General features: G+C 70.8%; 51 protein-coding genes and 1 pseudogene (1 of these 52 cut by a window edge). 17 read left to right on the top strand and 35 right to left on the bottom strand.

The genetic code is table 11. The features are described 5' to 3' along the window. The 3 genes from ACILR4_RS03080 to ACILR4_RS03070 all read right to left on the bottom strand — a co-directional run. A protein-coding gene (locus ACILR4_RS03080; RefSeq protein WP_395699353.1) for a hypothetical protein crosses the window boundary here: on the bottom strand, positions 1-792 show its 5' portion. The gene continues 42 nt to the left of window position 1, outside the view; only the first 792 of its 834 coding nucleotides appear in the window; its start codon is at positions 790-792; the stop codon falls past the left edge of the window. A 70-nt stretch (positions 793-862) separates the two neighbouring features. Further along, positions 863-1735 (bottom strand): aldo/keto reductase family oxidoreductase, encoded by an 873-nt coding sequence (locus ACILR4_RS03075; RefSeq protein ID WP_395699352.1) that lies wholly within the window; start codon positions 1733-1735, stop codon positions 863-865. A gap of 7 nt (positions 1736-1742) precedes the next feature. Continuing rightward, on the bottom strand, positions 1743-2330 hold the full coding sequence (locus tag ACILR4_RS03070; RefSeq protein ID WP_395699351.1) for a peroxidase-related enzyme: 588 nt from the start codon (positions 2328-2330) through the stop codon (positions 1743-1745). Between the two features lie 169 nt (positions 2331-2499). On the opposite strand from ACILR4_RS03070, the gene ACILR4_RS03065 reads away from it, so the two are divergent. Beyond that, positions 2500-3762 carry a putative Na+/H+ antiporter gene (locus tag ACILR4_RS03065; RefSeq protein WP_395699350.1) on the top strand — a complete coding sequence of 421 codons (1263 nt, stop codon included), beginning with the start codon at positions 2500-2502 and terminating at the stop codon, positions 3760-3762. 27 nt (positions 3763-3789) lie between these two features. On the opposite strand, the gene ACILR4_RS03060 is transcribed toward ACILR4_RS03065, so the two are convergent. After that, positions 3790-5355 carry a phosphatidylserine/phosphatidylglycerophosphate/cardiolipin synthase family protein gene (locus tag ACILR4_RS03060; protein WP_395699349.1) on the bottom strand — a complete coding sequence of 522 codons (1566 nt, stop codon included), beginning with the start codon at positions 5353-5355 and terminating at the stop codon, positions 3790-3792. 19 nt (positions 5356-5374) lie between these two features. Then, a complete protein-coding gene (gene msbA, locus ACILR4_RS03055; RefSeq protein WP_395699348.1) occupies positions 5375-7099 on the bottom strand; it encodes a lipid A export permease/ATP-binding protein MsbA in 1725 nt (574 codons plus the stop codon). Between the two features lie 84 nt (positions 7100-7183). On the opposite strand from msbA, the gene imuA reads away from it, so the two are divergent. Both imuA and ACILR4_RS03045 read left to right on the top strand, forming a co-directional pair. Then, positions 7184-8245, top strand: coding sequence for a translesion DNA synthesis-associated protein ImuA (gene imuA, locus ACILR4_RS03050; protein ID WP_395699347.1), 1062 nt, complete (start codon positions 7184-7186; stop codon positions 8243-8245). 21 nt (positions 8246-8266) lie between these two features. Further along, positions 8267-9802 carry a Y-family DNA polymerase gene (locus tag ACILR4_RS03045; protein WP_395699346.1) on the top strand — a complete coding sequence of 512 codons (1536 nt, stop codon included), beginning with the start codon at positions 8267-8269 and terminating at the stop codon, positions 9800-9802. Between the two features lie 19 nt (positions 9803-9821). Here ACILR4_RS03045 and ACILR4_RS03040 read toward each other — a convergent pair whose 3' ends face one another. From ACILR4_RS03040 to ACILR4_RS03015, 6 genes are read right to left on the bottom strand one after another with little or no spacing between them, the layout of a single operon-like run. Further along, positions 9822-10181 (bottom strand): hypothetical protein, encoded by a 360-nt coding sequence (locus ACILR4_RS03040; RefSeq protein ID WP_395699345.1) that lies wholly within the window; start codon positions 10179-10181, stop codon positions 9822-9824. Between the two features lie 18 nt (positions 10182-10199). Further along, positions 10200-10865: a LysE family translocator gene (locus tag ACILR4_RS03035; RefSeq protein ID WP_395699344.1), complete on the bottom strand. Its 666-nt coding sequence runs from the start codon at positions 10863-10865 to the stop codon at positions 10200-10202. A gap of 4 nt (positions 10866-10869) precedes the next feature. Beyond that, on the bottom strand, positions 10870-11439 hold the full coding sequence (locus ACILR4_RS03030) for a chromate transporter (protein WP_395699343.1): 570 nt from the start codon (positions 11437-11439) through the stop codon (positions 10870-10872). After that, the gene (locus ACILR4_RS03025; protein WP_395699342.1) at positions 11436-12041 is read right to left on the bottom strand and encodes a chromate transporter; all 606 of its coding nucleotides are present in this window, start codon (positions 12039-12041) and stop codon (positions 11436-11438) included. The genes ACILR4_RS03030 and ACILR4_RS03025 overlap by 4 nt, the downstream gene beginning before the upstream one ends. Continuing rightward, positions 12034-13212, bottom strand: a complete 1179-nt coding sequence (locus ACILR4_RS03020; protein WP_395699341.1) for an MFS transporter — start codon at positions 13210-13212, stop codon at positions 12034-12036. Before ACILR4_RS03020 ends, ACILR4_RS03025 begins: the two co-directional genes overlap by 8 nt. After that, a complete protein-coding gene (locus ACILR4_RS03015) occupies positions 13209-14216 on the bottom strand; it encodes a D-2-hydroxyacid dehydrogenase family protein (protein ID WP_395699340.1) in 1008 nt (335 codons plus the stop codon). Before ACILR4_RS03015 ends, ACILR4_RS03020 begins: the two co-directional genes overlap by 4 nt. 97 nt (positions 14217-14313) lie before the next feature. On the opposite strand from ACILR4_RS03015, the gene ACILR4_RS03010 reads away from it, so the two are divergent. Further along, the gene (locus ACILR4_RS03010; RefSeq protein ID WP_395699339.1) at positions 14314-14823 is read left to right on the top strand and encodes a DUF1993 family protein; all 510 of its coding nucleotides are present in this window, start codon (positions 14314-14316) and stop codon (positions 14821-14823) included. Between the two features lie 24 nt (positions 14824-14847). Here ACILR4_RS03010 and ACILR4_RS03005 read toward each other — a convergent pair whose 3' ends face one another. After that, positions 14848-15219 (bottom strand): hypothetical protein, encoded by a 372-nt coding sequence (locus tag ACILR4_RS03005; protein ID WP_395699338.1) that lies wholly within the window; start codon positions 15217-15219, stop codon positions 14848-14850. A 23-nt stretch (positions 15220-15242) separates the two neighbouring features. Further along, positions 15243-15686 carry a hypothetical protein gene (locus ACILR4_RS03000; RefSeq protein WP_395699337.1) on the bottom strand — a complete coding sequence of 148 codons (444 nt, stop codon included), beginning with the start codon at positions 15684-15686 and terminating at the stop codon, positions 15243-15245. A 152-nt stretch (positions 15687-15838) separates the two neighbouring features. On the opposite strand from ACILR4_RS03000, the gene ACILR4_RS02995 reads away from it, so the two are divergent. After that, entirely contained in the window at positions 15839-18286 is a 2448-nt protein-coding gene (locus ACILR4_RS02995; protein ID WP_395699336.1) for a penicillin acylase family protein, read from the top strand. Between the two features lie 47 nt (positions 18287-18333). On the opposite strand, the gene ACILR4_RS02990 is transcribed toward ACILR4_RS02995, so the two are convergent. Together ACILR4_RS02990 and lexA are read right to left on the bottom strand one after the other, a co-directional pair. After that, positions 18334-18639 (bottom strand): helix-hairpin-helix domain-containing protein, encoded by a 306-nt coding sequence (locus ACILR4_RS02990; RefSeq protein ID WP_395699335.1) that lies wholly within the window; start codon positions 18637-18639, stop codon positions 18334-18336. Between the two features lie 5 nt (positions 18640-18644). Next, positions 18645-19322 (bottom strand): transcriptional repressor LexA, encoded by a 678-nt coding sequence (lexA, locus tag ACILR4_RS02985; RefSeq protein ID WP_395699334.1) that lies wholly within the window; start codon positions 19320-19322, stop codon positions 18645-18647. A gap of 85 nt (positions 19323-19407) precedes the next feature. Between lexA and ACILR4_RS02980 the strand changes: the two genes are divergently transcribed. Beyond that, complete coding sequence (locus ACILR4_RS02980) at positions 19408-20340, top strand: asparaginase (RefSeq protein ID WP_395699333.1); 933 nt, start codon at positions 19408-19410, stop codon at positions 20338-20340. A gap of 24 nt (positions 20341-20364) precedes the next feature. On the opposite strand, the gene ACILR4_RS02975 is transcribed toward ACILR4_RS02980, so the two are convergent. From ACILR4_RS02975 to dapC, 10 genes are all read right to left on the bottom strand, one after another. Further along, entirely contained in the window at positions 20365-20883 is a 519-nt protein-coding gene (locus ACILR4_RS02975; protein ID WP_395699332.1) for a MarR family winged helix-turn-helix transcriptional regulator, read from the bottom strand. A gap of 60 nt (positions 20884-20943) precedes the next feature. Further along, entirely contained in the window at positions 20944-22650 is a 1707-nt protein-coding gene (locus tag ACILR4_RS02970; protein ID WP_395699331.1) for a tannase/feruloyl esterase family alpha/beta hydrolase, read from the bottom strand. A gap of 240 nt (positions 22651-22890) precedes the next feature. Then, on the bottom strand, positions 22891-23316 hold the full coding sequence (locus tag ACILR4_RS02965; protein WP_395699330.1) for an organic hydroperoxide resistance protein: 426 nt from the start codon (positions 23314-23316) through the stop codon (positions 22891-22893). A 54-nt stretch (positions 23317-23370) separates the two neighbouring features. Continuing rightward, the gene (locus tag ACILR4_RS02960) at positions 23371-23862 is read right to left on the bottom strand and encodes a MarR family winged helix-turn-helix transcriptional regulator (RefSeq protein WP_395699329.1); all 492 of its coding nucleotides are present in this window, start codon (positions 23860-23862) and stop codon (positions 23371-23373) included. Positions 23863-23961: 99 nt separating this feature from the next. Then, entirely contained in the window at positions 23962-25971 is a 2010-nt protein-coding gene (locus ACILR4_RS02955; RefSeq protein ID WP_395699328.1) for an ABC-F family ATP-binding cassette domain-containing protein, read from the bottom strand. Between the two features lie 7 nt (positions 25972-25978). Next, a complete protein-coding gene (gene prmB / locus ACILR4_RS02950) occupies positions 25979-26854 on the bottom strand; it encodes a 50S ribosomal protein L3 N(5)-glutamine methyltransferase (protein ID WP_395699327.1) in 876 nt (291 codons plus the stop codon). Continuing rightward, positions 26851-27996 carry a succinyl-diaminopimelate desuccinylase gene (gene dapE, locus ACILR4_RS02945; protein WP_395699326.1) on the bottom strand — a complete coding sequence of 382 codons (1146 nt, stop codon included), beginning with the start codon at positions 27994-27996 and terminating at the stop codon, positions 26851-26853. Before dapE ends, prmB begins: the two co-directional genes overlap by 4 nt. Then, positions 27993-29210 (bottom strand): PilT/PilU family type 4a pilus ATPase, encoded by a 1218-nt coding sequence (locus tag ACILR4_RS02940; protein WP_395699325.1) that lies wholly within the window; start codon positions 29208-29210, stop codon positions 27993-27995. Before ACILR4_RS02940 ends, dapE begins: the two co-directional genes overlap by 4 nt. A gap of 46 nt (positions 29211-29256) precedes the next feature. Next, positions 29257-30093, bottom strand: coding sequence for a 2,3,4,5-tetrahydropyridine-2,6-dicarboxylate N-succinyltransferase (gene dapD, locus ACILR4_RS02935; RefSeq protein WP_395699324.1), 837 nt, complete (start codon positions 30091-30093; stop codon positions 29257-29259). Continuing rightward, positions 30090-31304, bottom strand: coding sequence for a succinyldiaminopimelate transaminase (gene dapC, locus ACILR4_RS02930; protein ID WP_395699323.1), 1215 nt, complete (start codon positions 31302-31304; stop codon positions 30090-30092). Before dapC ends, dapD begins: the two co-directional genes overlap by 4 nt. Positions 31305-31385: 81 nt before the next feature. Between dapC and nudC the strand changes: the two genes are divergently transcribed. Next, complete coding sequence (nudC, locus tag ACILR4_RS02925) at positions 31386-32210, top strand: NAD(+) diphosphatase (RefSeq protein WP_395699322.1); 825 nt, start codon at positions 31386-31388, stop codon at positions 32208-32210. Positions 32211-32232: 22 nt separating this feature from the next. Here the strand turns inward: nudC and ACILR4_RS02920 are convergent, their stop codons facing one another. The 3 genes from ACILR4_RS02920 to queF form a co-directional block, all read right to left on the bottom strand. Beyond that, entirely contained in the window at positions 32233-32658 is a 426-nt protein-coding gene (locus ACILR4_RS02920) for an SET domain-containing protein (protein ID WP_395699321.1), read from the bottom strand. Continuing rightward, complete coding sequence (locus ACILR4_RS02915; protein ID WP_395699320.1) at positions 32659-33207, bottom strand: peroxiredoxin; 549 nt, start codon at positions 33205-33207, stop codon at positions 32659-32661. Between the two features lie 97 nt (positions 33208-33304). Next, positions 33305-33778 carry a preQ(1) synthase gene (gene queF, locus ACILR4_RS02910; protein ID WP_395699319.1) on the bottom strand — a complete coding sequence of 158 codons (474 nt, stop codon included), beginning with the start codon at positions 33776-33778 and terminating at the stop codon, positions 33305-33307. Positions 33779-33898: 120 nt separating this feature from the next. Here queF and smc point away from each other — a divergent pair, with 120 nt between their 5' ends. Further along, positions 33899-37417, top strand: a complete 3519-nt coding sequence (gene smc / locus ACILR4_RS02905) for a chromosome segregation protein SMC (protein ID WP_395699318.1) — start codon at positions 33899-33901, stop codon at positions 37415-37417. 13 nt (positions 37418-37430) lie between these two features. Then, on the top strand, positions 37431-38468 hold the full coding sequence (locus ACILR4_RS02900) for a cell division protein ZipA C-terminal FtsZ-binding domain-containing protein (protein WP_395699317.1): 1038 nt from the start codon (positions 37431-37433) through the stop codon (positions 38466-38468). Positions 38469-38475: 7 nt separating this feature from the next. Here ACILR4_RS02900 and ACILR4_RS02895 read toward each other — a convergent pair. Next, positions 38476-41055: pseudogene (locus tag ACILR4_RS02895) on the bottom strand (M1 family metallopeptidase); the annotation flags it as partial. 90 nt (positions 41056-41145) lie between these two features. Next, positions 41146-42252 carry a hypothetical protein gene (locus ACILR4_RS02890; RefSeq protein ID WP_395699316.1) on the bottom strand — a complete coding sequence of 369 codons (1107 nt, stop codon included), beginning with the start codon at positions 42250-42252 and terminating at the stop codon, positions 41146-41148. A 141-nt stretch (positions 42253-42393) separates the two neighbouring features. Here ACILR4_RS02890 and ligA point away from each other — a divergent pair, with 141 nt between their 5' ends. The 4 genes from ligA to ACILR4_RS02870 all read left to right on the top strand — a co-directional run bounded on the left by ligA (position 42394) and on the right by ACILR4_RS02870 (position 48285). After that, entirely contained in the window at positions 42394-44430 is a 2037-nt protein-coding gene (ligA, locus tag ACILR4_RS02885; RefSeq protein WP_395699315.1) for an NAD-dependent DNA ligase LigA, read from the top strand. Further along, a complete protein-coding gene (locus tag ACILR4_RS02880; RefSeq protein WP_395699314.1) occupies positions 44427-45695 on the top strand; it encodes an anion transporter in 1269 nt (422 codons plus the stop codon). Before ligA ends, ACILR4_RS02880 begins: the two co-directional genes overlap by 4 nt. A gap of 31 nt (positions 45696-45726) precedes the next feature. Further along, positions 45727-46263: a peptide deformylase gene (gene def, locus ACILR4_RS02875; protein ID WP_395699313.1), complete on the top strand. Its 537-nt coding sequence runs from the start codon at positions 45727-45729 to the stop codon at positions 46261-46263. 84 nt (positions 46264-46347) lie between these two features. After that, positions 46348-48285: a DUF6600 domain-containing protein gene (locus ACILR4_RS02870; RefSeq protein WP_395699312.1), complete on the top strand. Its 1938-nt coding sequence runs from the start codon at positions 46348-46350 to the stop codon at positions 48283-48285. Between the two features lie 12 nt (positions 48286-48297). Here ACILR4_RS02870 and ACILR4_RS02865 read toward each other — a convergent pair whose 3' ends face one another. Continuing rightward, positions 48298-48912, bottom strand: coding sequence for an arylesterase (locus tag ACILR4_RS02865; RefSeq protein ID WP_395699311.1), 615 nt, complete (start codon positions 48910-48912; stop codon positions 48298-48300). A gap of 58 nt (positions 48913-48970) precedes the next feature. Between ACILR4_RS02865 and ACILR4_RS02860 the strand changes: the two genes are divergently transcribed. Continuing rightward, entirely contained in the window at positions 48971-49675 is a 705-nt protein-coding gene (locus ACILR4_RS02860) for an ABC transporter ATP-binding protein (protein WP_395699310.1), read from the top strand. Positions 49676-49775: 100 nt separating this feature from the next. Here the strand turns inward: ACILR4_RS02860 and ACILR4_RS02855 are convergent, their stop codons facing one another. From ACILR4_RS02855 to msrB, 4 genes are all read right to left on the bottom strand, one after another. After that, positions 49776-50588, bottom strand: coding sequence for a peptidylprolyl isomerase (locus tag ACILR4_RS02855; protein WP_395699309.1), 813 nt, complete (start codon positions 50586-50588; stop codon positions 49776-49778). Between the two features lie 99 nt (positions 50589-50687). After that, positions 50688-50966 (bottom strand): BolA family protein, encoded by a 279-nt coding sequence (locus ACILR4_RS02850; protein WP_395699308.1) that lies wholly within the window; start codon positions 50964-50966, stop codon positions 50688-50690. Between the two features lie 20 nt (positions 50967-50986). Next, a complete protein-coding gene (locus ACILR4_RS02845; RefSeq protein WP_395699307.1) occupies positions 50987-51634 on the bottom strand; it encodes a septation protein A in 648 nt (215 codons plus the stop codon). Positions 51635-51682: 48 nt separating this feature from the next. Continuing rightward, positions 51683-52156 carry a peptide-methionine (R)-S-oxide reductase MsrB gene (gene msrB, locus ACILR4_RS02840; protein WP_395699306.1) on the bottom strand — a complete coding sequence of 158 codons (474 nt, stop codon included), beginning with the start codon at positions 52154-52156 and terminating at the stop codon, positions 51683-51685. A 135-nt stretch (positions 52157-52291) separates the two neighbouring features. Between msrB and ACILR4_RS02835 the strand changes: the two genes are divergently transcribed. From ACILR4_RS02835 to ACILR4_RS02825, 3 genes are all read left to right on the top strand, one after another. After that, on the top strand, positions 52292-53944 hold the full coding sequence (locus ACILR4_RS02835) for a 3-(methylthio)propionyl-CoA ligase (RefSeq protein ID WP_395699305.1): 1653 nt from the start codon (positions 52292-52294) through the stop codon (positions 53942-53944). A gap of 196 nt (positions 53945-54140) precedes the next feature. After that, the gene (locus ACILR4_RS02830; protein WP_395699304.1) at positions 54141-55328 is read left to right on the top strand and encodes a branched-chain amino acid ABC transporter substrate-binding protein; all 1188 of its coding nucleotides are present in this window, start codon (positions 54141-54143) and stop codon (positions 55326-55328) included. An 80-nt stretch (positions 55329-55408) separates the two neighbouring features. Next, positions 55409-55609, top strand: a 201-nt coding sequence (locus tag ACILR4_RS02825) for an ABC transporter permease subunit (protein ID WP_407062677.1), incomplete at its 3' end; no start/stop codon positions are given.

The raw sequence follows: 55609 nt of genomic DNA, 5'->3' as shown, positions 1-55609 counted from the left end.
GCCGGCCGTGGCGTCGAACGTCAGCGCGTGCTGCAGGTGCCGCGGCTGGCGCGCGGCGCCGATCTGCTGTGTCTCGTCGATGCGCAGCGGGTAGGCCGCGGCCGCGGGCTGCGAGGCGTCCAGGCGCCAGCGGCGCTCGATCTGCCGACAGGTGGCGGCGCGCGGCTTGCCGTCCTCGCCTTCGGGCAGGCCGCTGTTCTCGTAGCCGACGTTCAGCGCCAGCACCTCGGCCAGGCCGCGCTTCGTCGGCGCATAGAGGTGCAGGCTGTCGATGGTCTGGCCCTGGCCGGTGTAGCCGTCCAGCACCGCGAAGCCGTACCAGCCGGCGCCAAGCTGCAGCGTGCGCAGTTCGCCGGGCTCGCCGAAGTTGCCGGTCTCCAGGCCGGTGAGCTGCAGCTCGATTTGCCACTGGCCGGCCTGCTGGCGCAGCTGGTACAGGTCGAGCCGGGCCGATTCCACATGCGCGGCCGCGCCTTCGATGGCGCCGCACACCGCCAGCAGGCGCTGCGTGCCGCCGGGCAGCAGGCGGTCGGCGCAGACGGTGTAGCGGCGCGGCGGGCCGGCGTCTGCAGCGCGGCCTGGCCAGGCCTGGCGGCGTGCGTCGTAGGCACCGTAGTGCTGCTGCAGGAAGGGGCGCAGCTCGGCTGCCGGCGTGATGGCGGCGCCGGCGGCCGATGCGGCCGGCGCGGCCTCGGCGCGCAGTGACAGCGCGGCGGCCGCGCAGCTGAGCAGGCTGGCCGCGGCCAGCAGGTTGAACAGCAAACGCAGGCGGCAGGAGCGGCTTGAGGACATGCCGGCATGCTGCCGCGCCCGCGTTTCAGGCGCGCTGGCGCCGTGCTGCAATTGTTGCGAGCCCATGCGTTCAGGGCACGTCGTGCCCGGCACCGGCGCGCCACAGCCGGTACCACTGCTGCGCGTCGAGCTTCAGCTGCAGCGCGGCGACGGCTTCGCGCGCGGCCTCGATGCGCCGCGAGCCGATGATCGGCAGCGGCCGGCTCGGATGGCGCAGCACCCAGGCGAAGGCCAGCGTGGTCGCGCTGACGCTCAATTCGCCTGATAGACGCTGCAGCTCCGCCTGCACGCGGCGCGCGGCATCGTCCTCGCCGGTGAACAGGCGGCCGCCGGCCAGCGGCGACCAGATCATCGGCCGCAGGCCCAGCTGCTGGCACTGGTCCAGCGTGCCGTCGTGCAGCGGCTGCCGGTGCAGCGGCGACAGCTCGATCTGGTTGGTCACCAGCGGGATGCGGCTGTGCAGCAGCGCGAACTGCGCGGGCGAGAAGTTCGAGACGCCGAAGTGCAGCACCTTGCCTTCGCGGCGCAGCGCCTCGAAGCAGGCCGCCAGTTCGTCGGCTTCCAGCAGCGCGTCGGGCCGGTGGATCAGCAGCAGATCGAGGCGGTCGGTGCGCAGCGCGGCGAGCGATTGCTCGACCGAAGCGCGCACATGCGCGGCCGAGGTGTCGTAGTGGTGGATCAGGTCGCCCGGGCGCGCCGGCACCGCGAGCCGGATGCCGCACTTGCTGACCAGCTGCAGCTGATCGCGCAGGCCGGGCGCCAGCGCCAGCGCTTCGCCGAACAGCGCCTCGACGGTGTAGGCGCCGTAGATGTCGGCGTGGTCGAAGCTGCTGATGCCCAGCGCCAGGTTGTCCTCGATCCAGCGCAGGCGCTGCTGCGGCGACCATTGCCACTGGTCCAGCCGCCAGGCGCCGGCGATGATGCGCGACAGGACCAGGCTCATGCGGCCCTCACGCCTTCTTCTCGCGCGGCAGGCGGCCCATCAGGTAGAACTCGTCGTTCGGCCGCATGCCGGTGAGGTTGGCCATGCGGTTGGACAGGCCGAAGAAGGCGCTGATGGCGCCGATGTCCCAGATGTCCTCGTCGTCGAAGCCATGGCCGCGCAGCGTGGCGAAGTCGGCCTCGTCGACCTCGTGCGAGCGCTGGCTGATCTTCATCGCGAAGTCGAGCATGGCCTGCTGGCGCGGCGTGATGTCGGCCTTGCGGTAGTTCACCGCGACCTGGTCGGCCACCAGCGGCTTCTTCTCGTAGATGCGCAGGATCGCCCCGTGCGCCACCACGCAGTACAGGCACTGGTTGGCCGCCGAGGTGGCGACGATGATCATCTCGCGCTCGCCCTTGCTCAGGCTGCCGCTGTCTTTGAGCAATAGCGCGTCATGGTAGGCGACGAAGGCGCGCCATTCGGCGGGGCGGTGCGCGAGCGCGAGGAACACGTTGGGCACGAAGCCGGCCTTCTGCTGCACCTCGAGGATGCGCTGGCGCATGTCCTCGGGCAGGTCGGCGAGTTCGGGCACCGGGTAGCGGCTGATGCGGGGCATGGCGGGGGCGTGGAGTGCGGAGTCGGGAGCGGCAGCATAGCGCGCGCACCCGGCCCGCGTTGGGTAGACTCGGCCGCGGGTGTTGGGCGCGGCCTGGTGGGCGCGGCGCGCAGCAGGTTTCAAGCGCTGGTCGGGCCGCCGCGCGGTACCGTCACGACCCCTGCCGCCCATGAACACCCCTGCCATCCAGGTCACCGCCGCCGCGATCTTTGCCGTCGCGCTGCTGCACACCTTTGCCGCCAAGCAGTTCGAGCGCCTGTCGCGCCGCTTTCCGCGCCACGCGGGCCTGTTCCACCTGCTCGGCGAGGTGGAGGTGGTGTTCGGCTTCTGGGCCATCGTGCTGGTGCTGGCGATGGCGCTGCTGGCCGGCGGCGGCCAGGCGCTGGGCTATGCCGAATCGCGCAACTACACCGAGCCGCTGTTCGTGTTCGTCGTGATGGTGATCGCCGCCTCGCGCCCGGTGCTGCAGGCGGTGCTGATGACGGTCGGCGCGCTGGCCCGGCTGCTGCCGCTGCCGCGGCCGCTGGCCACGGTCTGGCTCGGGCTGGCCCTGGTGCCGCTGCTGGGCTCGCTGGTCACCGAGCCGGCCGCGATGACGCTGGCCGCGCTGCTGCTGGCGCCGCTGGTGTTCCGCCCCGGCCTGCCGGAGTGGAAGAAGTACGTGGCGCTGGGCGTGCTGTTCGTCAACGTCTCGATTGGCGGCACGCTCACCTCGTATGCCGCGCCGCCGGTGCTGATGGTGGCGGCCACCTGGCAGTGGGACAGCCTGTTCATGCTGACGCACTTCGGCTGGAAGTCGGCGCTGGCGGTGCTGGTGAACGCGACCGCGGCGGCCGCGCTGCTGCGCCGCGACCTGGCGGCCGGGGCAGCGGCGGAGGCGGCCGCACCGCGGGGGCCGCGGGTGCCGGCGCTGGTGATCGGCGTGCACCTGCTGCTGCTGGCCGGGGTGGTGGCGCTGGCCCACCATCCGGTGGCGTTTCTCGCGCTGTTCCTGATGTTCCTGGGCTTCGCGCAGGCCTACGACCGGCACCAGGACGCGCTGATCCTGAAGGAAGGGCTGCTGGTGGGCTTCTTCCTGGCCGGGCTGGTCGTGCTGGGCGGCATGCAGCAGTGGTGGCTGCAGCCGGTGGTGTCCGGGCTCGGGCCGGTGGCGCTGTTCTTCGGCGCGCTGGGCCTGACCGCGATCACCGACAACGCGGCGCTCACCTACCTCGGCTCGCTGATTCCGGACATGCCGGCCGCGTCGAAGTACATGCTGGTGGCCGGTGCCGTGGCCGGCGGTGGCCTGACGGTGATCGCCAATGCGCCGAATCCCGCCGGCGTGGCGCTGCTGCGGCGCGGCTTCGCCGACGAGTCGGTGGGGGCCGCCGGGCTCGCGCTCGGGGCCCTGCTGCCCACCGCGGTGGCGGCGCTGGCGCTGGCGCTGCTGTGATCGCGGGCCCGGCGCGCCGCGGGCACGCTACAGCAGCCGTTCCTCGACGAACAGCGACTGCAGCCAGAGCTTGAAGCGCAGCCAGGCGCTGGCGTTGGGCTCTTCGGTGCTGACGGTGGGCTGGCCGGACTCATCGGTGCCATGCCACTCGATGGTCGTGTCGTCGGCCGCCAGGCGCAGCTGGTAGAGGTTGGCGCCGCTGCGGCCTTCCATCATGCGGATCAGGCCTTCGGTCAGCGGCGGGCTGTCGATCACCACGCCCATCTCGGTGTTGCCGATGGCCGAGCGGGCATCGAAGTTGACCGAGCCGACCAGCAGCCGGTGCCGGTCGACGATGGCCACCTTGGCATGCAGGCGCGGGGTCGACCGGCCGAAGCTGCCGAAGGTGCGCGTGCGCTGGGTCTGCGTCGGGTTGAACTCGTAGATCTTCACGCCCAGGCGCAGCATCTCGGTGCGATAACGGCTGTAGTGCGCGTGCACCAGCGGTTCGTCGGTGGAGGCGATCGAGTTGGTGAACAGCACCGTCCGCACGCCGTGCCGGGCGCCCAGCCGCATCATCGACATGCCGACCTCGCTGGGCACGAAGTACGGCGAGACGATGGTCAGCTGCACCCGCGCGGTGGTGAAGGCCTGCAGCAGCCCCTGCATTGCATCGGTCGGCCGGTTGCCCGGCGCGCCGTCGATGGCCTTGGCCGGCGGGTCGGCGAAGACCTGGGCCCGGCCGTGGATCAGGGCCAGGCGGCCCGCCTCCAGCTGCTGCTCCACCGGCGGCTGGCCCAGCGGGTCGATCTCGTAGTCGGCCACCACCGGCGGCAGCGCGCGCACCGCGGCGTCGAACTGCGCGCGTGCCGCGGCCGCATCGGCCGGCGCCGCGAGCACGCTGTGCAGCGGCCACACCACGTCGCTGTTCCAGTAGCGGTCGAACACGGCGGACATGTCCTGCACCACCTGGCCGGTGGACAGCACGTCGAAGTCGACGAAGTTCGCGTCGCGCGCGCTCATGAAGTACTCGTCGCCGATGTTGCGGCCGCCGTAGAGGGTCATCGCGTTGTCGGCGACGAACAGCTTGTTGTGCATGCGGTGGTTGTGCCGCTCGAAGTCGCCGGGCGAGAGCAGCAGCCGCAGCACCGGCGGGCCGCGGCGCAGCGGCAGCGGGTTGAACAGCCGCACCTCGACGTTGTCGTGCGCGGCCAGGCCCAGCAGCAGCTCGTCCACCTCGGCGGCGTAGAAGTCGTCGAGCAGCAGGCGCACCCGCACGCCGCGCGCGGCGGCATCGCGCAGCGCGCGCAGCAGCAGGCGGCCGGCGTGGTCGTTGTGCAGGTGGTAGTACTGCAGGTCCAGCGAGCGCTGCGCGCGCTGCGCCAGCGCCAGGCGCGCGTTCAGCGCGTACTCGCCGGCCGGCAGCACGCGGAAGCCCGAGGGCGCCGTCTCGCCCGGCGGGCGGCTGGCTTCGGCGATGCGGGCCAGCGCGGTCTGGCCGGTGTCGGTGAAGGCCTGCGACGGCGCGGGCGTGCCGCGCGGCGGCAGCCCGGCACAGCCGGCCAGGGCCAGCACGGCGATCAGCAGCAGCAGGTGCAGGCGATGCAGTGGCATGGCGCGGCCCGGCGTGGCATCAGCTGCGGAACTGCATCGCGTGCAGCCGCGCGTACACGCCGCCGCGCGCCAGCAGTTCGGCATGCGGGCCCAGCTCGACCAGGCGACCGGCTTCGAGCACCGCGATGCGGTCGGCATGCTCGATGGTCGACAGCCGGTGCGCGATGACGATGGTGGTGCGGCCCTGCATCAGCTCGTCCAGCGCCTCCTGCACCGCGCGCTCGCTCTCGCTGTCCAGCGCCGAGGTGGCTTCGTCGAGGATCAGGATCGGCGCGTCCTTGTACAGCGCGCGGGCGATGGCCAGGCGCTGGCGCTGGCCGCCGGAGAGCTGGCTGCCGTTGTGGCCGACCAGGCTCAGCAGGCCCTGCGGCAGGCTGTCGACGAACTCGAGCAGGTGCGCGCCCTTGAGCGCCGCGCGGGCGCGCTGCGGGTCGGCTTCGGCGCCGAGGCAGATGTTGGCCAGCACCGTGTCGTTGAACAGCACCACGTCCTGGCTCACCAGCGCGAACTGGCGCCGCAGCGCGTCGACGTTCCAGCCGTCCAGCGGCACGCCGTCCAGGCTGATGCGGCCCGCCGTGGGCTCGGCAAAGCGCGGCAGCAGGTTGATCATCGAGGACTTGCCGGCGCCCGAGGGGCCGACCAGCGCCAGCGTCTCGCCGCGGCGGATGGTCAGGCTCAGGCCGTCCAGCGCGGCGCTGGTGCTGTCGCGGTAGCGCAGCGTCACGCCGTCGAGGGCTATCTCGCCAAGTGCGCGGCCAGGGTCGTGGCTGCCGCTGCGTTCCTGCGGGCTCTGGTCGATCAGCTCCAGCCCGCGCTCGATCGCGGCCAGACCGCGGGTGATGGGCGCCATCACGTCGGACAGGTGCTTGACCGGGGCCACCAGCATCAGCATCGCGGTGATGAAGGCGACGAAGCCGCCCACGGTGGCGCCGTCGCTGTGGCTCTGCCACAGCGCGACGACGATCACCGCCGACAGCGCCAGTGCGGTGAACACCTGGGTCAGCGGCGTCATCGCGCCGCCGGCCGCGACGATCTTCATCAGCACGCGGCGCATCTTCTGCGCGTGGGTGTCGAAGCGCCGGGCCTGCGCGGGGCCGGCGCCATGCATGCGCACGATGCGCCAGGCCAGCACGTTCTCTTCGACCACGTAGGCCAGCGCGTCGGTGGCGTCCTGGCCTTCGCGCGTCAGCCGGTGCAGGCGCGAGCCCACCGTGCGCATCACCCAGGCCACGGACGGGAACAGCACCGCGACGAAGAGGGTGAGCTGCCAGTTCAGCCACAGCAGCCAGACCAGCAGCGCCAGCAGCGTCAGCGAATCGCGCACCAGCGTCAGCAGCGAGTTGATCAGCTGCTGCGCGCCGGACTGCACCTCGTAGACCAGCGTGTTCGTCAGCCCGCTGGCGGTGTTCCGGCTGAACATGGCCGGCTCGGCGGTGAGGATGCGTTCGAACAGCTCGTGCCGCAGGTCCTGCACGCCGCGGTGCGCGGCCCACGACAGCGCGTACTGCGCGACGAAGCCGGAGATGCCGCGCACGACGAAGATGCCGACGATGGCCAGCGGCACCAGCCACAGCGGCAGCGCGCGCGCCGAGAAGCCCTGGTCGAGCAGCGGCTTCATCATCGCGGGGATCAGCGGCTCGGTGGCCGCGCCGATCAGCGAGCCCACCATCGCGACGACCAGCGCCCAGCGGCTGTGGCGGAAATACGGTGCGATGCGGGAGAAGCGCTGCAGCAGGGACGGCATGGGGCGCCGATTATCGGCGCAGGCGTGTGGCGTGCCGGCGACGCGGGTCCGGGGCTTGCCACGGATACTGTATGAAACTACAGTATGTTCGTGAACCTCTCGCTGCCCTTCGATGACCAGGCCGTCTCGGCCAATGCGGCGCTGTGCGTGCCGCCGCCGGAGGAGGCGCAGCCGGTGGCCTCGCCGGCTGGGGGGGCGGCGGCGCCGGCGCCCGGCGGCCCGGAGCCGCACCCCGCGCCGGAAGACCCGCCCCCCGCGCCCGAAGACCTGCACCCTGCGCTGTGGCGGGCCGACCAGCTGGGCGGCGGCTTGCAGGTGGTCACCGCCAGCGGCTTTGCCGTGCTGGATGCCGAGCTGCCCGGCGGCGGCTGGCCGCACCGCATGCTCACCGAACTGCTGCTGCCGCATGCCGGCCTGGGCGAGATGCGCCTGCTGGCGCCGGCGCTGGCCGCCATCGCCCGGTCGTCGCATGTGCTGCGCGCGGCGGCCGGCGCAGAAGCGGCCGGCGCCGGCCGCTGCGTGATGCTGTTCGACCCGCCGGCCGGCCTGCATGCCGGCGCGCTGGCCGCGCTGGGGCTGGACGCGCGGCAATGGCTGGTCGTGCGCGGCCGCAATCCGCATGGCCGCCCCGTTTCCGCGTTATCGCGCCCCGGGCCCCTGCAGCGCCTGCTGCCCAGCGCCGACGTGCTGTGGGCGCTGGAGCAGGCGCTCAAGAGCGGCCATGCCGGCGCCATCCTGGCCTGGCTGCCGCCGCCGCTGAAGGCTGATGCGCTGCGCCGGCTGCAGCTGGCCGCGCAGGCGCATGACGGACCGGCGTTCGTGTTCCGCGAAATGGCCGCCAGCCAGCGCCCCAGCCCCGCGCCGCTGCGCCTGCAGCTGCAATCGGCCGGTGTCGACCGGCTCAGGCTGCAGCTGCTCAAGCGCCGCGGTCCGCCGCTGCAGCGGCCGCTCTCGTTGCGGCTGGTGCCGGTGCTGGGCCCGGAGGAGGAAGACCGCCTGCAGCAGCAGCAGGGTGCCGAATCGGCCCTGGCCTGGCGCCTGCAGCATGCGCCGCAGGCTTCGAGCACCGCGCAGGCCCGGCTTGCCGCGCTGAACGCGATGGCCGAGCAGATGGCGCGGCTGCCGGCCGATCCGTCGCGGTCTTGAACACCATGGTCGGCCGGCGCGATGCTGTGGATCGGGATTCATCTGCCCTTGCTGTCGCTGGAGACCTTCGCCAGCACGCTCGACCCGGCGCTCGCCGGCCTGCCGCGGGTGCTGATCGAAGAGCACCGCGTCGTGCAGGCCGATGCCGCGGCCCGCGCGCTGGGCGTCAAGCCCGGTTTCAAGCGCGCCACGGCACTGGCGCTGGCGCCCAATGCGCTGCTGGGCCAGGCCGATGCGCACCGCGATGCGCAGGCGCTGCAGGCGCTGGCCCATGCCGCGCTGGCCTTCACGCCCTCGGTCGTGGTGTGCGACGAGCCCGGCCGTGCCGGCCTGCAGATGGAGGTGCGCGCCAGCCTGCGCTACTTCGGCGGCCTGCCGCGCCTGATCGACCTGCTGCAGCAGGCCCTGCAGCCGCTGGGCCATCAGCTGCAGATCGCCACGGCGCCCACCGCGCTGGGTGCGGCGCTGCTGGCGCGCTGGCGCGCCGACCTCACGCTTGGCCCGCACAGCGACAACCTGATGGTGCTGCGCCGCTGGCTCGACGCCGCGCCGGTGTGGCTGCTCGGCCCCGGCCGCGAGCACTGGGAAGCGCTGCAGGGCATGGGCCTGCGCACGCTGGGCGATCTGCGCAGCCTGCCGCGCAGCGGGCTGGCACGGCGCTTCAGCCCCGAACTGCTGAACGAGCTGGACCGGGCCCGTGGCGACGCGCCCGAGCCGCAGCGCTGGGTGATGGCGCCACCGCGCTTCGACAGCCGGCTCGAGCTGTTCGCCCGCGCCGACACCAGCGCGCAACTGCTGGCCGGCGCGCGCGTGCTGCTGGCGCGGCTGGTGGCCTGGGCGCAGGCGCTGCACGGCCGCATCGGGGCCTTCACGCTGCGCGCCCACCATGAACCACGTCATCGCAGCGACAGCCAGGTGCCGCCGCACAGCACGCTGGAGATCGCGCTGGCCGAGCCGGCCGTCGACATCGGCCACCTGCAGCAGCTGCTGGCCGAACGGCTGGCGCGCCTGCCGCTGCCGGCGCCGGCGCTCGAACTCAGCCTGCACAGCGACGCGCTGGTGCCCGGCGCGGTGCCGAATGCCGAGCTGTTTCCCACCCGCGCCACCGAGCGCGAGGGCCTGACGCGCCTGGTCGAGCGCCTGCAGGCACGGCTGGGCCGCGAGCAGGTGTGCAGCCTGCGGGCGGTGGCCGATCACCGGCCCGAGCGCAGCACGGCGGTCGAACCGGCGAATGCCGCGGCCGTGCTGGCCGCCAGCGCGGCAGCCCCACCGAAGCCGGTGGGCCGCGACCGCAGCTTGCTGCGCCCGGTGTGGCTGCTGCCGGAGCCCTTGCCCCTGCAGGAACGGCAAGGCCAGCCGCTGTACGAGGGGCGGCCGCTGAAGCTGCTGGCCGGGCCGGAGCGCATCGAGTCCGGCTGGTGGGACGAGGGGTTGGTGACGCGCGACTACTACATCGCCGGCCTGCCGGATGGCGCGCTGCTGTGGATCTTCTGCGAGCGCCTGCCGCTGCCGCCGGGGCAGGGCCAGGGCTGGTGCCTGCAGGGGCGCTTCGGCTGAGCCAGGCTCGGCCCTGCGCTCAATCGGCCGGCTTCGACGCCGCAGACGCAGCCGAGGCCGACCCCACCACCTTGTGCGCCACCGAATCCACCGCCTTGGCCGTGGCATGGACGCCGCGCTGCACGCCGCTGGCAGCCGCCTTGGCCCCGCGCTGAACACCGCTGGCGGCCGCCTTGACGCCGCGCTCGACGCCGCTGGCGGCCACCTTGGCGCCATGCGCCACCGCGCTGGCGGCGGTCTTCGCGCCATGCTCGACGGCCTTCTCGACCTTCTCGACCACGCCTTGGTTGGCGGTTGCCGCCGACGCCGCGCCCTGCGCCTGCGCCAGCGGTACCGCCAGCGCCAGCAGCAGTCCACCCATCCAGAACATTCGATTCATCGCATCACTCCCGTCGACTCAACGTGCGTTCACATCGATCAGGGCAAGCCGTATGCCCAGCGCGACGAACAGTGCGCCGGCACCCCGCGTCAGCCACAGCCCGAGCCGGCCGCTGCCGCCGCGCCAGCGCTGGCGCAGCGCGGCCAGCAGCCAGGCCAGCGCGACATTGACCAGCGTGCCGTTGACGTTGAACACCAGCCCCAGCACCAGGAAGGCGACGGCCTTGCTCGGCGCCTGCGGCTCGATGAACTGCGGCACGAAGGCCAGGAAGAACAGCGCCACCTTGGGGTTCAGCGCATTGGTCAGGAAGCCCTGCGCGAAGACGCGGCCGAAGCTGGCGCCGGCCGCCGGCGCCACCGCCGTGCCGTCGGCCGGTCCGGCCTGCGCGCGCGCCCTCAGCATCGAGAAGCCCAGCCACACCAGGTAGGCCGCGCCGACCCAGCGGATCACGGTGAACGCGGTGGCCGAGCCCGCCAGCAGCGCCGACAACCCCAGCGCCGCGGCGGCCGCATGCAGCATGCAGCCGGCGCCCACGCCCAGCGCCGCTGCCGCGCCGCCGCGAAAGCCCAGCGCCGCGGTGCGTGCCGCGATCAGCGCGATGTCTGCGCCCGGCGTGATGTTCAGCAGCAGCCCCGCGCCGATGAACAGCGGCAGGTCGTGGATTCCGTCGAACAGGCCGAGCATCGTTCTACCCCGTCAGTCCCAGCATGCCGGCCACCGCGCCGGCAGCGATCAGCCACAGCGGGCTGAGCTGGGTGCGCACCATCACCAGCACCGTCAACGCCACCAGCAGCCAGGTGCCCCAGTGCGCGCGCGTGGGCGCCAGCAGCACCCAGCCCGTGGAGGCCAGCAGGCCCAGCGTCAGCGGTGTCAGGCCGGCGGTGAAGGCCTTCAACAACAGTGAATCGCGGTGCTGGCGGCGCAGCCTGCCCACGCCCCAGGCCAGCACCGAGGACGGCAGCATGATGCCGGCCATCGTCGCCACCAGCCCGGCCAGGCCGGCCACGTTCAGGCCCACCAGCGCGACGAACAGGATGTTCGGCCCCGGCGCCGCCTGCGCGATGGCCACCGACGAGGTGAAGTCGGCATCGCCCAGCCAGCCGTGCTCCTGCACCAGGTAGCGCTGCATGTCCGGGGCGGTGGTGATGGCACCGCCCACCGCCAGCATCGACAGCAGCATGAAGTGTCCGGTCAGCTGCAGCAGCTCGCGCCAGCCCAGGCCATGCAGGCCCAGCTGGGTCCACAGCTCGGTGCTCATGGGCTGGCTCCTGTCGGGCGCAGCCGCCACCAGGCCAGCGCCATGCCCACGCTGCCCAGGCCCAGCACCACGTACACCATCGGCCAGCGCAGCACGCCCACCATCAGCAGCGTCGCGGCGCCGAAGGCATAGCCCAGCGGCCGGCCCAGCGGGTTGCCGTCCAGCGTGCGCGTGAGCTTCACCGCGGTGGCGATCACCAGCCCGGCGGCCACCACGCCCATGCCGCGCAGCGCGGCCACCACCAGCGGCTGGTCGGCGAACTGCCGGTACAGAAGGCTCAGGCCCAGCACGATGGCGGTGGGCGCCAGCAGCAGCCCGCCGATCGCCGCGAAGGCACCACGCAGCCCGAAGTGCCTATCACCGAAAATGAGCGCCAGGTTGATGATGTTCGGTCCCGGCAGCACCTGGCCCAATGCCAGCAGCTCGACGAAGCCCTGCGGGCTGAGCCATTGCTCGCGCTCGACCAGCTCGCGGTGGGCGATCGGCAGCACGCCGCCGAAGCCCTGCAGCGCCAGGCGGTTGAAGACGCGGAAGATCTCCAACGGCGATGCGGGCTTGCGCAGCACCGGCGGGCTGGCGGGCGCGACGACCGGCTCAACCAAGCGCGGCCTCCGGTGGCCGCGGGCCACGGCTGCGACGGGCGGCCCATTGGCTCAAGGCCAGCGCCGCCAGCATCCACGCGGACCCCACCCAGTGCAGCGGGCCGAAGCCCTGCTGCGCCATGATCGCCCCGCCGCTGGAGGCGCCCAGCGCCTGGCCGACGTAGATGGCCGAGCTGTTCAGCGCCACCAGCGCGGGCGCCAGCGCCGGGGCCGCCAGGCTCAGGCGCGCCTGCTGCGCCGAGTTCGACGCGAAGCAGCCCAGCGCCCACGGCGCGATCACCAGCACCATCAGCGGCAGCGTGGCGCCCAGTGGCCAGGCCAGCAGCGACAGCGCCATGCAGCCCAGCAGCAGCGCCACCGCGCGGTCGGTGCCGAAGCGGTCGATGTGGCGCGACAGCAGCACGTTGCCGAACACGCCGACCGCGCCGTACCACAGGAACATCAGGCTGATCTGGCCGGCGCTCGCGCCCAGCACCTGGCGGTAGTACGGCGCGATGTACGAGAACAGCGTGAACTGACCCGCGCCGCTGAGCGCGGTGACCGCGACGATGGCCATCAGCACCGGGTGCGTGAACACCTGGCGCCAGTGCGCCAGCGACAGCGCCGCGGGCCGCACGCCGTCGGGCATCGCGCGCCAGACCCAGGCCGCGCCGGCCAGCGCCAGCAGCGCCACCAGGCCGAAGGCATGGCGCCAGCCGAAGGCTTCGCCGATGTAGGCATGCAGCGGCATGCCCAGCACCGACGACACCGACCAGCCGAGGAACACGAAGGTGATGGCGCGGCCGCGCTGCTCGGGCGGCACCATCACGCCGATGGCCGCGGCCGCCTGCGGCGTGAACACCGCCGCGCCCAGCACCGACAGCGCGCGCACCGGCAGCAGCGCGGCGTAGTTCGGCATCAGCGCCGACAGGCCATGGCCCAGGCCGAACCACAGCAGCGCAAGCGTCAGCAGCCGGCGCCGGTCGATGCCGGCCACCACGGCAGCCATCAGCGGTGCGCCGACGGCCATCACCACCGCGGCCACCGCGATCAACTGGCCCCCCACCGCGACGCTCACCTGCAGCGAGCGCACCAGGTCGTTCAGCGCACCGGCCACCACCATCACGCCGCAGCCGATGGTGAAGTTGCCGTACAGCAGCGCCCAGCGCGCGCCGCGGTGCGCTTCGGTCACCGGATCACCTTCAGCGCTTCCGGGTTCACCAGGTTGGTCGGCTCGTTGCGGATGAAATTGATGACGTTGTCGAACGCGGCGCCGAAGTACAGCTCGTAGCTGTCCTGCTCGACATAGCCGATGTGCGGCGTGCACACCGCGTTCTCCAGCCGCAGCAGCGGGTGGCCCTGCAGGATGGGCTCGGTCTCGAACACGTCGACCGCGGCCATGCCAGGCCGGCCCTTGTTCAACGCCGAGACCAGCGCGTTCTCCTCGACCAGCTCGGCGCGCGAGGTGTTGACGAACAGCGCGGTGGGCTTCATGCGCGACAGGTCGTCCAGCGTCACCAGGCCGCGCGTGGCATCGGTCAGCCGCAGGTGCAGGGACAGCACGTCGGCGGCTTCGAAGAAGGCCTCGCGTGATTCGGCGGCCTCATGGCCGTCGGCCGCGGCCTTCAGGCGCGAGGCCTCGCTGCCCCACACCAGCACCTGCATGCCGAAGGCGCGGCCATAGCCGGCGAGCAGCTGGCCGATCTTGCCGTAGCCCCACACGCCCAGGGTCTTGCCGCGCAGCACCATGCCGATGCCGAAGTTCGGCGGCATCGAGGCCGACTTCAGCCCCGACTGCTGCCAGGCGCCGTGCTTGAGCGTGCCGATGTACTGCGGCAGCCGGCGCATCGCGGCCATGATCAGCGCCCAGGTCAGCTCGGCCGGCGCCACCGGCGAGCCGACGCCTTCGGCCACCGCGATGCCCATGCGGGTGCAGGTGGCCACGTCGATGTGCGGGCCGACGCGGCCGGTCTGCGAGATCAGCTTCAGCTTGGGCAGCTTCTCGAGCAGCGCGCGCGGGAAGTGGGTGCGTTCGCGGATCAGCACCAGGATGTCGGCATCGCGCAGCCGCACCGACAGCTGGCCGATGCCCTTGACCGTGTTGGTGAAGACCTTGGCGTTCAGGTGTTCCAGGCGCGCCGCGCAGCGCAGCTTGCGCACGGCATCCTGATAGTCGTCGAGGATGATGATGTTCATGGCAGCGTCGGCGATTCTGCCGCGTCCTGCAAAGCAATCGTGTCGGCGCTAGCATCGCGCGCTCGAACAGCCGGATGCCCCGGCGAGGAGACCCTGAATGACGATTTCCATGCACTCGGCCAGCGTGCCCATCTTCGTGCGCCAGCTCGGCGCCATGCTGAAGTGGCTGGACAAGGCCGAGGCCCATGCCGCCGCCAAGAAGTTCGATCCCGCGGTCTATCTGCAGGCCCGCCTGGCACCGGACATGTTGCCCTTTATTGCACAGATCCGCATCGCCAGCGACGCAGCCAAGGGCTGCGTCGCGCGCCTGGCCGGCGTGGAGCCGCCGAAGTTCGAGGACAACGAGACCAGCCTGGCCGAGCTGCGCGAGCGCATCCAGAAGACCATCGACTATGTGCAGTCGGTGCCGGCTGACGCGGTGGATGGCAGCGAAGAGCGCGAGATCGTGCTGCCGATGCGCACCCGCGACCCGCTGCACTTCAAGGGCGAGTTCTTCCTGAAGCACTGGGCGCTGCCGAACTTCTTCTTCCACTGCACGACGACGTATGCGCTGCTGCGCCACAACGGCGTGGACCTGGGCAAGCAGGACTTCCTGAACGTGGGCTGACCGGCTCGGCCCCTCTGGGGGCCGTCAAGTCAATGGCATGAAAGGCGTCAGCTCGCCGGCGTCCGGGAAGATGCTGTCGAGCGCGCGGTGCAAGTCCAGCCGCACGCGGTGGGCCTGCTCGTCGACGCCACGCAGCGCCGCGAACACGGCCCCGCGCAGCAGCCACAGGTCCACCGGCTCCTGGGTCTGGCGCACCTGGTGGCGCAGCCAGTCGCCGCGGCTGCCTTGCACGTGGGCCACCGCGTCGATGAAGCGCTGCTTCATCTCGACGAAGCTGCGGCGGGCGGCCATGCGGGTCAGCCGCTCCTGTGACAGGCCGATGTCCGCCACCGGCGCGTTGGGCGCACGCGCGCCCGAAGCGACACGCAGGAAGTGACGGGGCGGCGGGGCTTGCATCGGGCGTCGGCGCGGCGCGGGTGTCAAAGGGCTGCGGGCTGCGGCCCGTTGCGTGGCGCGCGCACCGGGAAATGGCGGTTCAGCCGCTCCATGCGGCGCTCGGCTTCGGCCTGCGTGAAGGCGGTGGCCAGCAGGTGGTAGAGGACCGAGCGCAGATGCCACAGCTCGCGCAACGAACGCGCGCGCTCGATGCGGTCGCCCAGTTGCGAGGCCTCCGGCGAGCGCAGGTCGTCCAGGCTGAGGCGGAATTCCTGCTTGACCAGCGCCAGCCGGTTCACCGGGCGCTGCGCCTGGGGCATCCAGGGCGAACGGTCCAGCCAGCGCCTGGCCCGACCCCAGAAGGTCAGCGACGACGGCCACAGCGCCGGCGGGCACACCTCGACGCGCGTCATCAGGCTGCTGGGCGAGCCGCTGTCGCGGGCCAGACGAGAAGACCGGTGGAGGATGAGGTGGTGCAGCGTGTTCATGGATCTGATATCGACCGCAAAACCGCACGGCTGTAGCCAATTGTTCGATCCGGGCGCCGGGCCGAATCGTCGAACAGCCCAGGGTTTTGCCGCCAGTTCGGTGCCGTGCCGGCCTGCTACGCTGGCCGATCCGAAGACGGAGGTGGAGAACGATGCGTTGGGTCAAGCGCTTGCTGCAGCTGGTGCTGCTGCTGCTTCTCGTGGCCGCGCTGGCGGCCTGGATCTACAGCCGGCGCGTGCTGCCGCAGACCGAGGGCGCGCTGGCGCTGCCGGGCCTGCAGGGCGAACTGCGCATCGAACGCGATGCCGACGGCATTCCCAGCATCAAGGCCGGCAACCTGCACGACCTGATGTTCGGGCTGGGCGTGGCCCATGTGCAGGACCGGCTGTGGCAGATGGAAACCCACCGCCGCATCGGGGCCGGCCAGCTGGCCGAAGCCTTCGGCCCCGCGGCACTGGACACCGACAAGTTCCTGCGCGCGCTGGGCGTGCGCCGCGCGGCCGAGGCCCAATGGGCCCAGACCCGGGGCGAGACGCGTGAGGCGCTGCTGGCCTACACCGAGGGGGTGAACGCCGCCATCCGCCATGCCGTGGCGGCACGGCCGCCCGAGTTCGTGATCCTCGGCCTGCAGCCACCGGAGTGGTCGCCGGTGGACAGCCTGGCCTGGTCGATCATGATGGCCTGGGACCTGGGCGGCAACTGGTCTGCCGAACTGCTGCGCCTGCGCCTGGCGCTGAAAATCGACAAGGCCCGCATCGACCAGCTGCTCCCGCCCTACCCCGGTGAGCAGCCGCTGCCGACGCAGGACTACACGGCGCTGTACCGCGGCCTGAAGCTCGATGCCAACGTCGCCACCAGCCGCCAGGGCATCGACCGCCTGCTGGCCGCGGCGCCCGAATCGGGCATCGAGGGTGTCGGCTCGAACAACTGGGTGCTGTCGGGCCGCCGCACCACCACGGGCAAGCCGCTGCTGGCCAACGATCCGCACCTGAAGCTGTCGGCGCCGGCGCTGTGGTACTTCGCGCGGCTGGAGGCGCCGGGCTACAAGGTGGCCGGCGCCACGCTGCCGGGCGTGCCCGGCGTGGTGCTGGGCCAGAACGAGCACGTGGCCTGGGGCTTCACCAACACCGGCCCCGACGTGCAGGACCTGTACCTCGAACGCATCAAGCCCGACGACCCGGCCCAGTACCAGACGCCCGAGGGCTGGGCAAGGTTCGCGTCGCGCCAGGAGGTCATCCACGTGCGTGGCAAGCCCGACGTCACGCTCACGGTGCGCCAGACGCGCCACGGTCCGGTGATCTCGGACGCCGGCATCGCCGACGACGTGCTGGGTGCGAAGGCGGGGCCGGCGGCCCAGCCGGGCTACGTGCTGGCGATGCGCTGGACCGCGCTGGACGCCGAGACCGACCAGCTCGGCGCCGGACTGCGGATGAGCAGGGCGACATCGGTGGCTGGTTTCATCGACGCCGCGCGCGGCTGGGTCGCGCCGATGCAGAACATGGTGGTGGCCGACGACCAGGGCCACATCGGCCTGGTGCTGCCCGGCCGCGTGCCGCTGCGCAAGCCCGACAACGACCTGTGGGGCCTGGCACCGGCGCCCGGCTGGGACGCGCGCTACGACTGGGCCGGCTGGCTGCCGTTCGAAGACCTGCCGAAGTGGACCGACCCGGACAAGGGCTACTTCGCCACCGCGAACCAGCGCACCGTGCCGCAGGACTACCCGCACTACCTGACCAGCAGCTGGGCCCAGCCGTACCGGCAGCAGCGCATCGAGCAGCTGCTGGACGGCAAGCCGCAGCACAGCGGCGCGGACCTGAAGGCGATGCATGCGGACATCACCTCGCTCGCGGTGCCGAACACGCTGCCGTGGCTGAAGAAGGCGAAGTCCTCGCACCCGCTGGCAGCAGCGGCCCAGCAGCAGCTGGCGGCGTTCGACGGCCGCATGGCCGCCGACGGCGCCGCGCCGCTGATCTTCTGGGCCTGGCAGCGCCAGCTGATCCGCAGCATCCTCGGCGACGACCTGGCGGTGCTGAGCGAGCGCGCCTACGGCGGCCGCAGCTTCATGGACGCGATCGAAGGCATCCTGGCGCGCGACGATGCCCGGTGGTGCGACGACCAGCGCACGCCGGCCGTGGTGGAGACCTGCGCACAGCAGGCCGACGTGGCCTTCACCGCGGCGCTGGATGAACTGCAGCAGTTGCAGGGCGCCGACGTCTCGGCCTGGCGCTGGGGCCGTGCGCACCAGATGCGCGCCGAGCACCGGCCGTTCTCGAACCTCAAGCCGCTGGCGCGCTGGTTCGAGCTGCGCGCGCCGATCGGTGGCGACACCAACTCGATCAACGTGTCGCGCGTCAGCCTCAAGGCCGACGGCGCGACGGGCGAGTACTACCTGGACGAGCACGGGCCCAGCCTGCGCGCGGTCTACGACCTGGGGGACCTGAAGCAATCGAGCTTCATGCACAGCACCGGGCAGAGCGGCATTCCATGGTCACCGCAGTACCGCAGCTTCCTGCCGCGCTGGCTGGCGGTGGACTACGTGCCGGTGTGGGCCCAGGGCGCGCCCGCGGCGGTGCTGACGATCAGCCCGGCGCCGCGCTAACGCTCATCGGGTGCGGCCTTCATGACCGCACCCGGATCTGGCCGCGCTCAGATCTGTCCGTACAGCAGCTTGCGCTGCGCGGTGTAGGCCCACCAGGGGGCCGGCGCCGCGCCGCGCATGAAGTCGGTGGCGGCCATGAAGGTGTCGAGCACGCAGGGGTCCTGCCGCTTGCCGGTGTGGGCGCACAAGGACTGGTACAGCACGAAGGCATCGCGGTGTGCCAGCTCGCGCGGGTGCGCGATGCCCAGTGCACGCAGGTCGGCGGCCATTGCCGGGCCGATGTTGGGCAACTGCTCCAGCCGCTCGCACTCGGCGGCCGACGCGGCCTTGGGCGACTTCACGATCGTCTTCATGCGGGCTACATCAGCATCGTGTTGCGGATCAAGCCGACGGCAATGCCTTCCAGCTCGAAGTCGACATCGCCGAAGGGCACGACGATGGTTTCGAAGTCCGGGTTCTCGGGGATCAGTTCGATGCTGTTGCGGGTACGGCGCAGGCGCTTGACGGTGACATCGTCGCCCAGGCGCGCGACGACGATCTGACCGTTCTTCGCCTCCCGCGTCTTCTGCACCGCCAGCAGGTCGCCATCGAGGATGCCGGCGTCGCGCATGCTCATGCCGCGCACCTTCAGCAGGTAGTCGGGCCGGCGCGGGAACATGCTGGCTTCCATCAGGTAGGTCTGGTCGATGTGCTCCTGCGCCAGGATCGGGCTGCCGGCGGCGACGCGGCCGACCAAGGGCAGGGTGAGTTGCGCCAGGCTGGGCAGCGGCAGCGAGAACTGCTTGCCGCGCGCTTCGTTCAGCGCGCGCAGGGTGTCGGAGCGCAGCCGGATGCCGCGGGACGTGCCGCCCACCAGTTCGATCACGCCCTTGCGGGCCAGCGCCTGCAGGTGCTCTTCAGCCGCGTTGGCCGAGCGGAAGCCGAGTTCGGCCGCGATCTCGGCGCGCGTGGGCGGGGCGCCACTGCGCTCGATCGCGCTTTGCACCAGATCGAGAATCTGCTGTTGGCGGGCGGTGAGCTTGGGGCTTTCTTCCACGGATCGGTGCCTCCGCTGACATGCAGGCAGGCACAATGCCTGCGTTTGCATCCAGTATCTGTATTTTTATCCAGATGAGTTCGAAATGCCAAGCACTGTTGTGATCCTGGGCACCGGCGGCACCATCGCTGGCACCGCCACCAACCCTTCTGACAACGTCGGCTACACCGCCGCCCAGCGTGGCGTGGCCGACCTGGTGGCCGCGGTGCCCGCGCTGCAGGGGCAGGCGCTCGAGACCGAGCAGGTGGCGCAGCTCGACAGCAAGGACATGGACCACGCCACGTGGCAGCGCCTGGCCCAGCGGGCGGCGCACCACCTGGCACGGCCCGAGGTCTGCGGCGTGGTGGTGACCCATGGCACCGACACGATGGAGGAAACGGCGTGGTTCCTGCAACGGGTGCTCGGCCCGGACAAGCCGCTGGTGCTGACCGGCGCCATGCGGCCGGCCACGGCACTGCAGACCGACGGGCCGCAGAACATCCTCGACGCGATCACCGTCGCACGCGAGCCGGCGGCCTGCGGCGTGGTGGTGGTGTTCGCCGGCCAGGTGCATGCGGCGCAGGACGTGCGCAAGCTGCACACCTACCGGCTCGATGCCTTCGGCTCGGGCGATGCCGGCCCCATCGCGCGTGTCGAGGAAGGCCGGTTGCGGCGCCACCGTACCTGGCCGGTGGGCAGCGGCCTGGGCCTGGCACGCATCGCCTTCGAGCCGGCGTCGTGGCCGCGGGTCGAGGTCGTCACCAGCCATGCCGGTGCCAGCGGTCGACTGGTCGATGCGCTGGTGGCCGACGGGGTCGATGGCCTGGTGGTGGCGGCCACAGGCAACGGCAGCCTGCACCAGGCGCTGGAGCTGGCGCTGCGGCGTGCCGCTACCGCCGGCATTCCGGTGATGCGCTGCACGCGCTGCGCCAGCGGCGCATTGATCGGCGCCTTCGATGCCGCGATGCCCGCTGCCGCGTCGCTGTCGCCCTGGGCAGCGCGGGTGGAGCTGATGCTCAGCCTGCTGGCCGGCGGCTGAAGCGGTTCGGCTGCAGCGCGGCCCCTAGACAGGCCGCGGCGGGCGGCGTGCCCGGGCGAGCTTGTGCAGCAGTTCGCCGAGCATCAGCTGCTCGGTGGGCGTGAGCACCGGCGCGTACGCCGTGGCCTCGGCTTCGAGCAGGCGAGCCGTGGACTGCTGGATCATCGCGGTGCCCTGGGGGGTCAGGCGCACCTTCTGGGCCCGTCCGTCCGTCTCGTGCGCCGAGCGCTGGACCAGCTGACGCCGATCGAGGCGATCCAGCGCATTGGTGATGTACGAACGGCTGACGCGCAGCGCGTTGGCGATCTGGACCGGCGTGGCCTCGCCATTGGCCAGCAGCAGCGCCAGCAGGGAGAACTCGACCATGCGCAATTCGTCCGGCCCCTGCACGACCTCGGCGAAGACGGCGTCGGCCACGACCGACGCCTGGGCCAGCTGGTAGCCGATCACGCGCCCCAGTGACAGCTCACGCAGCCGGGCGGCTGGGGTTTCGGTGGTGAGCGCTTCGAAGGCGGGCGTGCCGGGGGTGGGGAGGCGGGGCATGGTGAGCCCGGACTGTACGGTCAATGCCGCTGGCCCGGGCCGCGATGCCGCCGACGGCGGCTACTGGCAGCTGAAGCTGCTGGCGGATTCGAGGTCGGTTGCGCCGGCCTTCAGGCGCGCCACCTGGGGATAGGTGCACAGCGGCCGCGTGCGCGTCGGCGACCAGGTCGCCGGGACGTCGGTGTTCACGCCGCCCGGATTGCCCGTTCCGCGCGCAGCCGCGACCACGCTGTCCGGTGCCTGCCCCTTCTCGACCCAGTTCACCAGCGGCGTCAGCATGTCGAACTGGTCGGTCGACGGGCCGCCGCTGCAATGGTTCATGCCGGGCACCAGGTACAGGCGGGCGAAGTCGGCCGCCTTGCCGGCATAGGTGGCGTTCCAGGTCTTCCACACCGACACGCTGTGGTCACTCGAGAAGATCGGATCGCTGGTGCCGTGGTAAATCATGACCTTGCCGCCGCGGTTGCGCACCGTGTCCGCCTGCTCGATGTGCGGCGGGGTCATGAACGACAGCGCGTTTTCGACGTAGACCGTGCTCGTGGCCTGGATCGCGGCGTAGAGCTTGTCGATGTTGCTGCCCAGCGCGAACGAGCGACCGTCGAAGCCGGTCGGGTCGGCCGGCGGCACCTGCCAGATGAAGGCGATAGCACCGGGGTCGCGGGCGGTCGAGATCGAGTTGACGAACTTCCAGCTCGCCCAGCCGTTGGTGGCCAGGCCCGCGTCGTACGGGAAGCTGCTGTAGATGAGCGTGCCGCTGCTGGTCTTGACGCCGGCGAACAGCGGCGCAATGGCCGTCTTCTGCGCCGCGGACAGGCAGGTGCCGTCGCGTGCGCCGGTGCAGGTGGGCACGTCGCGATCGAGGTTGAACGCGGCCTGGCAGGACTCGGTGGCCTGCACCAGGCCGTCGGTGGCGCCGTCCAGCGCATCGCACTTGGCGAGCACGGCCTTCGACACCAGCGCGCGCTCGGGCTGGGTGAAGCCGGTGGAGATGTCGGTCGTCGTGGCCAGCGCTGAGTAGGCCTGAGCCCCGGCCATGTTCGCGATCGCGGCCCGCGGCAGCACGGTGCCCGGATCGCCGACCAGGATGCCGTCGTACTGGTCGCCATAGCGCTCGATGGCCACCATCGCGTGCCGGCCGCCGTTCGAACAACCGCCGAGGTAGGAGCGGTCCGGCCCCTTGCCGTAGGCGGCCTGGATCAGGCCCTTGGCCATGGGCGTCAGCTTGCCGACGGCCTGGTAGCCGTAGTCCTGGCGCGCCTGCGGGTCGATGCCGAAGGTCGGGTTCTGCGCGCCGTTGTGGCCCGCGTCCGAACTGATCACCGCGAAGCCCTGGGCCAGCGCGTTGGTCAGCGGGCCGCCGCCGCCGACGCCTCCTGTCGCGGTGCCGACCGCGCCGTCGGTGCCGCCGTTGGCCTGGTAGAAGTAGCGGCCGTTCCAGTTCACCGGCAGGCGCATCTCGAAGGCTATGGCGTAGGTCTGACCGTCCACGCTGCTGGTGCGCGGGTACATCGAGCCGGTGACGCGGCAATGCGCCGGCACCGGCTGGCCCGCCACGGTGAGCGTGCCTGCGGCGACGTCGGTCGCCGCGCTGATCGTCGTGTTGGCGAAGGAGAAGCTGCCGGCCAGCCCGGCGCACGATCGGAGCGTCGCGCCGGTCGCGGCGCTCAGCTGGGGCAGCGCAGCTTCTTCATCGGAGCCCCCGCAGGCGGCCAGACCCAGCGCCAGCGCAAATGGCGCCGTGCGAAGCGCGTTGGACAGTCGAATCATGCTTGTCTCCTTCACGGTTGATTGCTCGACGCAGCATGATTGTTATCTTAGTGAATTACATAAATCAACCTTGTTAGGGCTTTACCCTGTGGACGTTGGACTTCATGTCATACAGCCAGTGAACATGAATGCGGCCGCGCAGGGCGAGCTGGCGGCCGCGGGGCGTGCCAGCCGGCTGCCACTGCGAGGGCGGGCCGGGCGGCTGCCACTGCGAGGGCGGGCCAGGCGGCCCGCCGGGGTTCACACCACCGTCAGCGTGACGTCGATGTTGCCGCGGGTGGCGTTCGAGTACGGGCACACCTTGTGGGCGGCGGCCACGAGGGCCTCGGCCGCGGCGCGCTCGAAGCCGGGCAGCGTGATGCGCATCGCCACCTGGATGCCGAAGCCGCCGGTGATCGGGCCGATGCCAACGTCCGAAGTGATCGACACATCGTCCGGCACCTTGATCTTCTGCGCCGCGCCGACGGCCTTCATCGCGCCGATGAAGCAGGCCGAGTAGCCGGCTGCGAACAGCTGCTCGGGATTGGTGCCGTCGCCGCCCGCGCCGCCCAGCTCGCGCGGGGTGGACAGGTTCACGACCAGCTTGTTGTCCGACGATGCGGCGGTGCCGGTGCGGCCGCCGGTGGCGGTGGCGGTGGCGGTGTAGAGGACTTTGTCGAGGGCCATCGTGAGCTCCTTGGGGGGTGAGGAAAGGGCGGGGCGGGGGGATGCCGGGCGCGGTCAGGCTGCGCGCGGCGTGGAGGGATCGGTTTGCGACAGCCGGTCGCGCAGTGCGCCGAGCTGGCGCACCAGCGCGGCGATCTCGTCGAGATCGCAGGCCGCCGCGCAGGCGATGGCCTGGGGCACCGCGACGGCACGCGCCTTGAGCTTGCGGCCCTCGGCGCTCAGGCGCAGCAGCACGCGGCGTTCATCGGCACTGTCGCGCAGGCGCTGCACCAGGCCCTGCGCTTCCAGGCGCTTGAGCAGCGGCGTCAGCGTGCCGGAGTCGAGCTTCAGGCGCTCGCCGATCTGGCCGACCGTGATGCCGTCGCCTTCCCACAGCACCAGCATGGCCAGGTATTGCGGGTAGGTGAGGCCCAGGGGTTCGAGCAGCGGCTTGTAGACCTTGGTCATCGCCAGCGAGGCGGAGTACAGCGCGAAGCACAGCTGGTGGTCCAGCGCCAGCCAGTGCGCGGCGGCGGGGGCCGGGGTGGAGCGGGTGCGCTGCGTCATGCGTAGAACTATAGCGAGCAATTAAATTGCACACAATTTAAATGGTCTTTCGCCGACCGGCCGTGACGCCCGCAACAGGCGACCCGTGGGTGAAGGACTTCAGCCGCCAGGGCTGGCGGCGGCGGTGAGCGCCTCGATCTCGGACTGCAGCTCGAGCCAGCGCTCCTCCAGCATCGCGGTCTCGGCGGCGATGTGGTTCAGGCGCCGGCCGGCGTCGGCAATCGCGGCGCCGGCCATCGTGCCGGTGGCCAGCGTGGCTTCGAGCTCGCCGCGCTCGGCTGCCAGCTTCTCCAGCCGCTGGTCGATCTGCTGGATCTCGGTGCGCATCGGCCGCGTGCGGCTCGCCAGCTCGGCGCGGGCCTGCGCGGCCTGCTTGCGATCGTCGCGCCGGTTGCCGCCGGCGTCGGCCGCTGGCGGGGCGGCCGGGGACGGGGCGTTGCCGCGGGCCGCTGCCGGCGCGCTGCCATCGCCCGCTGCCAGCGTCGGACCCGGCACCGGGGGCGGCGGCAGGCCGCGGGCGACGGCACGCGACACCTCGAGCAGCCAGCGCTGGTAGTCGTCCAGGTCGCCGTCGAAGGGCTTCACGCCGCCGGCGGTGACCAGCCAGAACTCGTCGCACACCTCGCGCAGCAGCGCGCGGTCGTGGCTGACCAGCATCACCGTGCCCTCGAACTCGTTCAGCGCGATCGACAGCGCCTCGCGCGTGTTCAGGTCCAGGTGGTTGGTCGGCTCGTCCAGCAGCAGCAGGTTGGGGCGCTGCCAGACGATGGTGGCCATCACCAGCCGCGCACGTTCGCCGCCGGACAAGGTGCCGACCTTCTGGTGCACCATGTCGCCGACGAAGCGGAACTGGCCGAGGAAGTCGCGCAGCTCCTGCTCGCGGGCCTGCGGGCTGACCTCGCGCGCCAGCCGCACCATGCGCTGCAGCGGCGTGTCGTCCTCGCTGAGCAGGTCGAGTTCCTGCTGGGCGAAGTAGCCGATGGCCAGGCCCTTGCCTTCGGTGAGCGTGCCGCTGATCGGCGGCAGCGCATGGGCGATCGTCTTCACCAGCGTCGACTTGCCCTGGCCGTTGGCGCCCAGGATGCCGATGCGCTGGCCTGCGAGCACGGTGCGCTCGACGTTGCGCACGATCACCGTGCTGCCGTAGCCGCACTGGAGGTCGCGCATAGCCAGCATCGGGTTCGGCAGGCTCTGCGGCTCGCGGAACGAGAACTCGAAGTCGCTGGCCGTGAGCACCGGCGCCAGCTTCTCCATGCGGGCCAGCGCCTTGACGCGGCTCTGCGCCTGCTTGGCCTTGGTGGCCTTGGCCTTGAAGCGGTCGATGAAGCGCTGCAGGTGGGCGATCTTTTCCTGCTGGCGCGAGAAGGCGGCCTGCTGCTGCGCCATGCGCTCGGCCCGCATTTCCTCGAAGGCGGTGTAGTTGCCGCCATAACGCGTCAAGGACGCGTCATCCAGGTGCAGCGTGACGCCGGTGACCGCATCGAGGAACTCGCGGTCGTGGCTGATGATCAGCAGCAGCCCGGGGTAGCGCTTGAGCCAGCCTTCCAGCCACACCAGCGCATCCAGGTCCAGGTGGTTGGTCGGCTCGTCCAGCAGCAGCAGGTCGGCCGGGCACATCAGCGCGCGCGCCAGCTGCAGGCGCATGCGCCAGCCGCCGGAGAAGCTGTTGACCGGCGCATCGAGCTGCTCGGTCTTGAAGCCCAGGCCCAGCAGCAGCGACTGCGCGCGCGAGCGGGCATCGAAGGCGCCGGCCTGCTCCAGGTGCATGTGCGCCTCGGCAATGGCATGGCCGTCGCCACCGGCCTCGGCTGCAGCCAGCGCGGCGCGGGCTTCGGCCAGCGGCAGGTCGCCGTCGAGCACGAAGTCGGTGGCCGGCTGGTCGGTCTCGGGCATCGATTGCGCGACTTCGCCGATGCGCCAGCGCGGTGGCATCTCGACATCGCCGCCGTCGGCATGCAGCCGGCCTGCGATCAGCGAGAACAGCGAGGACTTGCCGGCGCCATTGCGGCCGACCAGGCCGACCTTCTCGCCAGGGTTCAGCGTGACGCTGGCGTTCTGCAGCACGACCTTGACGCCGCGGCGCAGCGTCAGGTTCTTCAAGGAAATCATGATCGGTTCACGGGTTCGGCGCGGCCAGCGCCGCGCGGGTCAGCAGCAGCACCTGGTCGTCGCCGGCGCTGGTGGGCAGCCACACCGGCTGCAACTGCGGGAAGGCGGCTTCGAAATGGCCGCGCTCGTGGCCGATCTCGAGCACCAGCACCGCCTCGTCGGTCATCGCGGCGGGTGCCTCGCGCAGCAAGCTGCGGACGAAGTCCATGCCATCGGTGCCGCCGGCCAGCGCCAGCGCCGGCTCGGCGCGGTATTCGGCCGGGAGCGTGGCCATCGAGCCGCTGTTGACGTAGGGTGGGTTGCACAGGATCAGGTCGTAGCGCCGGCCGGCCACCGCGGCCAGGCCATCGCCTTGATAAACCGCAATGCGAGCGGCCAGGCCATGGCGCTCGATGTTCAGCCGGGCCACTGCCAGTGCGTCGGCACTGAGGTCGGCCGCGTCCACCTGCACCTCGGGCCAGGCCAGCGCGGCCAGCACCGCCAGGCTGCCGTTGCCGGTGCACAGGTCCAGCACTGCGTGGGTGCGGTCGCTCAGCCAGGCGTCGAGGGTGCCGTCGGCCAGCACCTCGGCGATCAGCGAGCGCGGCACGATCACGCGCTCGTCCACCGTGAACGGCACACCCTGCAGCCAGGCCTCGCCGGTGAGGTAGGCCGCCGGCCGGCGGCTGCGGATGCGCTCGTCGACCAGCGCCTCGACGCGGGCCGTCTCGTCCACCGACAGGGTGCGCCCGGCTTCGTCGTCCAGCGCATCGAGCGGCAGGCCCAGCCGCCACAGCACCAGCCAGGCGGCTTCGTCGAAGGCGTTGGTCGTGCCATGCCCAAACGAAACGCCCGCCTCGGCGAGGCGGGCGCTGCTGCGCTCGACCAGTTCGATCAGCTTCACAGCAGCAGCGCCTCCAGCGTCCTGCGGTAGATGTTCTTCAGCGGCTCGATGTCGGCGACCCGGACGCGTTCGTCGACCTTGTGGATCGTCGCGTTGATCGGGCCGAACTCGACCACCTGCTCGCAGACGCGGGCGATGAAGCGGCCGTCGCTGGTGCCGCCGGTGGTGGAGAGCACCGGTGTCACGCCGCATTCGCTGCGGATGGCCGCGCTCAGCGCCTCGCTCAGGCTGCCCGCGCGCGTGAGGAAGGGCGAGCCGCCCAGGGTCCAGGCCAGCCTGTACTGCAGGCCATGGCGCTGCAGGATCGCGTCGACCCGGGCCTGCAGCGATTCGGGCGTCGATTCGGTCGAGAAGCGGAAGTTGAAGTCGACCACCACCTCGCCCGGAATGACGTTCAGCGCGCCGGTGCCGCCGTGGATGTTCGACACCTGCCAGGTGGTGGGCGGGAAATGCTCGTTGCCCGCATCCCATGCGGTGGCGGCCAGCTCGGCCAGCGCCGGCGCCAGCTGGTGGATCGGGTTGCGGGCCAGCTGCGGGTAGGCCACATGGCCCTGTACGCCCTGCACCGCGAGGCGGGCCGAGAGCGACCCGCGACGGCCGTTCTTGATCATGTCGCCGAGGGCCTCCACCGAGGTCGGCTCGCCGACGATGCAGCAGTCGAGCTTCTCGCCACGCGCGGCCAGGGTCTCGACGACCTTCACGGTGCCGTCGAGCGAAGGGCCTTCCTCGTCGCTGGTGAACAGCACCGCCACCGCGCCGCTGTGGGCGGGATGCGCGGTGACGAACTCCTCGGCCGCGACCGTCATCGCCGCGATCGAGGTCTTCATGTCCGCGGCGCCGCGGCCATAAAGATGGCCCTCGCGGTGGCTGGGCACGAAGGGGTCGCTGGTCCATGCCGCGAGCGGTCCGGTGGGCACGACATCGGTGTGGCCGGCCAGCACGACGGTGGGGCCGGGCAGCGCACCGCGGTGCACCGCCCACAAGTTGCTGACGCGGAAATCGCTCGGCCCGAACGGCAGGTGCTCGCAGGCGAACCCGAGGCCGCCCAGGCGCTCGGCGATCAGCGCCTGGCAGCCGCCATCGGCCGGGGTGACCGAGGGGCGGGCGATCAGCGCTTCCAGCAGGCGCAGCGTTGCGCTCACGGACGACCCCCGGCGCCGGTGCCGGCGCTGGCCGGCCCGAACACCACCTTGCGCACCGGCGCCGTGCCTTCGGGGTACACGTCGACGGTGAACTCGGTGAAGGTGGCGGTGTCGGGCTCGTCCTTCTTCGGCGGCGTGCGGGCCACGGGGGCCGATTCGTTCTGCAGCCGCCACATCAGGTTGGTCGGCGAGTCGGCATAGGCCAGGCCTTCGTCGCGCGTGACCAGGCCTTCGGTGATCATGCGGGCGATGTCGGCCTCGAAGGTCTGCGAGCCTTCGGCCAGCGATTTCTCCATCGCTTCCTTCACCGCCGGGAAGTCGCCCTTCTCGATCATCTCGGCCACCAGCTTGGTGTTAAGCATCACCTCCACCGCGGGCAGGCGGCCGCCGGCCACCGCGCGCAGCAGGCGCTGCGAGACGATGGCGCGCAGGCCCGCGGCCAGGTCGGACAGCAGCACCGGCCGCGCCTCCGGCGTGTAGAACGACAGGATGCGTCCCAGCGCGTGGTAGCTGTTGTTCGCGTGCAGCGTGGCCAGCACCAGGTGGCCGGACAGCGAGTAGCTCAGCGCCGCGGTCATGGTTTCGCGGTCGCGGATCTCGCCGATCATGATCACGTCGGGCGCCTGCCGCAGCGCGTTCTTCAGCGCCACCTGCAGCGAATTGGTGTCGCGCCCCACCTCGCGCTGGTTGACCACCGACTTCTTGCTGCTGAACAGGAACTCGATCGGGTCCTCGATCGTCAGGATGTGGCCCGGCATCTGCCGGTTGCGCAGCTCCAGCATCGAGGCCAGCGTCGAGCTCTTGCCGGTGCCGGTGGCGCCCACCATCAGGATCAGCCCGCGCTTTTCGAGCACCAGCTGCGACAGCAGCGACGGCACGTTCAGCGAGTCCAGCGACGGGATGTTGTGCGGGATGTGCCGGAACACGCCGGCGATGGTGCCGCGCTGCTTGAAGGCCGAGAGGCGGAAGCTGCCGACCTTCTCGAGCCCGATCGCGAGGTTGAGCTCGCCAGTCTCTTCCAGCTCTTCCATCTGCCGCGGGGCGAGCAGCTCGGCCAGCAGCTGGCGCGGCTGCTGCGGCGAGAGCACCTGGTCGGACAGCTGCAGCACCTGGCCGTGGATCTTGATCAGGATCGGCATGTTGGCCGACAGGTACACGTCCGAGGCGTTGCGCTCGCTCATCAGGCGCAGCACGCGTTCCATGTTCCCACTCATGCCGATTCCCTTCTGTGCATGCCGCGATTCTGGTGCGGGGCGGCGTTCAGGGGCGCAACAGTTCGTTGATGCTGGTCTTCGAGCGGGTCTGCGCATCGACCCGCTTGACGATGATCGCAGCGTACATGCTGTACGAGGTGCCGTCGGCCGTGGTCTTCGGCATGCCGCCGCTGACGACCACGCTGCCCGAGGGCACGCGGCCGTAGCTGATCTCGCCGGTCTCGCGGTTGAAGATCGGCGTGCTCTGGCCGATGTACACGCCCATGCCGAGCACCGAGTTCTCCTCGACGATCACGCCTTCCACCACTTCGGAGCGCGCGCCGATGAAGCAGTTGTCCTCGATGACGGTCGGGTTGGCCTGCAGCGGCTCCAGCACGCCGCCGATGCCGACGCCGCCGGAGAGGTGCACGTTCTTGCCGATCTGCGCGCACGAGCCCACGGTGGCCCAGGTGTCGACCATCGTGCCTTCGTCGACGTAGGCGCCGATGTTCACGTAGCTGGGCATCAGCACCACGCCTTTTGCGAGGTAGCTGCCGCGGCGGGCCACGGCCGGCGGCACCACGCGCACGCCCGCGGCGCGCATCGCGGCCTCGTCGACATGCGTGAACTTGGTCGGCACCTTGTCCCAGAAGGCCAGGTCGCCGGCGTGCAGGGCCTGGTTGTCGTTGAGGCGGAAGCTCAGCAGCACCGCCTTCTTGACCCACTGGTTCACCTGCCACTGGCCGACGCCCAGGCGCTCGGCCACGCGCAGGCGGCCGGAATTGAGGTCGGCGATGACCTGGTTCACCGCCTCGCGGATCTCGGGTGCCAGCGTGTCGGGATTGAGGTTCGCGCGGCCTTCCCAGGCCAGGTCGATCACGGATTGCAGATTGTCTTGGCTCATGGCGCGAGGCTCGCAGGAGGAGTGTAGGAACGGGTGAAGTCGACGATGCGTTGGGCGGCTTCCAGGCATTCGGCCCGGTTGGCGACCAGCGCCATGCGGATGCGGCCGCGCCCGGGGTTGCTGCCATGCGCATCGCGCGCCAGCAGGCTGCCAGGCAGCACCGTCACATTGTATTGAGCGAGCAGTTGCCGGGCGAAGTGCACGTCGTCGCCACCGGGCACCGCGGCCCAGAGGTAGAAGCCGGCGTCGGGCAGGCGAACGTCCAGCACCGTGGCCAGCAACGGCGTCACTTCGGCGAACTTGGCGCGGTACAGCGCGCGGTTGTCGACCACGTGCTGTTCGTCCGACCAGGCGGCGATGCTGGCGTGCTGCACCATCGTGCTCATCGCCGAGCCATGGTAGGTGCGGTACAGCAGGAAGGCCTTGATCAGTGCCGCGTCGCCGGCGACGAAGCCCGAGCGCATGCCGGGCACGTTCGAGCGCTTGGACAGCGAGGTGAAGCTGATCAGCCGGCGGAAGTCGTCGCGGCCCAGGGCCTTCGCCGCTTCCAGGCCGCCGAGCGGCGGCTCGTCGCGGAAGTAGATCTCGGAATAGCACTCGTCGCTGGCGATCACGAAGCCGTGGCGGTCCGACAGCTCAAACAGGCGCTGCCATTCGGACAGCGGCATCACGGCGCCCGACGGGTTGCCCGGCGAGCACACGTAGAGCAGCTGCGTGCGGGCCCAGGTGGCCTCGTCGATCTGGCCCCAGTCGGCCGCGAAGTTGCGCGCGGGGTCGCTGTTGGCGAAGGCGGTGGCGGCACCGGCCAGCAGCGCCGCGCCTTCGTAGATCTGGTAGAAGGGATTCGGGCAGACCACGGTGGCGCCGGGGCGCGAGGCATCCACCACGGTCTGCGCCAGCGCGAACAGCGCCTCGCGCGAGCCGCTGACCGGCAGCACCTGCGTGGCCGGGTCCACCGCCACCGCATAGCGGCGCTGCAGCCAGCCGGCGATGGTCTCGCGCAGGCGCGGCTCGCCGACCGTCGGCGGGTAGACGGCCAGGCCACCCATGCCTTCCACCAGGGCCTGCTTGACCAGTTCGGGCGTGGCATGGCGCGGCTCGCCGATGCCCAGGCTGATCGGCCGCAGATCGGGGTTGGGGGTGATGCCGCGACTGAGATCGCGCCAGCGTTCGAAGGGATAGGGGTGCAGCTTCTGCAGCAGCGGATTCATCCGGCGATTATCCGGGACGCCCGCCCTGGCACCTGCGCAGGGCCATCGGGTTGACCGCCAGGCTCGGTAGAGTGCGGGACCATGACATTCCAGCCTGCCGTCCAGCCTCTTCAGCCTGCCAGCGAGAACGCCTGGTGCTTTGCCTTCGTCGAGGGTCAGCTGCTGCTGCCCTTGCAGCCCGAGGGCGAAGTGCCGGCCCTGCGACCCGTTATGCCGGCGCCGCTGTTGCCCGAGGCGCAGAGCCGCCACTACCTCGGCCGCTGCGAGGCGCTGGACTGCTGGGCGCTGCGACTGCCGGCGGTGCCCTCGGGCTGGCGCGCCATGCCCTTGCGGGCCGCGATGATGGCCTTCCCGCCGACGCTGATGGCGCTGGCCGGCCGCGCCGCGCAGGTGCTGGAATGGGACCGGGCGCACCGCTTCTGCGGCGTCTGCGGCACGCCCACCGAGCTGGTCGCGCACGAGCGCGCCCGGCGCTGCCCGGCCTGCGGCCACACCGCCTACCCGCGGCTGAGCCCGTCGATGATGGCGCTGGTGTGGCGCGAGGGCGAGCTGCTGCTGGCACGCGGGCCGCATTTCGCCAAGGGCATGTACAGCGCGCTGGCCGGCTTCGTCGAGCCCGGCGAGTCGATCGAGGACTGCGTCCACCGCGAGGTCGCCGAGGAGGTGGGCGTGCAGGTCACCGACCTGCGCTACTACGGCAGCCAGAGCTGGCCGTTCCCGCACAGCCTGATGATCGCCTACACCGCGCGCTGGGTGGCCGGCGACATCGTGCCGCAGGAGGGGGAGATCGAGCATGCGGCCTGGTTCCCGATCGACGCGCTGCCGGGCGTGCCGCCACGCTTCAGCATCTCGGGGCACCTGATCCGCGACACCGTCGAAGCCTTGAGCGCGGGCTCGCTGCGCTGAGCGTGCGATCGCGCGCTCGGGGTTACAGCCACCCCACGCAACCGGGCGCGCCGCAGCGGCACTTCAGCGTGCCTTCGTGGTGCGTCTCGCCGTAGTTGACGGTGATCTCCTCGCCGGGCGTGATCGCGCGCAGCGCATAGAACTCGATGCGGCCATCGCGGATGGTCAGGCGCGCATTCGGCTGGCAGCTGTGGTTCGTGAAGCGCATCGGGTCGCTCGAACCCGAGGCGTCGATGGCTTTCTTCGACGAGACCTCGACGATCATGATGCGCTGGCGCCCCTCGGCGCGGCGGCGTGCCTCGGCCACGCTGATCGATTCGCCGCGGATCTCGCCGATCTTCTTCTGCGGTGGGATGTCCTCGGCGGCGAAGGCGCCGAAGCCGTCGATGCGGCTCTTGCGCACCGCCACGTCGTACTTCTGGTACGCGGGCCGCTCGGACAGCGCCACTTACTTCTTCGCGGTGGTCGTCCAGCCCTTCAGCGCGGCCATCGTGTTGGCCACGTGCCGGTAGGGATTCAGGCTGGTGAACTGGTAGACGACCTTGCCTTCGGGCGAGATCACGTACGAGGTGCGGTTGGCGTAGTCGGGCTTCAGGCTCAGCACCGCGTCGTAGGACTTCATCACGCTCTGGTCGACGTCGGCGCCGACGGCAAACTTGTTGCGGCACTCGGTCATCGAGAACTTCTTCAGCGTGTCGATGTCGTCGTGCGAGACGCCGATCACCGTGGCGCCGAGCTGCTTGTACTCTTCGGTCGCCTCGGCAAACTTGTTGGCCTCGATCGTGCAGCCCACCGAGAACGCGGCCGGGAAGAAGTACAGCACCACCGGGCCCTTCTTCAGCGCCTCGGCCAGGTGGAACTTGTAGGTGCTGCGGGCGAGCGAGGCATCGATCGTGAAATCGGGCGCCTTGTCGCCGACATCCAGTGCGGCCAACGCGGGACCGGCGGCCAGGGCGGTCAGCGCCGAGAACGTGGCGCAAACAAGCAAGCGCTTCATGCGGAATCCTTGGCGCCGGGAGACTGACCGACGCATCGTCTGATGATACGCAGCGTGCAAGCCCTTGGTTGCAGGCGTGGCAAGCCGCGCGGATGCTTTACCCGAGCAGCCCGCGCTCCATCGGCATCGCGGGCAGGTCCACCGCCGGCTGCGGCTTCCAGCCCTTCTGGCGGTGCTCGGCCACCACGTTGGTGTAGATGCCGCCGCGCACGTACCACTTGGCGGTGATGCGGATGAAGCGCGGCTGCGTGGCCTGGACGATGTCGTCGAGGATGGTGTTGGTCACCTTCTCGTGGAAGGCGCCTTCGTTGCGGTAGCTCCAGAAGTACATCTTCAGGCTCTTGAGCTCGACGCAGAGCTGGTCCGCGATCATGTCGATCGTGAAGTGCGCGAAGTCCGGCTGGCCGGTCAGCGGGCAATGGCAGGTGAACTCGGGCACCTGGAACTGGATCAGGTAGTCCCGCTCGGGCGCCGGGTTGGCAAAGACATGCAGGTCCTTGCTCGGCGCGGAAGGCGGGTTCGGCGGCAGCGGCCGCTCGTTCAGCTTGGGGGTCTTGGGGGCTTTGGCCATGGCAGCAGCCGGCGGTTCTCGAAGGGGCGCGATGGTATCATCCGGCCCGCTTCGCCTGCCGCTGGACGGGCAATAAGTCCATATAAATCAAGTACTTGCGGACGGAACTCTGCCCCGCCGATGCGCCTGAACCAGATCAAGCTCTCGGGCTTCAAGTCTTTTGCCGAACCCACCACCTTCCAGCTGCCGGGCCAGCGCGTCGGCGTGGTCGGCCCCAATGGCTGCGGCAAGTCCAACATCATGGACGCGGTGCGCTGGGTGCTCGGCGAAAGCAAGGCCAGCGAGCTGCGCGGCGAGAGCATGCAGGACGTCATCTTCAATGGCTCCGGCAACCGCAAGCCGGCCAGCCGCGCCAGCGTCGAGCTGGTGTTCAGCAACGAAGACGCGCGTGCCGGCGGCCAGTGGAACCAGTTCGCCGAGATCGCCGTCAAGCGCGTGCTGACGCGCGACGGCACCAGCAGCTACTTCATCAACAACCAGCCGGTGCGCCGGCGCGACGTGCAGGACGTGTTCCTGGGCACCGGCCTCGGGCCGCGGGCCTACGCCATCATCGGCCAGGGCACCATCAGCCGCATCATCGAATCGCGGCCCGAGGAACTGCGCATGTTCCTCGAGGAAGCCGCGGGCGTCTCGAAGTACAAGGAACGCCGCCGCGAGACCGAGAATCGGCTGAAGGACACGCGCGAGAACCTCACCCGCGTCGAGGACATCCTGCGCGAGCTGACCGCCAACCTCGACAAGCTGGAGCAGCAGGCCGCGGTGGCCAGCCAGTACCGCAGCCTGCAGGACGAAGGCACGCGCAAGCTGCACTACCTGTGGTTCCTGAAGCAGCGCGACGCGGCCACCGAGGAAGAGCGCGTGAAGCTCGCAGTGCTGGAAGCCACCAACGCGCTCGAAGCGCGCCTGGCCGAGCTGCGCCACGTGGAGGCCGAGCTCGAAACCGTGCGCCAGGCCCACTACGGCGCCAGCGATGCGTTGCACACCGCGCAGGGTGCGCTGGCCGAAGCCGCGCTGGAAGTGAGCCGGCTCGAGGAACGGATCCGCTATGTCGTCGAAGGCCGGCAGCGCGTGCAGCAACGCCTGGCCGAGCTGCAGGCGCAGACGGCCCAGTGGGAGGATCGCCGCAGCCAGGCCGAGGCCGAGCTCGAGACCATCGCCGAACAGATCGCCGCCGCCGAGGAGCAGGCCGAGCTGCTGGCCGCGCAGGCCGAGGAAGAGGCGATGCGCCTGCCCGACAGCGAAGAGGCCGTGCGCGCCGCCCAGGCCCGCGCCAACGAGCAGCGCGGCAAGGTGGCCGAGGTGCAGCAGCAGATCCAGGTGCTGGCCAGCGAAAGCCGGCACATCGACGAGCAGTCGCGCCAGCTGCGCGCGCGCCGCGACCGCCTGGCCACCGAGTCCCGCAGCCTGGCTTCGCCCGACCTGGCGCGGCTGGAAGACCTGCGCGCGCAGACCGCCGCGGCCGACGAGACCCGGGAGATGGCCGACGCTCGCCTGCACGAGCTGCAGGAGCAGGCGCCGCAGCTGGAAGACCAGCGCCGCGCGCAGCAGGAGTCGGTGAATGCCGAGTCCGGCAAGCAGGCCGACATCGCGGCCCGTCTGTCGGCGCTGAAGGCGCTGCAGGACAAGGTGCAGACCGAGGGCAAGTTGAAGCCCTGGCTCGCCAAGCACGGCCTGGACAGCCTGCAGGGCCTGTGGACCAAGGTCCACATCGAGGCCGGCTGGGAAACCGCGCTGGAGAGTGCGCTGCGCGAGCGGCTCAATGCGCTGGAGGTCGGGCGTGTCGAGACGGTGCGCGCCTTCGCGGCCGATCCGCCGCCGGCCAAGCTGGCCTTCTACACGCCACCGCAGGCGGCCATCAGCAACACCCACCAGACCCTGCCGCGCCTGAGCGACCTGCTGCGCCTGGGCGATGCCGGGCTGAAGGCGCTGCTCAACGACTGGCTGGAGGGCGTGTACACCGCCGCCAGCATCGACGAAGCGCTGGCCAACCGCGGCAAGCTGACGCACGGCGAAATCATCATGACCCGCGAGGGCCATGCGATCAGCCAGTTCTCGGTGGCCTTCTACGCGCCCGATTCGGAACAGGCCGGCATGCTGGCCCGCGCGCAGGAGATCGAGAACCTCGAGCGCCAGCTGCGCGCGCAGGTGCTGATCGCCGAAGAAGGCAAGAGCGCGCTGGTGCGCCTGGAGGCCGCCTGCACCGAGGTTGCACAGCGCCTGGTGTCCGCGCGGCGCGAAGCCGCCGACGCGCAGACCCGCGCGCACCAGCTGCACGTGGAACTGCTGCGCCTGAGCAGCCAAGCCGAGGCCACCAGCCAGCGCCGCGGCCAGCTCGAGGAGGAACTGGCCGAGGTCGATGCCCAGCTCGAAGCGCTGGACGAGCGCCGTGCCACCGGCGAGGCGCGCTTCGAGGAGCTGGACATGCAGCTGGCCACCACGCAGGAACGCCATGCCGAGCTGGAAGAGGCGGTGATGGCGGCCGAGCGCAAGTCCAGCGACGCGCGCGAGCAGCTGCGCGCGCTGGAGCGCCGCGCGCAGGAATCGCAGTTCCAGGCCCGCGCGCTGGTGGCGCGCCGCGGCGAACTGCAGCGCGCGATCGAGACGGCGCAGCAGCAGGCCGGCAGCAACGCGCAGGCCGGCGAGCAGCTCGAGCTCGAGCTCGGCAGCCTGAACGATGCCGCCGCGCAGGCCGGCTTGCAGACCGCACTGGCGCTCAAGCTCGAACGCGAGCAGGCGCTGGCCGCGCAGCGCAGCCAGTACGACGACCTGTCGGCCAAGCTGCGCGCGGCCGACGAGCAGCGCCTGCAGTTCGAGCGCAGCCTCGACCCGCTGCGCGAGAAGATCACCAAGCTGCAGCTCGAGGCCCAGGCCGCGCAGCTGGGCGGCGCGCAGTACCTGGACCAGCTCGCCGCCGCGAACGTCGACCTCGACGTGCTGGCGGCCGACGTGGCGGCCAACAACGTCAAGCTCTGGGGCCTGCAGGGCGAGATCGAGCGCATCAACCGCGACATCGCGGCGCTGGGCGCGGTGAACCTCGCGGCGCTGGACGAGCTCACCGCCGCGCGCGAGCGCAAGACCTTCCTCGACGCCCAGAACGCCGACCTGAACGAGGCGATCACCACGCTGGAAGACGCGATCCACAAGATCGACCTGGAAACCCGCGACCTGCTGGGCAAGACCTTCAACCAGGTCAACGAGCAGTTCGGCCGCATGTTCCCCAGCCTGTTCGGCGGCGGCACCGCGAAGCTGGTGATGACCGGCGACGAGATCCTCGATGCCGGCGTGCAGGTGATGGCCCAGCCACCGGGCAAGAAGAACTCGACCATCCACCTGCTCTCGGGCGGCGAGAAGGCGCTGACCGCCATTGCGCTGGTGTTCGCGATCTTCCTGCTGAACCCGGCGCCGTTCTGCCTGCTCGACGAGGTGGACGCGCCGCTGGACGACGCCAACACCGAGCGCTACGCCAAGCTGGTGGCCGAGATGAGCCACAAGGGCACGCAGTTCCTGTTCATCAGCCACAACAAGATCGCGATGGAGATGGCCGAGCAGCTGATCGGCGTGACGATGCAGGAGCAGGGTGTCTCGCGCATCGTGGCGGTCGACATGGAAGCCGCGATCGGCATGGCAGAGGCAGCATGAGCGAAGGTCGCCGATGACATTGATGACCGCGCTGGCGATCCTGGGCGGTTTGGTGCTGGCCAGCGTCGTGGCGCACGGCGCCTGGAGCGCCCGCAAGGCCAGCCCGCGCCAGGCCGAGAACCTGGCCGATGCAGGACGCGTCGAACCGGTGCTGGGAGGCTCGCCGCCGCCGGCGGTCGAAGAGGCCGCGGCCTTGCCCGAGCTGAAGGCCGCGCTGGCACGCAAGCCCAGTGCCCGGCTCGATCCGCTGATCGATGCCATTGCACCGATCACGCTCGAGGCCCCGGTCAGCGGCGAGCTCGCGCTGACGCACCTGCCGCCTTCGCGCCGTGCCGGCAACAAGCCCTTCCTGATCGAGGGCCTGAATGCCGAGAGCGGCGAGTGGGAACTGCCGGCCTCGGGCCAGCGCTACAGCGAGTTCCAGGCCGGCGTGCAGATGGCCAACCGCTCCGGCGCGCTGAACCAGATCGAGTTCTCCGAGTTCGTGCAGAAGCTGCAGGGCTTCGCCGACGGCGTGGGCGGCATGGTCGAGGTGCCGGACATGATCGAGGTGGTCACCCGCGCGCGCGAGATCGATGCCTTCGCCAGCGAGCACGATGCGCAGCTGGCCGTCACGCTGCGCGCCAACGGCGCGGCCTGGTCGGTGGGCTACCTGCAGCAGAGCGCCGGCCGGCGCGGCTTCGTGCCCGGCGTGCTGCCCGGCCGGCTGGTGCTGCCTTCGGCAGAAGAGGGCGCGCCGCCGGTGCTGGTGCTGTCCTTCGATCCGCAGGCCGCGCTGGCCGAAGACCCGCACATCGCCGCGGTGCGGCAGGTGACCCTGTCGCTCGACGTGCCGCAGACGCCCGAAGCCGCAGAACCCTTCCCGGCCTGGCACGACGCCGCGCGCAACTTGGCCGCCGACATGGACGCGACGATGGTCGATGACCAGGGCCGCCTCATCACGCTGCATGCCTTCGCCGCCATCGGCACCGACCTGCAGACGCTGTACCGCGCGCTCGAAGCGCAGGAACTCACGGCCGGCTCGACCGCCGCGCGGCGGCTGTTCAGCTGACGCTTCAGTTGAGCGGCTGCGCGGCCTCGCTGCGCGCCGCCTGGCGCGTAGCCTCGCGTGAGCGCCAGGCCGCGCAGACCTGCACCTGCTCCAGCGTCTGCGCCAGCGCCCGGCGGCCGCCCTGGTACTTGGCCGCGACCGGTCCGAACAGCCGATCGATGCGCCGGGCTTCCTCGGCGCTGCAGGCCTGGCTGACCCGCGTCGGCAGCCCCGCAGGCTCGTCGCGGCCCATGCGGCGCGTGATCTCGGCGTAATGGTCCTGCAGGAACTGCAGCAACCCGTCGCGCAGCGCGGGCAGCTGGTTGTGGGCATGCATCACGGCGTCGCCCGCCTCGCGGAAGTCGGTGGCCGGGTCGAGCATCAGCTCGCGTGCACGCTGGGCCAGCCGCGGGGCGCGGAAATGGCCCAGTGCGGCATAGAGGTCGCGGCGCAGCGAACGGTCGGTGGCGCTGCGGGCAGCGGCGCGCAGCGCGTCGAACAAGGCCTCGTCGCCGTCCAGCGCGGCACTGGCCAGCAGCGCCGCGCGGGTGGCGGTCTCCGGTGCGGGGCCGCCGTCCAGCCAGGCCTGTGCGCGCTCGCGGGCCTGGCGGCGCAGTTGCGCATCCTCGCCCTGGTCGGCCACCAGCGGCACCAGCAGTGCGCGCAGCAAGGGGGCGTCCTGCGGTTCGTCCGGCCGCGCCTGCCAGCCGAGCGCGCGGGCACGGTCGCCAAAGGCGCGTTGCCAGCGGGCGGCGGCGTCGGCGACCGTGCCGCCGCCCTGCAGCTTGCGCGCACGGGCCAGCATGCCGGCGGCCTGCTCGACCACCGTGTGGTCGGCATGACCTGCAAAGTGCTCGGCCATGGCCAGCATCTCGACCAGCGGCAGGTCGCCGGCCTCGCTCAGGCCTTCGGCATCGTCGAGCAGGCTGAGCGCCTCGCCGGCCGTCAGGCCCGGCTGCGCCAGCAGCGCGCGCCGCAGCGCCGGTGAGTAGGCCACGCGGTAGTAGCCGATGCCGCCGGCATTGGCCTGCACCCAGGCCGGGCATTGCGCGTCAGGCAAGGTGAGGCTGCTCTCGCGCTGGTCCAGCATCACGCGGGTGTTGCCACCCGGCGTGCGGATCAGCATCGGCACCTGCCAGAGTGGCGCCGCGCCGGTGACCGGCGTGGCCAGCCCCAGCAGGCGCGACTGCGCCAGCGTCAGCCGCGGCGGCTGGCCTTCGTCGCACTGCAGTGCCACCGCCACGCGCGGGATGCCGGGCTGCGCGGTGAAGCTGCGCAGGGCGGCCGGCAGCGCCGGATCCTGCGTGCCCAGCGCAGCCAGGAAGTCATCGCCACTGGCATGGCCCCAGGCATGCCGCTGGATGTAGCGTCGCACCCCTTCGCGGAAGCGCTCGGGGCCGAGCCACGCCTCGAACATCGACAGCACCGCCTGGCCTTTCTCGTAGGTGATGCTGTCCCACAGGCTGCCGAGGTCGTCGTCGGTCAGCACCGGTTGCTGGATGCGGCGCGACGAGGCCAGCCGGTCGGTGCGCATCGCCAGCGCGCGGGCCTGCTGCGCCGCGGTGGTCCATTGCCACTGTGAGCCACAGGTCGTCCCACCAGCGCATCGTCACCAGGTTGCCGAACCACTGGTGCGCGAGTTCGTGCGCGGCCAGGCCGACGTAGTTGCGCTGGAAACGCGGCGTCACGTCGGCCGGCGCCGCCAGCAGCAACGGGGCGCCGTAGGTGACCAGGCCGGCGTTCTCCATCGCGCCGAAGCCGGCGGGCACGCTCAGCGCCACGCTGTCGAGCTTGCCGTAGGGGTAGGGCAGGTCGAAGTAGGCCTCCAGCCGCTCGACGATGCGTGCGGTGACGCCGGCGGCATAGGCGGCTTCACCGGCGCGCCCGCGTGGCGCGAGGAAGCGGATCGGCAGCGCCCCGGCGGGCGGCGCGTCCAGCACGTCGAAGGGCCCGACCGCGAAGGCCAGCAGGTAGCTCGGCAGCGGTGGCGTCGGCAGGAATTCCACGCGCTTGAAGCCGGGTGCGGCCGGCTCCTCGTGGTGCACCGCGGTGTTGGCCACCGCCACCAGGTCCTGCGGCACGGTCAGCGTCAGCTTGAACGGCACTTTCCAGCCGGGTTCGTCGAACAGCGGGAACACCAGGCGTGCGCCGGTCGATTCGAACTGCGTGTAGGCATACCAGTCGCCGGCCTCGCGGCGATGGAACAGGCCGTCCTCGTCGGTGTCCTGCTGCTTGCCGCTGAAGACCAGGCCCAGGCGGGCACGGCCGGCCGGCAGTGTCGGCAGCGGGAAGCGCAGCTCGATGCGCTCGGCATCGAAGGGGCGCGATTTGCCGGGGTACTTCTTCGCGCCGATCTCGATCCAGGCCTGCCGGATCGTCAGGCCCTTGGCATGCAGCTGCAGCGCCTTCTGCGGCTGCGCGAGTTCGATGTCGATATCGACCTCGCCGGTGTGCGTGGGCTGCGCCGGGTCGACGGTCAGCGCGAGCTGGTAGGCCAGCGGCTTGACGGCTTCGGCCAGGCGCATTGGCGGCGCGGCGCGGGCCGGCTGCAAGGGTCCGAGCAGCAGCAGGATGAGCAGGGCGGCGAGGGCGACCCGCGGGTGGCAATGACGCATGGGCGGCGACTCTACCGCCTTGGCCGCAGCCGTCATCCGACGCACCGGCAGCCCGGGATCCAGGATGACGACCTGCCAACGCGTTATGGAAGCGGCCTGGACGCGGCTGCCTGCAGCGCCTGCAAGGCCGGTTCGCGCAGCGCATGCGCCGGCGCGGCGGCCACGGCCGCGTGCAGCCGGGCCAACGCGGCAGCGAGCGCCGGCGAAGGCGGCAGGCGTGCGGCGACTCGCCCGATGGCCAGCGCATGGGCGCCCAGTTCGTCGCCGCCATGCATGGCCAGGTCGCCCAGCGTGCGGATGTCGTCGGCCGTGCGCCGCGCGTCCTCGGCCAGCCAGGCAGCCCAGGCCGGCTGCAGCCGCTCGGGCGGCAGCTCGGCCAGCAACACCACGGCGCCGTGGCGGTAGATGCCGTGTTCGCTGCCCAGGTTCTCGCGCAGGTCCTGCTCGAAGTGGGGCACCTCCAGCGCGCGCTCGACGACGATGGTGCGGCGCAGTGCATCGGGCTCGGCCGGCAGCGAACTGGTCAGCGTCCACAGCGGCGAATCGGGGCTGTAGGCGGCCAGCTCTTCGCGCAGGCGTTCGGCCGGGCTCATGGCGTTGCGGCGCGCCTGTTCGGCCTGCTCGGCCTGCCGGGCTTCACGCGCCCGCGCCAGGGCCTGGTGCTGCGCCAATGCTTGCGCGTAGCCCAGCGCGAGGGCGCTGACCAAACCGGCCAGCAACGCGCCGGCGCCCAAGGCCAGCAGCACGCGTCCGGTGCCGGACTGGCTGACCGCCTGCAGCCCGCGCAGCTCCAGCAAGGCCAGCAGCGCCATCGCGCCCAGCGGCAGCAGCAGCCCACCGATGTTGAGCAGCCAGGCGAAGCGCGCGCCCCGTGCTTCGGCCCACGCGATGAAGGCGCCGAAGATGGCCAGGCCGACCAGCAGGGCGGCGCCCAGCGCGGCCCCGGCGCCCTGGGCACGGGTCCAGCCCAGGCTGTCGAGCCCGCCGCGCAGGGCCCATGACAGGCCTGCTAGCGCCATGGCCAGCGCGGCGAGCACCCCGGTGGCCAGCGGCACGATCAACCCCATGCCATTGGCGCCCTGCGGTACGCGGCCGGTGTAGAACCCGAGCATGGCGGAGGTTGCCAACGTGAACAGCATGGCCAGCACCAACAGTCCGAGGCCGAGGATGGAAGCGAGCGTGGCGGGCATGGCAAGGGGCGGGCGGGACGCAATCGACGCAGCATATGCAGCGGTGGGTGCAGCCCCGCTTCAGCACCGGCGCGTGGGTGTTTCATTGGTTGCGGTCGCGTCCTGGGGGCCCTCCAGAGGGGCCCCTCTACACTTTGGGCCATGAAGTCGCCCGCCCAGCGCGCCGCCGAGCTGCGCGCCCTGCTGCAATACCACGCGCAGCGCTACTACGTGCACGATGCGCCCGAGATTCCCGATGCCGAGTACGACAAGCTCTACCAGGCATTGCAGGCCCTCGAGGCCGCGCACCCCGAGCTGGTGACGCCCGATTCGCCGACGCAACGCGTGATCGGCGCGGTGCTCGAAGGCCTGCGGCCGGTGACCCATGCGGTGCCGATGCTGTCGATCGAGACCGAACGCGACACCACCGAGGCGGCGGCGCACCGCTTCGACGCGCGCGTGCGGCGCTTGCTGGAGCTGCCCGACGAGGCGCCGCCGGTCGCGTATTCGGCCGAGCTGAAGTTCGATGGCCTGGCGATCAACCTGCGCTACGAGCAGGGCGTGCTGGTGCAGGCGGCCACGCGCGGCGATGGCGAGACCGGCGAGGACGTGACCCACACGATCCGCACCGTGAAGGACATTCCCCATCACCTGAAGGGAGCGGCCGCGCCGGTGATCGAGGTACGCGGCGAGGTCTACATGCGCCGCGACGACTTCGAGCGCCTGAACGAGCACCAGCGGGCCCGGGGTGACAAGACCTTCGTGAACCCGCGCAACGCTGCCGCCGGCGTGGTACGGCAGCTGGACGCCCGCGTGGCGGCTGCGCGCCCCTTGAGCTTCTTCGCCTACGGCCTGGGCGAGGTGCAGGGCTGGGAGCCGCCGCCCACGCACAGCGCGACGCTGGCCGCGCTGGCCGGCTTCGGCGTCAAGGTCAACGACGAGCGCGCGGTGGTGCAGGGCGCCGACGGGCTGGTGGCCTACCACGCGCGCATCGGTGCCAAGCGCGATGCGCTGCCCTTCGACATCGACGGCGTGGTCTACAAGGTCGACGACCGCGCGCTGCAGCAGCGCCTGGGTTTCAAGACCCGCGAGCCGCGCTGGGCGCTGGCGCACAAGTACCCGGCGCAGGAGCAGGTGACGACGCTGCGCGGCATCGAGATCCAGGTCGGCCGCACCGGCAAGCTGACGCCGGTGGCCAAGCTCGAGCCGGTGTTCGTCGGCGGCACCACCGTGAGCAATGCCACCTTGCACAACGTGTTCGAGCTGCGGCGCAAGGGCGTGCGCATCGGCGACCAGGTGATCGTGCGACGTGCCGGCGACGTGATTCCCGAGGTGGTGGGCAAGGTGCCCGGCGCGCGGCCCGCGTACGTGCCGAACTTCCGCATGCCCCGCAGCTGCCCGGTGTGCGGCAGCGCGGCGGTGCGCGAGCGCGGTGGCATGGACTACCGCTGCTCGGGCGGCCTGTTCTGTGCCGCGCAGCGCAAGCAGGCGCTGCTGCACTTCGCCAGCCGGCGCGCGATGGATGTGGAGGGCCTGGGCGACAAGCTGGTCGACCAGCTCGTCGATGGCGGGCTGATCCGCACCCTGCCCGAGCTGTACACGCTGGGCCTGGCCAAGCTCACCGCGCTGGAGCGCATGGGCGAGAAAAGCGCGCAGAACCTGCTGGACGGGCTGGCGCAGAGCAGGCAGACCACGCTGGTGCGCTTCCTGTTCGCGCTGGGCATCCGCCAGGTCGGCGAGAGCACGGCCAAGGACCTGGCGCGGCACTTCGGCGCGCTCGACCGCATCATGGACGCGACGGTCGAGCAGCTGCTCGAGGTACCCGATGTCGGACCCATCGTCGCGCAGAGCATCCACACCTTCTTCGCGCAGCCGCACAACCGCGAGGTGGTGGAACAGCTGCGCGCGGCCGGCGTGCACTGGCCCGAGCACGACGGTGCGGCAGCCGACGCGGCGCCCCGGCCGCTGGCCGGCCAGACCTTCGTGCTGACCGGCACCTTGCCCACCCTGGGCCGGGAAGATGCGAAGGCACTGATCGAAGCGGCTGGCGGCAAGGTGTCGGGCTCGGTGTCGAAGAAGACGCACTACGTCGTCGCGGGCGAGGAGGCCGGCAGCAAGCTCGACAAGGCACGCGAGCTGGGCATCACCGTGCTGGACGAGGCCGGCCTGCAGGCCCTGCTCGGCAACGCGGCAAGATGAGCGCCGCCACGCTGCAGCACGAAGGGCGCACGCTGCTGGTGCTGGCGGTGTTCGGCATCGTCTACCTGGGCATGATCCTCGGCGGCCTGCCGCGGCTGCGGCTGGACCGCACCGGTGTCGCACTGCTGGGCGCGATCGCCATCGTCGGCGGCGGCGTGATGACGCCGGAGCAGGCCGCGCTCTCGATCCACCTGCCGACCATCCTGCTGCTGTTCTCGTTCATGGTGATCTCGGCGCAGATGCGGCTGGGCGGCTTCTATGGCGCGGTGACACGCCACATCGCCGCGCTGCCGCTCGGGCCGGCGGGCCTGATGGGCGCGGTGATCGCGGTGTCGGCGGTGCTCTCCGCGGTGTTCTCCAACGACATCGTCTGCCTGGCGGTGGCGCCGGTGCTGGCCGAGGCCTGCCTGCGGCGGCGGCTCGACCCGGTGCCCTTCCTGCTGGGCCTGGCCTGCGCCGCCAACATCGGCTCGGCCGCCACCTTGATCGGCAATCCGCAGAACATGCTGATCGGCGAGGTGCTGCACCTGCCGTTCGGCGCCTACCTGCTGCAGGCGTTGCCGCCGGTGCTGCTGGGCCTGCTGGCGCTGTGGGGCTGGCTGGCCTGGTCGCTGCGGCAGGGTGCGGCGGCGCCTGCCATGGAGGCTCCCAACGAACGCCAGCTCGCGCTGCTGGAAGGCGAGGCACCGCCGCTGGACCGCTGGCAGACCACCAAGGGCCTGGTCGTCGCGCTGCTGCTGGTGGCGGTGTTCCTGTTGAGCGACTGGCCGCGCGACGTGGCCGCGCTGGTGGGCGCCGGCGTGCTGCTGCTGAGCCAGCGCTTCCATTCGTCGAAGGTGATGGGCCAGGTCGACTGGGAGCTGCTGGTGCTGTTCATGGGCCTGTTCATCGTCAACCATGCGCTGCAGCTGACCGGGCTGACCGAGCGCGCGGTGCAGGGCCTGGCGGCGCAGGGCCTGCGCCTGGGCGAGCCGGTGCCGCTGTTCGGCGCCACGCTGCTGCTGTCGAACCTGGTGTCCAACGTGCCGGCGGTGATGCTGCTGCTGCCGGTGGCACAGGGCACGCACGCGGGGCCCACGCTGGCGCTGGTCAGCACGCTGGCGGGCAACCTGCTGATCGTCGGCTCGCTGGCCAACATCATCGTCGTCGATGCGGCGGCGCGAGCGGGTATCGTGATCGACTGGCGGCGCCATGCCCGCACCGGCGTGCCCGTCACGCTGCTGAGCCTGGCCCTCACCGCGCTTTGGCTGGCCTGGCGCGCTTGAATATTTTCCGAACCAAGCAAGGAACCACCGGATGGCCGTGAGAGAAATCCTGAAGATGGGCGACCCGCGCCTGCTGCGCGTGGCGCAGCCCGTGCGTGACTTCGACACCCCCGAGCTGCATGCGCTGGTGGCCGACATGATGGACACCATGGTCGCGGCCAATGGGGCCGGGCTGGCGGCGCCGCAGATCGGCGTCGACCTGCAGCTGGTGATCTTCGGTTTCGAGCGCAACCTGCGCTACCCCGATGCACCGCCGGTGCCGATGACGGTGCTGATCAACCCCACCATCACGCCGCTGGACGACGCGCTGGAAGAGGGCTGGGAAGGCTGCCTCTCGGTGCCCGGGCTGCGCGGCCAGGTGCCGCGCCATGCCCGCATCCGCTACCGTGGTGTCGATGCCTACGGGCAGGCCATCGAACGCGAGGCCGAGGGCTTCCACGCCCGCGTCGTGCAGCACGAGTGCGACCATCTGGTCGGCCGGCTCTACCCGACCCGCATGACCGACCTGCGCAAGCTGGGCTTCACCAGCGTGCTGTTCCCCGAGCTCGACCCGGCCAGCGACGACTGACGGCGCTGTGGGGCGGTTGACGCTTTGTCACCGCCCGCGGGTCAACCCGGTCGGCGCGAACCGCCGCGGCTGCGTTGAGTCCGCATGCTGACCCTCCACCGCCGCCTCGGCGCGCTGCTGACTGGCCTGGCACTGCTGTTGCCCCTGGCCGTTCGGGCGCAAAACGAAGACCTGCTGCCGGCCGACTGGCCGGGCCGCGTCGGCCGCATCGTCGAGGTGCAGGGCTCGGCCAGCCAGCTCGACCGGGCGGAGAACGTCTGGATCGCCGCGGTGCCGAACCGGCCCCTGACCAGCGGCGACCACATCGTCACCGACCCGGGCGCGCGGCTGGAGCTGCGCATCGGCTCGGCTACTGTGCGGCTCGACGGCCGCACCGACCTGCTGCTGGCCCGGCTCGACGACCAGGCCATCGTGCTGCAGCTCAACACCGGCAGCCTGGCGCTGAAGGTGGTGTCGCAGGCGATGCTGCCGCAGATCGAAGTGGTGACACTCGAAGGCCGCTTCCGGCCGCAGCAGATCGGGCACTACCGCGTCGACCAGCGCGATGACGGCAGCGACGCCACCAGCTGGCGCGGCGAGCTGAGGTTCGAAGGCCGCGACAGTGCGCTCGACATCCCGGCCGGCCGCCACGCAGAGCTGTGGCTGGAGGGATCGGTGACCCACTACACCTGGCGCGAGGTGGCGCGCGATGCCTTCGCCGACTGGGTGGCCTACGACGACACCCAGGACCCGGGCAGCGTCAGCGCGCGCTACGTGTCGCCGGAGATGACCGGCTGGGAGGACCTGGACCGCTACGGCAGCTGGCAGACCCATCCCGAGTACGGTGGCGTGTGGATACCGACGGCCGTGCCGGTGGGCTGGGCGCCGTATCGCAGCGGCCACTGGGCCTGGATCTGGCCCTGGGGCTGGACCTGGGTCGACGATGCGCGCTGGGGCTTCGCCCCCTTCCATTACGGCCGCTGGGTCTTCTGGGGCCGGCGCTGGTGCTGGGTGCCGGAACACCGCAGCGTGCGGCCGACCTATTCGCCCGCGCTGGTGGCCTGGGTGGGCGCGGGAACGGGCTTCGGCAACGGCCGGGCGCCGGGGCCCGCGGTGGGCTGGGTGCCCCTGGGGCCACGCGAGCCCTACCACCGCCGCGCGCCCAGCCAGGGCCCGGGTACCAGCTTCCGCCCGATGAACCAGGCCATCGTCGGCGCGGTGACCGCGGTCCCGGCCGAGGCCTTCTCGCTGCGCCGTGTCGTGCAGCCGACGCCGGCAACGGGCGGTGGCCTGCCCGCGGTCGGCCAGTGGCGCGCCGTGGCGGTGCCGGCGGCGCCAGCAGGGATCGTGCAACCCGGTCAACGGGCCCCAGCGCCGCCCGCCGCGCCGCGTGCGCCGGTGCCGATGGCGCCCGAGCGAGCTGCACCCACCCTGCCGCGCGCCCCGGTCCCCACGGCGCCCGAGCGCGTCGTGCCCACCGCGCCGGAGCGTGCAGTGCCCACGGCGCCGGGGCGTGCCGTGCCGACCGCGCCCGAGCGCGCCGTGCCTACCGCGCCTGAGCGCGTCGTGCCTACCGCGCCTGAGCGCGTCGTGCCTACCGCGCCTGAGCGCGTCGTGCCCACCGCGCCGCGCGCGCCGGTTCCCACGGCGCCCGAACGGGTTGTGCCCAGGGCGCCTGAGCGCGCCGTGCCCACCGCACCGGAGCGCACGGCGCCGCCCCCGGCCCCGCGCGTGCTGCCCGCACCGCGTCCGGAGCGGCCCGAAGCGCCGGCGCGGCCGCCGGAAGCGCCACGGACTGCGCCCGAAGCTGGCCACCGCGCTGCCCCGACACCCACGTCGCCGCCACCGGCGCACGTGCCCCCGGCGGCCCGTGCCGAGCCGCCCGCTGCGCCGACCGTGCGCGCGCCGCCGCCAGCCGCCGCTCCGGCGCCGGCGCCTGCCACGCCCCGTGCCAGGCCCGACGCGCGCGAGCAGGACGGCCAGCGCCGTGCCGCGCCCGAGCAGCGACAGGAGAAGGACAAGGAGAAGGACAACAAGCGCTAGCGCTGAACGCGCTCAGCGCAGCGGCAGCCAGCGGCTGAACACCGGCCACACATTGGCCAGGATGGTCGGGTGCGCCTCGGCGGTGGGGTGGATGCGGTCGGCCTGGAACAGCCGCTCGGCATTCGGTGCGTCGGCGACGCCGGCCAGCAGGAAGGGCACCAGTGCGGCGCCTTCGGCCTGTGCCACGCTGCCGAACATCGCGCTGAAGTCCTGCGTGTAGCGCGGCCCGTAGTTGGGCGGGACCTGCATGCCGACCAGCATCACCTTGGCGCCGGCGGCCTTCGCCGCACGCGCCATCGCCTGCAGGTTGTCCCGGCTCATGGTCAGCGGCAGGCCGCGCAGGGCATCGTTGCCACCCAGCTCGATGATCACGTGGGTCGGCTGGTGCTGCTTCAGCAGCGCGGCCAGGCGCGAACGGCCGCCCGAGGTGGTGTCCCCGCTGATGCTGGCATTGATCACCCGCGCCGCCGGCTTCTCGGCCGCCAGCTTCTTCTCGAGCAGCGCGACCCAGCCGGTGCCGCGCTGCAGGCCGTATTCGGCCGACAGGCTGTCGCCCACCACCAGCACCACCGGTGCGCGCGGCGTTGCCGCAGCGGCACCCTGCCACAGCCCGGGCATCAGCAGCATCAGGCTACAGTGCAGCGCTACCATCCGGCGCGAGCGGCCTCGCGCACCCGACATCTTCATGACCGACCCCATCATCGCCGTCGATCACGTCACCCGCCAGGTGACCGATTCCACCGGCACGCTGACGATTCTCCACGACATCGATTTCGCGCTGCGGCCGAGGGAATCCACCGCCATCGTCGGCGCCTCGGGCTCGGGCAAGAGCACGCTGCTGGCCATCATCGCCGGGCTGGACGTGCCGACGCAGGGCACCGTGCGCCTGGCCGGCACCGATCTCTTCGCGCTCGACGAGGATGCGCGCGCCGCGTTGCGCGCGCGCCAGCTCGGCTTCGTGTTCCAGAGCTTCCAGCTGCTCGGCCACCTGAGTGCGCTGGAGAACGTGATGCTGCCGCTGGAATTGCTCGGTCGCGGCGATGCACGGCGCAAGGCCGGCGAGATGCTGGAACGCGTGGGGCTGGGTGCACGGCTGCACCACTACCCGCGCACACTCTCAGGCGGCGAGCAGCAGCGCGTCGCGCTGGCGCGCGCCTTCGTCGTCGAGCCCGCGGTATTGCTGGCCGACGAGCCCACCGGCAGCCTCGATTTCGCGACCGGCGAGCGCGTGATGGCGCTGATGTTCGAGATGAACCGCGAGCACGGCACGACGCTGGTGCTGGTCACGCACGACCGCGGCATCGCCGCGCGTTGCGACCGTCAGCTCCACATCGAAGCGGGGCGACTGTTGGCCCCCGGCCGCCTGGCGGCCGCCCCCCAGGGGGGCTGACCAGTCCCGACCGGGCAACCCGGATCGGGCCTGGCCCTTCGAGCGGCAGCCCGCGCCCCTGACCGCTGCGCGGTCGGTCCCCTACCGGGGACGATGCACGTTATTGACCAGGAAATTTGTAGTCGGTCTTGGCCGACTTGCGCAGGCTCTCCTGGAACTCCTGCAGCTTCATCTGCGCCAGGCGCTGCTGGATCTGCGGCTTCACGCTGTCGAAGTCGGGGAACTGCGCGTCGCGGGTGTCGTCGAGGCGGATGATGTGGTAGCCGAACTGGCTCTTCACCGGCGTCTCGGTCATCTCACCCTTCTTCAGTGCGGTCATCGCCTTGCTGAACTCGGGAACGTAGTTTTCGGGCTTGGCGAAGTCGAGGTCGCCGCCGTTCTGGCCCGAACCCGGATCCTTGCTCTTGGCCTTGGCCAGGTCCTCGAACTTCGCGCCGGCCTTGATCTGGGCGATCAGCGCCTTGGCTTCGTCCTCGCTCTCGACCAGGATGTGGCGCGCGCGGTACTCGGTGCCGGTGGCCTGGGCCTTGAACTTGTCGTACTCGGCCTTGGCTTCGGTGTCGCTGACCGGGTTCTTGCGCTTGTAGTCCTCGAACAGCTCGCGGATCAGGATGCTCTGGCGCGCCAGTTCCATCTGCGCCTTGTAGTCGGCGCTGGCGGCGATGCCGCGCTTCTCGGCTTCCTGCGCGAAGATCTCGCGCAGCACCACCTGGTCCTTGGCCTGGGCCTCGAGCTCCGGCGTCACCTGCTGGCCGGCGCGCTTGGCCTGGTCCACCAGCAGCGTCAGGCGGGCCTTGGGCACCGGCTTGCCGTTGACGACGGCGATGTTCTGGGCCTGCACGGCCAGCGGCAGCAGCAGGGCAGCGGCGGCGGCCGCAACGGCGGCGCGCGCGGCAAGGGTCTTGCGGATCATGGGAATGGGGGTCTTTCGGGGGGTGGGGCAGGCCGCTGCGGCGGCCCGCGAATGAGGATCGAACCTGCGGGGCGGGATGATATGCGAAGGGACGGGGCCCTAGCTGTCGCCAGGGGCGCGGGCCTCGATCGCCAGCGCGTGGATGCCCTGCGCTATCAGCTCGCGCAGGCAGTCGTACACCAGCCGGTGGCGCGCCACGCGGCTCAGGCCGGCCAGCCGCGGGCTGACCAGCAGCACCCGCAGGTGCGAGCCTTCGCGCGCGCCGGCATGGCCGGCATGCAGGTGGCTGTCGTCGATGACCTGCAGGCTCTGCAGCGGCGCCAGCGGCTCGGCGGCGCGCAGCACGCTTTCGACTTCGGCGGCGGTGACATGCGGCATGGTGGCGGGGCGCGGGGCAGTCACTTGTGCTCGCCGTCGGCCGGCGCGGCCGGCTCGTCGCTGATGTACTTGCCGAGGTAGACGCCCTGCGCGATCGTGAACACCACGATCAGCCCGACCACGCCGAAGACCTTGAAGTTCACCCACACCTCGAGCGGGAAGGTGTAGGCCACCCACAGGTTCAGCAGGCCCATCAGGCCGAAGAACGCGATCCAGATGAAGTTCAGGCGCCGCCACACCGGGTCGGGCAGTTGCAGCTGGTCGCCCAGCAGCAGGCGCAGCAGGTTGCGGCCGAACAGGGCCTGGCTGATCCACAGCGCCAGCCCCATGCCCCAGTACAGCGCGCTGGGCTTCCACTTGATGAAGGTGTCGTTGTGGAACCAGATCGTCAGGCCGCCCAGCACCACCACCAGCACCAGGCTCAGCCACAGCATGAAGTCGACCTTGCGGCCGCGCAGCTTGAGCACGAGCACCTGCGCCAGCGTCGCGATGATGACGACGATGGTGGCCAGCATCACCCCGCCTTCGTCGGTGCCCACCTTGCCGCCGGCGACCAGGAAGCCGAAGTACTGGCTGGCGAAGTCGGCCGCCCATTGCTTGTGGGCTTCGGCGTATTTGAAGGTGCCGAAGAACAGGATCAGCGGCAGGAAATCGAGCAGCAGCTTCATGCGGGCGGCAAGTGTACGGGCATCGACCCGTACGGCTTTCCGCGGACCCTATTCGCTGCCCTCGCCGGTGCCGCCCTCGCGGGGCATGAAGTCGATGGCGGCCGAGTTGATGCAGTAGCGTTCGCCGCTGGGTTCGGGGCCATCGTCGAACACATGGCCCAGGTGGGTGCCGCACTGCGCGCAGCGCACTTCCACCCGCGTCATGCCATGGCTGTTGTCCACCAGGCGCTCGATGCGGCCGGGCTCGATCTCCTTCCACCAGCTGGGCCAGCCGCAGCCGGCGTCGAACTTGGCCTCGGACTCGAACAGCACCTGGCCGCAGCCGATGCAGCGGTAGGCGCCATCGGCCCAGTGGTCCCAGTAGCGGCCGGTGAAGGCGCGCTCGGTGGCCGCCTGGCGTGCCACCTGGTACTGCATCGGGTCGAGCTGGGCGCGCCATTCGGCATCGGTCTTGCGCACCGGGTAGCGCGGATCGTCATGGTCGTGAACGGGTTCGGCGGGCGTGCGGTTGAACGGCTTCATGGGCGGCACAGAGCGGGGGAAGAAACGTGCGGCAGTGTAGGCAGTGCGCCGATGTCGTCTGGATGACAAGGTCTCTGGCGCCGCCATGCCACCATGCGGGACACTCGACCAGCCACCCACTTTCCGGAGACAACGATGCCAGCCTTGATGGGCCAGATGATGCAAATGCCGCTGCTGATCTCTTCGCTGGTCCGCCATGCCGCGCGGCATTCGGCGGACACCGAGATCGTCTCGAAGCGGGTGGAAGGCGACATGCACCGCACCACCTGGGCCGAGGTCGAGCTGCGCTCGCGCAAGCTGGCGCAGGCGCTGGCCAGGCTGGGCTGCGAGGCCGGCGACCGCGTGGCCACGCTGGCCTGGAACGGCTACCGGCACCTCGAGATCTACTACGGCGCCTCGGGCTCGCAGCTGGTGTGCCACACGATCAATCCGCGCCTGTTTCCCGAGCAGATCGTCTGGATCGCCAACGACGCGGCCGACAAGGTACTGTGCTTCGAGCTGAACTTCCTGCCGCTGATCGAGAAGATCGCGCCGCAGCTGGGCAGCGTCAAGCACTTCGTGCTGATGGCCGGCCGTTCGCACATGCCGGCCAACAGCCCGATCCCGAACCTGCTGTGCTACGAAGAGCTGGTCGAAGCCGAGAACGGCGACTACGCCTGGCCTGAGTTCGACGAGAACACCGCCTCGAGCATCTGCTACACCTCGGGCACCACGGGCAACCCGAAGGGCGCGGTGTACAGCCACCGCTCCAGCGTGCTGCACGCCTATGCCGCGGCCTTGCCCGATGCGATGGATTGCGCGGCCTCCGACGTGGTGCTGCCGGTGGTGCCGATGTTCCACGTCAACGCCTGGGGCCTGCCGTATGCGTGCGCGCTGGTCGGCTGCAAGGTGGTGATGCCCGGACCGCACCTCGACGGCAAGTCGCTGTACGAGCTGTTCGAGAACGAGAAGGTCAGCTTCTCGGCCGGCGTGCCCACCGTGTGGCTGGGCTTGCTGACCTACGTGAAGAGCAACAACCTGAAGTTCTCGACCTTCAAGCGCACCGTGATCGGCGGCTCGGCCTGCCCGCCGGCGATGATGAAGACGCTGCAGGAAGACTTCGGCGTCGAGGTCATCCACGCCTGGGGCATGACCGAACTCTCGCCGCTGGGCACCTTGTCCAAGCTCAAGGCCAAGCATGCCGAGTTGCCGCAGGACGCCAGGCAGCGCCTGCTCGAGAAGCAGGGCCGCGTGATCTACGGCATCGACATGGCCATCATCGACGACGACGGCAAGAGCCTGCCCTGGGACGGCAGCAGCTCCGGCAACCTGGTTGTGCGCGGGCCCTGGGTCATCGACCGCTACTTCGGCAAGACCGACGAATCGCCGCTGGTCAGCGTCGATGGCGTTGGCGGCTGGTTCCCCACCGGCGACGTGGCCACCATCGACGCCGACGGCTTCATGCAGATCACCGACCGCTCGAAGGACGTCATCAAGTCCGGCGGCGAATGGATCAGCTCGATCGACCTCGAGAACATCGCGATGGCGCATCCCGCGGTGCACGAGGCCGCGGCCATCGCGGCGCGGCATCCGAAGTGGGACGAGCGGCCGCTGCTGGTGGTGGTGAAGAAACCCAATGCCGAGGTCACGCGCGACGAGCTGCTGCAGTTCTTCGAAGGCCGCATCGCGAAGTGGCAGATTCCCGACGACGTGGTCTTCGTCAGCGAAATCCCGCATACCGCCACCGGCAAGATCCAGAAGCTCAAGCTGCGCGACCAGTTCAAGGACCACCGCCTGCCGACGATCTGACGCCGGGCCCCGTACGGGCTTTCGCGCCGGCGTTGTCCCAGCCGCGACAGGCCCGTGTGGGGTAGTCCCTGAAGCGCAATACAGCTTGCATCCGGTACCGTCGCGGTCGTTGGTTGCACTGCATCATTCCCCCTCGGAGACTCGTATGGCACAAGCAAGAACCCTGCTGAATCTGGCGGTCACGGCGGCCCTCGCCATGAGCGCGTTTGCGGCCCACGCGCAGAAGGGCGAGACCGTCAAGATCGGCTGGATCGACCCGCTCACGGGCCTGATGGCGCCGGTGGGCCAGAACCAGATCAAGAGCTTCCAGTTCGTCGCCGAGCACTTCAACAAGAGCAATCCGGCGGGCGTGAAGTTCGAGATGGTCCCCATCGACAACAAGCTGAGCCCGCAGGAGAGCACGAACGCGGTGAAGTCGCTGATCGACCAGGGCGTGCGCTACGTGGTGCAGGGCAATGGCTCGGGTGCGGCGCTGGCCATCATGGACGCGGTGGCCAAGCACAACGAGCGCAACCCGGGCAAGGAGATGGTCTACCTGAACTACGCCGCGGTGGACCCCGACCTCACCAACAGCAAGTGCAGCTACTGGCACTTCCGCCTGGACGCCGACACCTCGATGAAGATGGAGGCGATGACCAGCTGGATGAAGGACGAGAAGGACATCCACAAGGTCTACATCATTGGCCAGAATTATTCGCACGGGCACCAGGTGTCGCGCTACGCGAAGGAAATGATCGCCCGCAAGCGGCCGGACATCCAGATCGTCGGCGACGACCTGCACCCGCTGGCGCAGGTGCGCGACTTCGCGCCCTACATCGCGAAGATCAAGGCCTCCGGGGCAGACACGGTGCTCACCGGCAACTGGGGCTCGGACCTCACGCTGCTGATCAAGGCCGCCAACGACGCCGGCCTGAACGTCAAGTTCCTGACCTACTACGCCAGCGTCACCGGCACGCCGACGGCCCTGGGTGCAGGCGCCGAAGGCCGCGTGTACATGGTGGCCTACGCGCACTCGAACATGCCGGGTGAAGTGGGCAAGCTGGCCAACGAGTTCAAGGCCAAGTTCAACGACGACTACTACACGTTGGCGACCTACTCGACCCTGGCGCTGCTGTCCAACGCGATGGCCCAGGCCAAGACCACCGACCCGGCCAAGGTGGCCGCCGCGATGGAGGGCCTGAAGTTCAAGAGCTTCAACGGCGACGTGGAAATGCGCAAGTCCGACCACCAGCTGCAGCAAGCCCTGTTCATGACCGTGTGGAAGAAGGCTGACGCGAAGCACCCGTACTCGGTGGAGAACACCGGCTACAACTTCCAGCCCGTGAAGGCTTATGACGCCTACGTCGCCAGCACGCCCACGTCGTGCCAGATGAAGCGACCCTGATCGATCGGGAGTTCGACTGACCTGCCGGCCCGGCGGAGCTCCCTCTCCGACGGGCCGTAATTTCGTGGAATGGACCCGCCGTGGACCAGGTACTGATCAACACCCTGAACGGCGTCAGCTACGGGCTGATGCTGTTCATGCTGAGCTCGGGGCTGACGCTGATCCTGAGCATGATGGGCGTGCTGAACTTCGCGCACGCGAGCTTCTACATGCTGGGGGCGTACTTCGCGTACACGCTGACCGGGCTGATCGGCTTCTGGGCGGCGCTGCTGGTGGCCCCG

It is taken from the genome of Aquabacterium sp., from assembly GCF_044226965.1.
GTDB lineage: Bacteria > Pseudomonadota > Gammaproteobacteria > Burkholderiales > Burkholderiaceae_C > Pseudaquabacterium.
Note: the sequence above shows the minus strand (reverse complement) of the source record. Positions and strands in the feature narration are given on the sequence as shown.

Bases quoted from the DNA above. Each gene is read 5' to 3' on its own strand.
- ACILR4_RS03005 (WP_395699338.1), bottom strand. From the start codon at position 15,219: ATGCAAGCCCCGCCGCCCCGTCACTTCCTGCGTGTCGCTTCGGGCGCG.
- imuA (WP_395699347.1), top strand. From the start codon at position 7,184: ATGTTCGTGAACCTCTCGCTGCCCTTCGATGACCAGGCCGTCTCGGCC.
- dapC (WP_395699323.1), bottom strand. From the start codon at position 31,304: ATGAATCCGCTGCTGCAGAAGCTGCACCCCTATCCCTTCGAACGCTGG.
- dapD (WP_395699324.1), bottom strand. From the start codon at position 30,093: ATGAGCCAAGACAATCTGCAATCCGTGATCGACCTGGCCTGGGAAGGC.
- ACILR4_RS02830 (WP_395699304.1), top strand. From the start codon at position 54,141: ATGAGCGCGTTTGCGGCCCACGCGCAGAAGGGCGAGACCGTCAAGATC.
- ACILR4_RS02915 (WP_395699320.1), bottom strand. From the start codon at position 33,207: ATGAAGCGCTTGCTTGTTTGCGCCACGTTCTCGGCGCTGACCGCCCTG.
- msbA (WP_395699348.1), bottom strand. From the start codon at position 7,099: ATGCCGTCCCTGCTGCAGCGCTTCTCCCGCATCGCACCGTATTTCCGC.
- ACILR4_RS03060 (WP_395699349.1), bottom strand. From the start codon at position 5,355: ATGCCACTGCATCGCCTGCACCTGCTGCTGCTGATCGCCGTGCTGGCC.
- ACILR4_RS03040 (WP_395699345.1), bottom strand. From the start codon at position 10,181: ATGAATCGAATGTTCTGGATGGGTGGACTGCTGCTGGCGCTGGCGGTA.
- ACILR4_RS02990 (WP_395699335.1), bottom strand. From the start codon at position 18,639: ATGAAGACGATCGTGAAGTCGCCCAAGGCCGCGTCGGCCGCCGAGTGC.
- ACILR4_RS02980 (WP_395699333.1), top strand. From the start codon at position 19,408: ATGCCAAGCACTGTTGTGATCCTGGGCACCGGCGGCACCATCGCTGGC.
- ACILR4_RS02835 (WP_395699305.1), top strand. From the start codon at position 52,292: ATGCCAGCCTTGATGGGCCAGATGATGCAAATGCCGCTGCTGATCTCT.
- ACILR4_RS03065 (WP_395699350.1), top strand. From the start codon at position 2,500: ATGAACACCCCTGCCATCCAGGTCACCGCCGCCGCGATCTTTGCCGTC.
- ACILR4_RS03035 (WP_395699344.1), bottom strand. From the start codon at position 10,865: ATGCTCGGCCTGTTCGACGGAATCCACGACCTGCCGCTGTTCATCGGC.
- ligA (WP_395699315.1), top strand. From the start codon at position 42,394: ATGAAGTCGCCCGCCCAGCGCGCCGCCGAGCTGCGCGCCCTGCTGCAA.
- ACILR4_RS02870 (WP_395699312.1), top strand. From the start codon at position 46,348: ATGCTGACCCTCCACCGCCGCCTCGGCGCGCTGCTGACTGGCCTGGCA.
- ACILR4_RS02975 (WP_395699332.1), bottom strand. From the start codon at position 20,883: ATGCCCCGCCTCCCCACCCCCGGCACGCCCGCCTTCGAAGCGCTCACC.
- ACILR4_RS02955 (WP_395699328.1), bottom strand. From the start codon at position 25,971: ATGATTTCCTTGAAGAACCTGACGCTGCGCCGCGGCGTCAAGGTCGTG.
- ACILR4_RS02850 (WP_395699308.1), bottom strand. From the start codon at position 50,966: ATGCCGCATGTCACCGCCGCCGAAGTCGAAAGCGTGCTGCGCGCCGCC.
- ACILR4_RS02865 (WP_395699311.1), bottom strand. From the start codon at position 48,912: ATGCTGCTGATGCCCGGGCTGTGGCAGGGTGCCGCTGCGGCAACGCCG.
- ACILR4_RS02960 (WP_395699329.1), bottom strand. From the start codon at position 23,862: ATGACGCAGCGCACCCGCTCCACCCCGGCCCCCGCCGCCGCGCACTGG.
- ACILR4_RS02965 (WP_395699330.1), bottom strand. From the start codon at position 23,316: ATGGCCCTCGACAAAGTCCTCTACACCGCCACCGCCACCGCCACCGGC.
- def (WP_395699313.1), top strand. From the start codon at position 45,727: ATGGCCGTGAGAGAAATCCTGAAGATGGGCGACCCGCGCCTGCTGCGC.
- nudC (WP_395699322.1), top strand. From the start codon at position 31,386: ATGACATTCCAGCCTGCCGTCCAGCCTCTTCAGCCTGCCAGCGAGAAC.
- ACILR4_RS03075 (WP_395699352.1), bottom strand. From the start codon at position 1,735: ATGAGCCTGGTCCTGTCGCGCATCATCGCCGGCGCCTGGCGGCTGGAC.
- ACILR4_RS02940 (WP_395699325.1), bottom strand. From the start codon at position 29,210: ATGAGTGGGAACATGGAACGCGTGCTGCGCCTGATGAGCGAGCGCAAC.
- smc (WP_395699318.1), top strand. From the start codon at position 33,899: ATGCGCCTGAACCAGATCAAGCTCTCGGGCTTCAAGTCTTTTGCCGAA.
- ACILR4_RS02900 (WP_395699317.1), top strand. From the start codon at position 37,431: ATGACATTGATGACCGCGCTGGCGATCCTGGGCGGTTTGGTGCTGGCC.
- ACILR4_RS02855 (WP_395699309.1), bottom strand. From the start codon at position 50,588: ATGATCCGCAAGACCCTTGCCGCGCGCGCCGCCGTTGCGGCCGCCGCC.
- ACILR4_RS02880 (WP_395699314.1), top strand. From the start codon at position 44,427: ATGAGCGCCGCCACGCTGCAGCACGAAGGGCGCACGCTGCTGGTGCTG.
- ACILR4_RS03070 (WP_395699351.1), bottom strand. From the start codon at position 2,330: ATGCCCCGCATCAGCCGCTACCCGGTGCCCGAACTCGCCGACCTGCCC.
- ACILR4_RS03010 (WP_395699339.1), top strand. From the start codon at position 14,314: ATGACGATTTCCATGCACTCGGCCAGCGTGCCCATCTTCGTGCGCCAG.
- msrB (WP_395699306.1), bottom strand. From the start codon at position 52,156: ATGAAGCCGTTCAACCGCACGCCCGCCGAACCCGTTCACGACCATGAC.
- ACILR4_RS03015 (WP_395699340.1), bottom strand. From the start codon at position 14,216: ATGAACATCATCATCCTCGACGACTATCAGGATGCCGTGCGCAAGCTG.
- ACILR4_RS02860 (WP_395699310.1), top strand. From the start codon at position 48,971: ATGACCGACCCCATCATCGCCGTCGATCACGTCACCCGCCAGGTGACC.
- ACILR4_RS03030 (WP_395699343.1), bottom strand. From the start codon at position 11,439: ATGAGCACCGAGCTGTGGACCCAGCTGGGCCTGCATGGCCTGGGCTGG.
- queF (WP_395699319.1), bottom strand. From the start codon at position 33,778: ATGGCCAAAGCCCCCAAGACCCCCAAGCTGAACGAGCGGCCGCTGCCG.
- ACILR4_RS03045 (WP_395699346.1), top strand. From the start codon at position 8,267: ATGCTGTGGATCGGGATTCATCTGCCCTTGCTGTCGCTGGAGACCTTC.
- ACILR4_RS02970 (WP_395699331.1), bottom strand. From the start codon at position 22,650: ATGATTCGACTGTCCAACGCGCTTCGCACGGCGCCATTTGCGCTGGCG.
- ACILR4_RS02890 (WP_395699316.1), bottom strand. From the start codon at position 42,252: ATGCCCGCCACGCTCGCTTCCATCCTCGGCCTCGGACTGTTGGTGCTG.
- ACILR4_RS02995 (WP_395699336.1), top strand. From the start codon at position 15,839: ATGCGTTGGGTCAAGCGCTTGCTGCAGCTGGTGCTGCTGCTGCTTCTC.
- ACILR4_RS02845 (WP_395699307.1), bottom strand. From the start codon at position 51,634: ATGAAGCTGCTGCTCGATTTCCTGCCGCTGATCCTGTTCTTCGGCACC.
- ACILR4_RS03000 (WP_395699337.1), bottom strand. From the start codon at position 15,686: ATGAACACGCTGCACCACCTCATCCTCCACCGGTCTTCTCGTCTGGCC.